Here is a 54,089-nt window from a genome sequence, read left to right as displayed (position 1 = left end):
GCTACGATAAAGTAGCCCACCACCATGCCGATGGGCACCAGCATCCAGTACTGGGGCAGCGCAGCCAGCGTCGTGCCCAGATAATAGCCCGCAGGCATAAAGCCGATGTTTGCGCCGGTCAGGAACAGGACCAGTCCGACGTAGGTATATCCGATGCCCACGATAATCTTGATGACGGCACGGCGCTTGAGCCTGATGGAGGCGAGCTGAAACACCGCGAAGAAGAGGATGATGGGCAGCAGCCCCAGCGCCACCTCTTTCATGTAGTCGGGCAGGCCCTGTAAAAACTGGGCGCCCACGTCCTGCGAGTCAAATACGCTGGGGATGGCAAAGGGGGTGTAAGAGACCTCGGTAGACTGATAGCACAGGCCCAGGAGCATGACCGCCAGGATGGGGCCCACGCTGCACAGCGCCACCATACCGAAATTGTCCTCATCCCGCCCCTTGATGCTGGCCATGCCGGTCCCCAGCGCCATAAGGAAGGGCACCGTGATGGGCCCCGTGGTAACGCCGCCGGAATCGAAGGCCACCGCCAAAAACGCATTGGGCACAAAGATGGAGAGCAGGAACACCCCGGTGTAGAGCGCGATCAGGGTGGGTCCCAGGGGCAGATTGAACCGGGTGCGCAGCATGGATACCACCAGAAACACGCCTACGCCGGCCGCCACCGCCAGTATGATCACCGCGTCAGGGACGGCCGGAACCTGCCGGGCCAGCACCTGCAGGTCGGGCTCGGCAATCGTGACCATGGCGCCGATGAGAAAACAGATGACCGCCACGGCGATCAGCTTCCACCTCCCGCCCAGCTTGCGGCCCATCTGTTCCCCGATGGGCATCATGGCCATGTCGGCACCCAGGGAGAAAAATCCCATCCCCACGATGAGCATCGCCGCCCCCAACAGAAAGAGCAGCAGCGTTCCGATCGGCATAGGCGCCAGGGTAAAACTCAGTAAAAGCACGATCACCGTGATCGGCAGGACCGATGAAAGTGCCTCTGAAATCTTTTCCTTTAGTTTTTTTCGCATAGATGCACCTCGCTTTCGTTCTCAGGTTTTCCCCGCCTCGCGTTCCACTTCGCCCCGCTCCCCCCAAATTCCCATATCTGTGCACCTCCCTTCTTTTGAAAATGCGGCCGCCAGTCCATATTCGGGCCGGGGCCGCATGCGTCGTTCTTCTCTTTCTTGTTTAGTTTAACATACTTTTCCATCCAGTTGTGTAAAGAAAGCGTTACAATTTCAATGCGAAATAAATCTGTGCCGGGGATCCATGGCGTCCCGCAGACCATCCCCCACAAACTGAAGGCAGAGCACCGTCAGCACGATGCACAGCCCCGGCGGCAGCCATACCCACGGCCGTCCGGTGAGCACCGACAAGCCGGAGGCATACTGGATCAGGTTGCCCCAGGAGGCCTGGGGCGTGCGGATCCCGACCCCCAGGAAGCTCAGGCTGGATTCGGACAGGATGGCCCGGCCCACCCGCAGGGGCAGCGCTGCCCACACCGGGGAGACCGCGTTGGGCAGCACGTTGCGCCGCAAAATCGTGGCCGTGCTTCCGCCCAGCGCCTGTACGGCGACGATATACTCCTGTTCCCGCACCGACAGGGTATTTCCGTAAACCAGCCGGGCAATGCCCGTCCAGCCCAACAATCCGATGACCAGGATCAGATTGACCACCGAGGGGCCCACCAGGGCCACCAGGCACAGGACCAGAACAATGCTGGGAAAGGTTTGAAACAGATCTGCCAGACGCATGATCCAGAACTCCCACGTTCCTCTGCGGTAGCCCGCGATCAGGCCCAGCGGCACGCCCACCGCCACGCTCAGCCCCGCCGCGGCAAAGCCCACCAGCAGGGAGATCCGCCCGCCGCAGACCAGCCGGGCAAACAGGTCCCGGCCCACATCGTCGGTCCCCAGCCAATGCGTCCCCGAGGGCGCAGCCCAAAAGCCCGCCTCCAAATCGCAGTAATTGGGCTCCAAGCCCATCAGGGGCGGCAGCAGCACCACCAGCAGCGTCTCGGCCAGGAGAATGGCAAGACAGGCCATGGCCCTCCGGTCCCGCCGCAGCCGGAGCCAGGCCCCATAAACCGCCCGCCGCCTATCCATGGCTGCACCCCGCGGCATACCGCACTCTGGGGTCGACCAGGCCGTAAATCACGTCCAACAGCAGATTGGTCAGCAGCACCGCCAGGGCAATGACCACCGTCACCCCCATGACGACCGGATAGTCCCGGCTGAGAATGCCGGAAAACAGCAGACTTCCCATGCCCGGCCAGCCGAACACCCGCTCCACCACCACAGAGCCGCCGATGATATGCGGGATATGGGTCAGCACAGTGGTGAGCACCGGGATCAGCGCGCCCCGGAACGCATGGCGGACCATAACGGCCCGGTCATTCAGGCCCTTGGCCCGGGCCGTCGTGATATAATCCTCGCCCAGCGCCTCCAGACAGGCCGAACGGGTCTGTTTGATGAGCCCCCCCAATCCGCTGACGCATACTACCCCGGCGGGCAGGACCAGATGCCGCATCAGGTCGCCCAGGCCGGAAAAGGAGCCCGAGGCATACATTCCATGGCTGGGCAGCCAGCCCAGCACCACGGAAAACAGAAAGATCCCCGCCAGGCACAGAAAAAAGCCCGGTACGCCGAAGCTGACCAGACTTAGGGCAGACGCGGCCTTATCCCAACCGGAGCGGGGCTTCCAGGCCGCCAGGACTCCCAGCGGCAGGGCAATGCCAACCGCCAGCAGCACCCCGGTCCCGGTCAGCAGCAGGGACGGAACAACGCGTTGGGCGATCAGGGCGGAGACCGATTTTCCGCTGGCGTAGGAAGTCCCCAGATCTCCCCGCAGCAGATCCAGCAGCCAAGCGGCGTACTGCGCCGGCAGGGAGCGGTCCAGGCCCAGATAAGCCTCCACCCGCGCGGCCTGGCCGGCCGCGCGGGCACTCCCCTCGCCCGCCAGATCCACGATGGAGCCGGGGGCCAGGTGCAGCAATAAAAATACGATCAATGTGATCCCGAAGAAAACGGGTATGGCCGTCACAAGACGGCCGCGCAGATAACGGCCCATGTGTTTCTTCCTCCTGCACTTCCGGCCTCGGGGCGAGGCACGGGCCGCATGGGACGGCGGCCCTACGGAGGTCCTCTTTTTTTACGGTTTGACCCAATCCCAGACGTTCTCGTTGGAGAAGCTGGACGACGGGTAATCGATGCCCTCCACCGTGGGGGACTGGACGTGGAGCGCCCTGCCGAACCACAGTGGGATGAAGGGGCGCTCACCGGCCAGAAATTCCTGGAACCGCTCCACCAGGGCCTGCCGGACAGCGGCGTCGGCCGCCCCCTTAATTTCGGAAAAATAGCTGGCATAGGGCGCAAGATCCGCCACGTGGAAGATATTGTTGCCTTCGCTCAGGCGGCTCTCCGTGAACCACAGGGGCAGCGCGCCTGGCGTATGGCTTGCGATGGCCATATCATAGCTTCCATCTACCATCCCGGAAAACATGGTCGCGGAATCCACCGTTTCGATGAGCACTGTAATCCCCACCTCGGCCAGCTGCTGCTGCATCAGCGCCGCCAGACCGGAGCGGTTGGCGGTACAGGCGAGCTTGTAGGTCTGTCCGGCGTAGCCCCCCTCTTCCAGCAGAGCACGAGCCTGCTCCACATCCCGGCTCCAGGTCACCGGGGCGGTATAGCCGGTTCCGGGCGTCAGGTCGGTGGCGGTAGGCTCCCCCATGCCCTGGGTGGACTGGAGACAAAGGCTCTGCTTATCCAGCGCCAAATCCATGGCCCGGCGCACCTGCGCGCTGGCGATGGTCTCGTTATTGAGCATCAGCTCGAAGAAGGTGTTGGGCACTTCCCCTTCCAGCACCGTCAGGCCCGCCTGGCGGGCCAGTTCGGCGTCCTCCACCGACACGCTGCCGCCGAAGGCGTAATAATCCAGGTCTCCGGCAATGAGTGAGGTCAGCAGATTGGATTTGTCCATCACGGTAATGACCAGGCGGTCAAAGCCGGGCGCGCCCAGCGGATAGTCCGGATTGGACGCGAGCACCAGCTGGCTGCCGGCCGTCTCGGAGACAAACTTGCAGGGCCCGGAGCCCACAGGGGCGTTCCACAGCTCCAGAGACAGCACGTCTTCCGGCGCGCTCTCCCCCAGCAGGTGGGTGGGCAGCACATAAAATTCCCGGTTCCGGTCCAGCAGGAAGTCCTCCGGCGTGGTGGGCGCCTTGAAGGTAAGCTTGAGGGTGTAGGGCTCCACCGCTTCTACGCCCAGGCGCTCCCCGGTCGCTGCGCCGGTATCGTCGGTCCCGGCCAGCACCGCGAAGACCGAACGCCCCGGAGCGGGACAGTCCGGGTGCGTCATCAGGGTGATGGTCTGCACCCAGTGCTCCGCCGTAACGGGGGTGCCGTCATGGAACGCGGCGGCCTCATTCAAGCAAAACAGCACGGCATAGCCTCCATCGGCGCTCTCCCAGGACACGGCCGCACGGGCATCCAGGGTGCCGTCCGCATGGACGTAGGCCAGACGGTCATAGAGCTTGTCATAGATAATGCGGGAATAGTTGCTTCCCGACGGGCTGTTGTAGGGCATCAGAGAATCCCATGCGTTGGACAGCCCGTAGCGGACCACCCGTTCTTCCGCCGGCGTCCCCATCGGTGTCGGTACCGGCGTTTCCGCTGCCGGAGTGCATCCCGCCAGCAACAGCGTCAACGTCAGCAGCAGGGACAAGATCCGTTTCATTCCACCGCGCTCCTTTCCATGCCAGACATGCCAAATGCCCGAAAACGACCCACCGGGCCATTTTCAGGCATTTACACGGCTTGCTTTCGCCTGTTATTATAACCGCATTTTTCCCGGAGTGCAAGGGCGGATTCTCCGGCGCTAGCTCTGGCTCTCCCGAAGCGCGTTTTTCCGCTGCCGCGCCTCGTCCATCATCTGATGCAGGCACTCCAGCGCGTCGGACAGCCCGCCGATCCGGTCGATCAGTCCAATGGCCACCGCCTGTTCTCCATAAATGACACTGCCGATGTCAGCGGCCAGCTCTCCGGTCTGGAGCATCATTTTTGTAAAGGTATCGCGCCTTACGGCGCTGTTTTTGGTGACAAACTGGATGATCCGCTCCTGGATCCGTTCGAAATAATTGAACGTCTGGGGGACGCCGATGACCAGCCCGTTCAGACGCACCGGGTGGATGGTCATCGCCGCCGACGGCGCGATAAAGGAGCGTTTGGCGGATACCGCCAGCGGCACCCCGATGGAGTGCCCGCCTCCCAGCACCAGGGAAACCGTGGGCTTGGACATGCTGGAGATCAGCTCCGCGATGCCCAGCCCCGCCTCGATATCGCCCCCCACGGTATTCAGCAGCACCAGCAGGCCGTCTACCTCGTCGCTCTCCTCAAGGGCGGCCAGCAGGGGCATCACATGCTCGTACTTGGTCGTCTTGGCCGTGGGCGGCAGCAGCTGATGCCCTTCCACCTGCCCCACGATGGTCAGGGTATGGATCGTCCCCCGCTCGGTCTTGATCGTAGCCGACCCCATATCCACCAGCTGCTGCTGACGCTGCGAGGAGTCGCTGTTGTCCTCACTGCCGGTCTCGGCCGTCGGTTTCGTCTCATCCATCGGTATGCCTCCCCGTTTCATTTGGCTCAGTTTGCCCGGAACAGGGGAAAATCATCCGTCTTTTGCGGAAAGGGGTTAACGCTCCCCCTGCGTCAGAGGGTATCCTGATGCCGGGAAATGGAGGCGCAAGGATAAAAATGAAAGCGCTATGCGCGCCACCGGACTGAGCGAGCGCGCCGTGCGCTTCTAGGGCATTACCGCATCATTCAACGCGTGCGGATTGGCGCAAATTGGCCGCCAAGACGTGCGTGGGGAATTGTGCGGTGATGCCCTAGATCCAGGAAAAGCGGCCGGCCCCCTCCGGCGCGGCAGAAAAACGGGCGTGCCTGATTGGATTTTTCCGACGCGGACTTGGAATGTCTGAAAACCATCGCCACCCTGGAACGCGCTCTTGTTCGGTATGGGCTTGGCTGCGCACTGCGTATGGATGGTCCCCATGCTCTGCCGGGCGGCGGCGCTGGCCGTCCGCCTGGTCCTGGGCAGTACGCTGGGAAAATGGATTGCCGGGCGGCTTGACCTCTGGATGGGCCGGCGCCCCGCGCCTGCGGGTGTGGATTCTGCGGGGCCCCGTCTGCGGCCGGGAGCCCCGGAGAAATTTTCTCCGGGGCTCCCGTTTTTTCTTTACTTTGCCTCGTAGACCGCCTTCACGCCCTTATCGCTCCTATAAGCAGGCCCGCTGCACCTCATTACGGCAGCTCCGTCAGCCACCGGCCCGGCAAGGCCCTTCCGCCTTCCAGCGGGATATACCAGTATCCCACCGAGATGGCGGTCACCTGCTCCGGCTCCACCGGATCGGGATACGTCCAGCAGTCCTGATAGTAGCCTTCCTCATCATAGACATTGCTCCTTCCGCGCTCTATCGTCATATGGCTTCCATCGGCCAGATAGACGCTCAGCGGAAAAACGGACAGATCGCCCCGTTTCTCATTCTCCGGGAGGCGAAGATCCAGGGCAGCGCTCATGGCGGTGAGTGTGAGCGTCTCCACTGGCTTTCCACTGATGGTTTGCCCCACGGTCACCGTGCGCTCGGGCAGGATGTTCAAGGGGAAGGTCAGCTCCCAGTCCCCTTCGATCCGCTCTTTCGTACCGATCCATCCCTCCAGGTTGAGCTCTTTGCCTTGATAGATCTCCTTCGGCAGATATTCCTCAGCGATCATATCCGTATAAAAGTTCATACGGTAATCCACGTACCGGTTGCCCTTGTATGTAAAATGGTAGTCGACGGCGTTCCTGACCCCATCGGACGGGCCCACCGACCATATCTCAATGCCGGGATAGAACTCCCACTCCGGGACCTCGTAGCCGTCCATCACCTTGATCTGGATGTGGAGCCGCCCCTTCTCATCAAATCCCATGGAAGACAGAGTAAAACCAACTGCTCCCTCCAGCTCCATGGGAGTCTGTTCAGGGACCAGCGCGACTCTGTCGTCATCGGTACCGCGGGAGTGCTCCTCCGGGAGCCGGAACGCCTTCAGCACGTTGTCCGGCTCCAGCAGCTCCACAGGCAGCGGGACGCCCTCAAAGTTCTCCCCGCCCCATACCTCGTTGATGGTAATGGTGGCCGTGCCGTCCTCATTGCGCGGACCTCTCGCCTCACTGCCCAAGGCACCCTCCGCCAGCAGGGTTCGCTTCTCCGGGTCATAGGCGGCGGAATATGCCACGAAGTTCATATGGGTGTCCGCCGTCAGCCGGTCCCCCGTCAGGTCTTTTACTTCCAGATAGTATTTCCCATTGTTCTCGTCCGCGATAGCCTTGACCACAGTGATCTGAATTCCCTGATCCGTAACAGTGACCCCGTTCACCGTCTGGGCATAGCCTCCAAACCCGCCCAGCAGGCCCTCCAGCGCGTCCCGCAGGGTCGGTGATGCTGCCAGAGCGGTCACTGCCAGCGCAGCGCACAGGGCGGCGGCTATCAGGGTCGTGCGCAAAGTCCACTGCCGCTTCTTCATATCCTTTTCTCCTTTCAGTTCCGCCAGAATCGCGTCCCGCCGGGCCCGACTCAGGGTAAGCCACGCCAGCTCCCGATCCAGGCGGTCAGCCTGACGCATGTGCTTCATTATGCCCGTCCCCTCCTTCCAGTTTCACACGGAGCATTCCTCTGGCCCTGGACATACGCATACGTACCGCATATTCCGAGCAGCCCAGTGCTCCGGCAATCTCTTTGACGCTCCACTCCTGGTAATAGTAGAGGGTCACCACTCCCCGGTACTTGACCGGCAAGCTCATCACCGCGCGGGCCAGGGTATCGTCCTCCGGCTCCGGACCCGGCACCGCACAGTCCTCCAGTGCCTCCACGGGGGCGCGGCGGCGGCGCCACGGGCTGCGCAGATAATCCTTGCATACGTTCACAGCAATCCGAGTCAGCCATGTCTCTGGTAAGCAGTCCCCCCGAAAACGCTCTTTTGCCTGCAGCGCCCGCAGAAAAGTGTCCTGTACCGCGTCCTCTGCGGAATGCACATCTCCCAGGTACAGGGCGCAGGTACGCAGCAGCCGGTCCCCGCAGTGCTCCACCATGCGCTCCAGATCCAGTTCTCCGTCCTGCATGTTCTCCCCCCTTTCGTTCTCTGACCATTTGACGAAACAGCTCAGCCAAGTATAACAAAATATGACAAAGCCCCGGAGAAATTTTCTCCGGGGCTTCCGTTTTTTCTTTACTTTGCCTCGTAGACCGCCTTCATGCCCTTATAGGTCATATAGCAATCCAGCTTGGAAACGGTCTCAAAGGGCGCGTGCATGGAGAGCACGGGCACTCCCGCATCCAGGGTGTCGATATCCCGCTGGGCCATATAGCAGGCCACCGTACCGCCGCCGCCGGCGTCCACCTTGCCCAGCTCGGCCATCTGCCAGGCCACGCCGGCCTCGTCCAGCACCTTCCGGGCATAGGCCACGACCTCGGCGGAAGCGTCGGATGCCCCCGACTTGCCGCGGGCGCCGGTATACTTGCAAAGGCCCATGCCGTAATTGATGCGGGCGCTGTTGCGCTTTTCGTATACATCGGCAAAGTTGGGGTCGAAGGCCGCCGTCACGTCGGCGGAGAGGCAGAAGGACTTTTCATAGCAGACCTTCAGGGGGACCCGCTGCACGTCGCACAGGTCGCTCACGAAGGTATCGAAGGCGGCGGACTGCATGCCGGAAACGCCCTCGGAGCCGATTTCCTCCTTGTCCGCCAGCATGCACACGGCGGTGCGCTCCGGCGTACCCAGGTCCAGCAGCGCGGCCAGCGCCGCAAAGGCGCACACCCGGTCGTCGTGTCCGTAGGCGCCGATCAGGGAGCGGTCAAATCCCACGTCCACAGCCTTGAACGCAGGCACTGCGACAAGCTCTGCGGAAATGAAGTCCTCTTCCACGATGTTGTATTTCTGATTCAGAAGGTCCAGGATGGCCAGCTTTACCCGCTCCGAGCCCTCGTCATCCTTGAACGGCCGGCTGCCCACCAGCAGATTCAGGCTTTCGCCGGGGATGGCTTCGCCCAAGGGCTTTTTGGACTGCTCGGCCCCCAGGTGGGGCAGCAGATCGTCCACCGTGAACATCGGATCGCCGGGGGCCGCGCCAATGGCCACCGTGAGCTTGGAGCCGTCCTTCCGGGCAATGACGCCATGGAGCTCCAGCGGGATGGTCACCCACTGATATTTCCGGATCCCGCCATAATAATGGGTCTTGAGAAACGCCAGCTCGCTGTCCTCGTACAGGGGATTCTGCTTCAGATCCAGACGGGGCGAATCGATGTGGGCCGCACCGATGTTCACGCCCTCGCTCATCGGACGGCTGCCCAGTACGGCCAGCATGAGGGCCTTGCCCCGGTTCACCCGGTAGACCCTGTCGCCGGGCTGGAGCGCCATCCCGCGGATAAACGGCCGAAACCCCTTTGCCTCGGCCAGGCGTACCGCCTCATCGACGCATTCCCGCTCCGTCTTGCCCGCGTCCAGAAACTTTTTATAGTCCTCACAGTAGACGTTCATATCCGTCTCTTCTCCGGCACTCAGACGGTCATAGCCATTCTTGGGCCGGTAGAGCAGCGCGTCCCGCCGCAGCTCACCGGGCGTTTTTTGCTTTTCTTCCATATCGTATTGCCTCCTTACTTGCTCTTTCCATCCACTTTATCATGGAAATATGAACATTTCAACCTGCGCCGTCCAGTATTTTCCGGAACAGGGCCAGCGCCTCGGCCCGAAACTGCTCCCGTGTCTTGCTCCCGTCGTTTTCCAGGATATAGCCGCAGTGGGTCCGAAAAAAGTCCTCTTTCTGCTGGGCCTCCACCCGCCGGCGCGCGTAATCCTCCGGTATGCCTTCCCGCGCCATGATGCGCCGTATGCGCACCTCCGGCGGCGCCAGCACCCCCACCACTGCTTCACAGCGCCGGGCTGCGCCGCTTTCCACCAGGGCGATGGCGTCGATGGCCGCTGCGGGCCGTCCCTGCGCTTCCGCCTGGGCGCACAAGCGCTCGATCTCCGCCAGAATGAACCGGTGCGTGATGCCGTTCAGCTCCGCCAGGGCTGCGGGGTCCTGAAAGACCACGTTTCCCATCCGCTTCCGGTCTAGTTTGCCCGCTTTGTCCAGAATCTCTCCGCCAAAGCGGTCGGTCAATGCGCTGCGCAGGGGCGCGCTGCTCTGGAGCAAATCGTGATAGACCGCATCTGCATCGATGACGCAGGCCCCCAATTCCTTCAGCGCATCCAGCGCCGTGGTCTTCCCCGCCCCCGTGGGGCCGGTGATCCCGATGCGCTTCATGATCTTGCCGCACCTCCTTCATCGGACGGCCTCCCGCACGGGGTCCGCCCCCCGTCTGTACGCGCACAAGCAGCTCCGCCCGGCGCCGGGCGGCCGGGCGGACTCCGTCTTCTCCGGCAGCCGCGCCGCAGCCGTCTGCAGCGCGGCTGCTACGCCTCTACGATATGGAAGCCTGCCGCCTTGTTCAGGCGGTTCGCCACGGCAAGACCGATGCCCGCCTCATCGGGGCACATGGCCCAAATGTGCTCCACGTCGGTCTCGTCAAAATAGCGCAGCGCGTCAAACACGCGCCTGGCCTGCTCCGCCGGGTCGTCGGCGGGGCCGATGGGCTCCACCGGATGCCCTGCGTACAGGGGGACAAATTCCGTAAAACAGATGACCCCCTCGCCTTCGCTCAAATGGCGGCGAATATAGCGCGCCGCGTCGGCCGGCGCTCCCTTCACCACCGTTACCGGGGCCTTGGGGGCGTAGTGCCGGTACTTCATGCCCGGGGCGCGGGGATGCTCGTCCTCTCCCATCTGCCGCCGGACCGCCGGGTCCACTGCCACCTCTCCCAACACGGCTTCCAGCTCCTCCAGGGTGACCCCGCCCGGCCGCAGCAGCCGCGGGGGCGTAACGGTCAGATCCACGATGGTAGATTCCACCCCCACAGAGCAGGGGCCGCCGTCCACGATTCCATCGATTTTTCCGTCCATATCCTCCAGCATATCGGCCGCGCTGGTAGGGCTGGGGCGGCCGGAGGTGTTGCCCGAGGGGGCAGCCACCGGCACTCCGGCGGCCGCGATGATGGCCCTTGTGACCATATGGTCCGGGCAGCGCATTCCTACCGTATCCAGCCCGGCGGTCACCCGGTCCGGGACGGCGGGCTTGCGCTTCAGGATCATGGTCAGCGGGCCGGGCCAGAAGCGTCCCGCCAGGGTATAGGCCACGCCCGGGACGTCCGCGCAGTAACGCTCCAGCCAATCCGCCGAGGGGACGTGGAGGATCAGCGGATTATCCTGGGGGCGGCCTTTTGCCGCAAAAATACGCGCGACCGCCTCCGGGTCCAGGCCGTTGGCCCCCAGGCCGTACACCGTCTCGGTAGGAATGCCCAGCAGGCCGCCCCGGCGCAGGACCGCCGCGCCCTCCGCCACCTGGTCGGGCCGGAATTTCTCTGTTTTCACGCTCATTCTCCTCACAATCCCAGTCTCAGCGGCGCCCGCGGCGGCTTAGGCAGGCCTGCACCAGAGTGAGCACACCCGCCGCCAGGGTCGCCGCACCGGAGACCGCCTGTAAAATTCCAATGGCTTTCTTCATCGTTTTCCGCTCCCTTTTCTATTCATAGATCCCCACCGACACGCCTGCCAATTCGATGGCGGTCCCGGCCGGGAAGTGATTTTGGCGCAGGTAATGCTTCACCGCCAGAATGCCGTATTTGGGATTCCGGCGCTCGTCCTCCAGTTCCAGCTCCACATAGCCGCCCTCCGCAGACTGCCCGGAGCCGGTGAGCCAGCCGTCGTCCTCCAGGACTTCGTCCAGGCCGCGTTTCAGGCCGTCCAGGTCCATGCCGTCCGGCAGGCCTTTGAAATGAATGATCAGTTCCATTTTGCGTTCTCCTTATTTGCGTTGCCGGGCACGGGCCGACAGGCTCCCGCCGCGGCAATGGAATCAGCGTTTCTCAGTCTGGCTGTTTTTTAGCTTTTCCGCCTGTTCGGCCGTGGTCAGGCCGTCAATGATCTCGTCCAGATCGCCGTTCATGACGCTCTCCAGTTTGTAGAGAGTCAGGCCGATGCGGTGGTCGGTGAGGCGCCCCTGCGGAAAGTTGTAGGTACGGATGCGCTCGTTGCGCATCCCGGTACCCACCTGGCTGCGGCGCTGATTGGTCACCGCATCCTCCTGCTCGCGTACTTTCTCCTCATACAGGCGGGAGCGCAGCAGCTGCATGGCCTTGTCCCGGTTCTGGAACTGGCTGCGCTCCTGCTGGCATTCCACCACCGTGCCGGTGGGCCTGTGGATCAGGCGCACGGCGGAAGAGGTCTTGTTCACATGCTGTCCCCCCGCGCCGGAGGAGCGGAAGACCTGCATTTCGATATCCGCCGGGTTGAGTTCGAAGTCCACCTCGTCCACCTCGGGCAGCACCGCCACCGTGGCGGTAGAGGTATGGATGCGCCCGCCGGACTCGGTCTCAGGCACACGCTGGACCCGGTGGACGCCACTTTCGAACTTCAGGCGGGAATAGGCCCCGTCCCCCTCTATCGTAAAGCAAATTTCCTTTACCCCTCCAAGCTCCGTCTCGTTGAGCGAGTCCACCTCCACCTTCCAGCGGCGGGCATCGGCATACATGGAATACATGCGGAACAGGGAGTGCGCGAACAGGGCCGCTTCCTCCCCGCCCACACCGGCCCGGATCTCCACAATGACGTTTTTATCATCGTCAGGGTCCCGCGGCAGCAGAAGGATCCGGATCTCCTCCTCCAGCCGTTCCAGGTCCGCCTTGGCCGCGGCGTACTCCTCCTGGGCCAGTTCCTTCATATCCGCATCGCTCATGAGGGCCGCGGCGTCGGCCAGATCGTTCTGCCTGCGGCAGTAGTCCCGGTAGGCCCGGACAACCGGCTCCAGCTCCCGCTGCTCCTTGTTGAGCCGGGCGACCAGAGCGGGGTCGGCATAGGTCTCTCCCGCCCCCAGGCGGGCTTCCACGTCGGCAAAGTGCAGGTCCAGCTGACGCAGTTTTTCCATCATATCCAAACTATATCACCTATCAAAGAAAAAAGACTTGGCCAGAGCCAGGGGCTCCCGGAAGAACATCTGCACCCGGGAGGGAAGGTGGGAGCAGGGCGCCGCCAGGGTGGAGAGGGTGTACGTCCCCGGCCAGGCCCTCTCCCACAGCAGCTTGATCCGTCTCAGGTGGAAATCGCTGGACACCAGAAGGAATTTCCCGGACGGCTCCAGCGCGCCGGACTGGTACAGCTCCAGCGTATACCGGATGTTCTGCCAGGTATTGCTGGAGCGGTCCTCCAGAACGATCCGCTCCCCGTCCACCCCGTGCCCGGTCAGATAATCGTACATACATTGGGCCTCGGACACATGTTCGTCGTCCCCCTGCCCGCCGGTGACCACCACAGTGAGATCCGGATGACCTTCCAGGTAATCCAGGGCGGTATCCAGCCGGTCCCGCAGCAGAGCGGAGGGGCCGTCCGGCTTTACCTGGCAGCCGAAGATGACCATGATCTCCGGCTGCCCCTGGATCTGAGTCCGGCCGCCGCTGAGCACAACGGCCTCCAGCACGCCGAAGGCAACCAACGCCGCCAGCAGCAGCAACGCCGCGGCCCTCCGCCAAACCGGCCTGCGGCGTCCCGCATAGGGACGGCAATCCTGTTTCCTCCTCATGCCTGGGCCTCCTCCAGCTCGGCGGCCAAACGCTCCCAGTTGGTATAGAGGGCGGCGATCTCCTCCTCCAGGGCCTTCTGTTCGTCATAGACCTTCTGCAGCTCCAGGTAGTTGGAGGCCACCTCCTCGGCCTTCTGCACCAGTTCGTACTGCCGTTCCTCCGCCTTGGCCACTGCCCGTTCCGCCGCCGCCACCTGTTTTTCCAGCTCCTTGGTGCCGCCGGAGCGCTTCTTCTGGGGCTTCGGCTCCTCTTTCGGAAGCGGGGATGGGGCGGCTTTGCCGTCCCGATTGGTCCCGGCACGCTCCCGGGCGGCCTGGAACTGCTGATAGGTACCGTCAAAATCAGTGATCCGGCCGTTCTCCAGCATCCAGATACGGGTGGCGAAGCGATTGATAAAGTAGCGGTCATGGGACACGAAGAGCAGGTTGCCCTCATACGCCTCCACCGCCGCCTCGATCCACTCCCGGCTGGCCACGTCCAGGTGGTTGGTGGGCTCGTCCAGAATGAGCAGATTGATCTGCTCATCCATGAGCATGCAAAGGCGCAGGCGGCTCTGCTCCCCGCCGGAAAGGGCGGAGACCGGCTTGAATACGTCCTCCCCCCGGAAGTTGAACGCAGCCAGCCGGTTGCGGGCGGTCTGGGTGCTGCAGTCCTGATCATAGATCATGGTGTCCACCAGGTTGCGCTCCGGGTGGGAAAACTGGATGATCTGAGGCAGATAGCCGATCCTGACCGTGGGCCCCATGCGCAGCCTGCCGCTGTCCGGCTCCTCTTCCCCCAGGATGATCTTGACAAGCGTGGATTTTCCGGTCCCGTTGTCCCCCAGCAGGGCGATGCGCTCGCCCCCCACTACCTCCAGATCCACATGCTCGAACAGAGTGCGCCCGTCAAAGGATTTTTTGAGGTCCTGAATGGTGAGCACCTCATCCCCCCGGAACTCCCGCTCCCCAAATTTGATGTCCAGGCGGCGTTCCTTGGTGGGTCTGTCGGTGGTACGCAGGCGCTCGATGCGCTTTTCCATGGAAAAGGCCCGCTTGTGGAGCTTGTCCGCCCCCATGAATGCCCACAGGTGGAGCTTGTCCGCCGCTTCCTGGAGCTGTTCGATCTTGGCCTGCTCCTTCTCGTACTGCTTCAGCCTCTCCTGATAGCGGCGCTCCTTCTCTTCTACGTAAAAGCTGTAGTTCCCCTCATAGAACTCCGCCTTGCCGTTCTGGATCTCAATGACCCGTCGGACCACCCGGTCCAGAAACCAGCGGTCGTGTGAGATGGCCAGGACCGTACCCTTATAGCGGTCCAGATAATCCTCCAGCCATTCGGTGGCGTGCAGGTCCAGGTGATTGGTGGGCTCGTCCAGCAGCAGGATATCGGTATCCTCCAGAATCAGCCGGGCCAGATTCACCCGGGTCTTTTCTCCCCCGGACAGGGAGGAAAAGAGCTGCTCCCGCATTTCCCGGGAAATCTCCAGGCCGCTGCACACCTTATTGAGTCCGGTGGCCGTATCATAGCCTCCCCCCGCCTCAAAGGCGGCGGACAGGACGCCGTAACGCCGGAGTAGCGCGGGGTCGGGATCATGCTCCATCCGTGCGGTCAATTCCGACATCTCCCGCTCCATCGCATGGAGCTTGTCAAACGCGGTAAGCAGCACATCCTCCACCGTATACCCCGCCGGATAGACCGGAATCTGGGAGATGAGGCCCACGCCCTTGCCGGGAGCCACCATTACCTCGCCTTCGTCCGGCTCCAGTTGGCCGGTCAACAGCCGGAACACCGTGGTCTTGCCCGCGCCGTTCCGGCCCAGAAGGCCCACCCGCTCTCCCTGATCCACCTGGAAAGAGAGCCCGTCTAAAATTCGTTTGCCTACCTCGAACTCCTTGACCAGGTTCGAGACGGAAATATCGATCATCTTGTTTACTCCCGATACACGTTTGTGGTATGATACCCTCATCTTGATAAGGGGAAACACAAAGGATTGGAGGCTTTCCTATGGATGCCATTCGCTGGGAAGGAAATACCCTTTACTTACTGGATCAGACCAAGCTGCCCGTCACAGAGGTGTGGCTGGCTTACCATGACTGGCGCGCGGTGGCCGAGGCCATCCGCACCATGGTAGTGCGGGGCGCGCCCGCCATCGGCATTTCCGCCGCCTACGCCTACGCCCTGGCCGCGCTGGCCGGCGGGGATCTGGGCCAGGCCAAAGCCGGTCTGGCCGCCAGCCGCCCCACCGCGGTCAATCTCTTCTGGGCCCTGGAGCGTATGGAGCGCAAGGCTTCCGCCTGCGGCGGAAGTTCGGATGCCCTCATCGCGGAGGCCAAGGCCATCCACGCCGAGGATGTGGCGATGTGCAGGGCCATGGGCGCTTACGGGGCCGCCGTGGTACCGGAGCACGCGCGCATCCTCACCCACTGCAACGCCGGAGCTCTGGCAACCGGCGGGTACGGCACCGCTCTCGGGGTCATTCGCGCCGCCCATGAGCAGGGTAAAGTGGCGATGGTTTACGCCGACGAGACCCGCCCGCTGCTCCAGGGGGCCCGCCTGACGGCCTATGAACTGGTCGCCGACCATATCCCCGCCACCCTGATCGCCGACAACATGGCGGCCGCTCTTATGGCCAGGGGGGCGATCGACCTGGTGGTCGTGGGATGCGACCGCATGGCGGCCAACGGGGATTTCGCCAACAAGATCGGGACCTATTCCGTGGCGGTGAACGCCCGCTATCACGGCGTCCCCTTCTATACCGCCCTGCCTTCTTCCACCATCGATCTGTCCCTGAGCGACGGCAGCCAGATCCCCATCGAGCAGCGGGATAAGGACGAAGTACGCGCCCTCGGCGGCGTACAGACCGCGCCTGCGGGCGTGGAGGTCTATAATCCCGCCTTCGATGTGACGCCCCATACGCTGCTGACCGGCGTTATCACGGAGCGGGGGATCGTCTATCCGCCCTTCCGGGAAAATCTGGCCAAGCGCTTCGGCTGACGCGCGGCGGCGGGGACGAGCCGGCGTCCTGCGGGATTTCCGCGCAGGACGCCGGCTTGTTCCCGCCGCGTTTCATACCGGTCCGGTGATACCCAGCAGGTATTCCACCAGCTCCTCCATGGCCATCCCCCGGGATGCTTTGACCAGGATCGTGGCATTGGGCCGTACCATGCCGTCCAGAACGGGCTTGGCCGCTTCCTTTGTCCTGCAGTAGTAGCACTCGGGAACCGGCGCGGCCTGGGCCGCGTCGTAGATATGCTTTGCCAGTTCCCCCACCGCCACCAGGCAGTCGATGCCCGCCTTGCCCAAATACTCCCCCACACCCGCGTGGAGGGCGGGAGCCAGAGGGCCCAGTTCAAACATATCGCCCAGCACAGCCACCTTATAGTCTGCGTTGGTGCCGGAGAGAACCTCCACCGCCGCCCGCATGGACTGGGGATTGGCATTGTAGGCATCGTTGAGGATGGTAATCCCGTCGGCGCGATGAAGAATATTCATGCGCATTTTCGTGGGCGCAAAGTGGAGCACGCCGGAGGCGATCTCCCGGGCGCTCAGCCCAAAGTGCTCCCCTACGGCGGCGGCCATCAGGGTCGGGTAGATCATGTGCTCTCCCAGCGCAGGGATCTCCACATTAAAATCGCTGTGAGGGGTTTTGACTTCACACTTCAAATGACTGCGGCCATCGCTCTCCAGATGAAGGGCACGGTAGTCCAGCGCCTCCCCGGCGCCCACCAGCATGCAGGGATAAGGCAGCTGCTCCGGCAGGGTGCGCAGCAGCGGATCGTCCCCGTTGAGCACCACGAAGGCGTCGGAGCGGGCATGGCGGAAGATCTCGCTTTTCGCCTCCAGGATCTTTTCCCGCGAGCCGAAATGCTCGATGTGGGAGTCTCCGATGTTGGTCATCAGCACCACATCCGGTTCCACGATGGCGGAAAGATAATCGATCTCCCCGGCGTGGTTCATGCCCAGCTCCAGCACGGCGATCTGATGCTCCCGGTTCAGCCGCAGCAGTGTCATGGGCACGCCGATTTCATTGTTGAGGTTGCCCTCGGTCTTGAGGACCTTGTACTTCTCTCCCAACACGGCGGCTACCATATCCTTGGTCGTGGTCTTCCCCACCGAGCCGGTCAGGGCCACCACTGGGATGGAGAACTTCTTTTTATAATACTTTGCCAGATCCCGCAGGGCCTTCTGTGTGGATTCCACCTTGATATAAAACTTTCCGGGCAGGTAACTCTCCCGCTCCCGCTGGGTGAAACAGCCTGCCGCGCCGCCCTCCAGAGCGGCATTGATATACGCGTGGCCGTCAAAGCGCTCCCCCATCAGGGGCACAAACAGGCTCCCCGCGTGGATGGTACGGCTGTCGGTCTCCACGCGGGATACCTCCCGGTTCAAATCCCCGAACTCTCCCAGCATACGGCCGTCCACGGCCTGCAGGATCTCCCGTATGGTCATCGGCTCCATGAAATTCTCCTCACGTCCCAATTTTCGTTCCGTACCCGCCGGCGCCGCCCGCGGCCGTCACCTTCCGGCGCGGCGGGCCTTCAGCGAGGCGTGCACGATGCGCTCACACAGCGCGCTGTAGCCGATCCCAACCGCGGCCGCCTCCTGAGGCAGCAGGCTGGTGGGGGTCATGCCGGGCAGGGTATTGATCTCCAAAAACCAGATCTCGCCCGCGCCGTCCAGGATAAAATCGGCCCGGGAGTACACGGAAAGCCCCAGTGTCTCATACACCCGTACCGCCGCCGAACGCAGTTTTGCCTCTGTCTCCGGGGAGATGTCCGCCGGGCAGACCTCCTCCGCCGCACCGGGCTGATACTTGTTCTCATAGTCGTAAAAGCCCTGCTTCGGGATGATCTCAATGGCGGGCAGCGCTTCATCCTCCAGAATGCCCACCTGAAGCTCCCGCCCCTTTACATATTCCTCCAGCACGGTACGCCCGCCCAGGGCCAGCGCGTCGGTGAGCGCGCGGCGCAGCTCCTCCGGCGTATGGACAATGGAGACGCCGATGGAAGAACCGCTGGCCACCGGCTTGACCACCAGGGGCAGCCGGGCCGAGGCCACCAGGCCGTCGATGTCCTCCGCCCGGACGTCCACCATCTTCCAGCCGGGGGTATTCACCACGTCGGCGACCAGGCGCTTGGTCAGGTCCTTATCCATGGCGATGGCGCTGCCCAGATACCCGGCCCCCGTATAGGGGATGCCCAGCAGATCGAACGCGGCCTGCACGCGGCCGTCCTCCCCGCAGGCGCCGTGAAGGGCGAGAAAGACCACGTCCGCCAGCCGGCACAGCTCCAGCACGTTGGGTCCGAACAGGCTGGGACTCTTGTCACGGCGCGCGGCCTTCACCTGCTCCAGGTCGGGCGCCTGACGGCTGATGCGCTTGGCCGCCGCAGACACATCGGCGTCGAACAGCTCCTCCAGCGCGCCCGCATCGTCCTCCAGTCCAAAATACAGATCCACCAGGGCGGCCCGGTGCCCCTGTCCCCGCAGGGCCTCGGTCACCATCGTCCCCGTGGAAAGAGATACGTTTCGTTCCGGGGAGAGTCCCCCCGCCAACACGACGATCTTCATAACACACCTCGAAACAGAGAGATAATAGAATGATACGCACTAGTGGTATATTATAGCACAATATCATCCTATACTCAACTCTTTTCCGAATTGACCCTTGACAGAAAGCAGCCGGGATGCTATAGTGAGAAAGTAGTCAAAATGCACGGCCTGAACTCACATGTTTGTAGTCATCGTCGGCTCGTTCGACGGTATTACAGGGATGTGGGTTTTTTGTTTTGACATTTGGCTCCAATCTTTTTTCAGGAGGTACCAATATGTATCAGGGTACTGTCAAGTGGTTCAACGAGACCAAGGGCTTCGGCTTCATTTCCAATGACGAGGGCGGCGACGACGTGTTCGTTCACTTCTCCGCCATCCAGTGCGACGGCTTCAAGACCCTCCAGGAGGGCCAGAAGGTCGTTTACGATGTGGAGCCCGATCCCAAGAACAGCAGCAAGATGCGCGCTGTCAACGTCCGCGTTGCCTGATTGGGTCAGCCTTGAAGCGCCCCCCGCCCTTGATGGGCGGGGGGCGCTTTTGTACCCCGCGCGCCTTCCCGGCATATACTGTCGGTGTGGGGACTGTCCGGTTCCCGCAAATCGAATGGGGGTTGCTTTGCATGTGTTGTTGGAACGGTTGTAACAGCGTCTCCTCCTTCCGCGGCTGCCGCTGCGGATGCAGATCCGACTGCGACTGCCGCTGCTGTGAGCGTGAGTGCAGGAACAACGGCGTAACCGCCCTGTCCGCCTTCTCCGAGCTGTCCCGCCTCTCAGAGGACAGCGGCGCGTCTACCGCCGGATGGCCTGTTTATGTCTCTTATCCCGCGTTCCTGTGGGACAGCGACGATGAGACCGACTGCGGCTGCACTCGCTGCAGCTGACCGATCTGCCGCCCCAACCGGGGCGGCTACTTAGACGACACTGCCCCCAGGGCCCGCCGGTTCCGGCGGGCCCCTGTTTGTTTTTCTCTTTCCTGCCGGGAGAAACTATGTTAGAATAGGCTGAATGAATTTCCCTTGTTCCCGAGGGTAAAACAGGAGTATGCCATGAAACGCCTTTTTCCGCTTTTCCTCGCCCTGTCCCTGTCCCTGTCCCTGTCCCTGTCCGCCTGCGGCGCTCCCACCGTTGGGGATGTGGGCGCCTCGGAACAGTTTTTTGCCATGGATACTATCATGACGGTCAATGTGCTGGACGAGAACGGCGAAGCCGCCGTCCAGGCCGCCCGGGCCGAGATCGACCGGCTGGAGCAGATGCTCTCCCGCACCCGGGAGGACAGCGTGATCGCCCTGCTCAACACCCATGCCGGAGACGGGAGCGCCTTAGCCGTGGAGCCGGAGCTGGGAGCGCTGCTGCGCTTTGCCCAGTCCGTCTCCCAAGACCTGCCCGGATGCTTTGACATTACCATCGCCCCCGTCATGGACGCCTGGGGCTTCACCCGGGAAGAGCGGCATGTGCCCGATCCGGACACGCTGGCGGACACGCTGGCCCTGGTGGACTGGCGCGCCTTGACGGTAGCGGAGGACGATGCCTCCGCCCGGCTGGAGGAGCCCGGAATGGCGGTAGACCTCGGCGCCGTGGCCAAAGGCTTTGCCGCCCAGCGCGCCGCCGATGCCATCCGGGCGGCCGGAGGCACCTCCGCCCTGCTGGATCTGGGGGGCAATATCACCGTTTTGGGTTCCAAGCCGGACGGAGCGGACTGGAGGGTGGCGGTAAAAGATCCGCAGGACACCGAGCGTCAGTTGGGCGTGGTCTCTCTGCGGGACAAAACGCTTTCCACCTCCGGCGGGTATGAGCGGTATTTTGAGGCAAACGGCATAACCTATCACCACATCCTTGATCCAGAGACCGGCTATCCCGCCGACAGCGGGCTTTTGTCCGTCACCGTGGTCTCCTCCGACCCGCTGCTGGCCGACGCGCTGTCCACCGCCCTCTTCGTGGCAGGCAGGCAGGCCGCCTTGGATTACTGGCGCAGCCGGGACGATTTCGAGCTGATCCTATGCGGAAGCGACGGCGTCGTCACCGTCACGGAGGGACTCACCTTTGCATTTCGGGGGGAGGAGCATGGATACACCTGTGAAACGGCCCGCCGCTGAACGCCGCCGCCCCACGATTGGGGACGGCGTGCTGGCGCTGCTGGTGATCCTGTGTGCCGCTGCGCTTTTTTTCGGTCTTCGGCCGGCTTCCGGAAACCTTTTGACGGCCCGGATCGTCTTAGATGGTGTACTGGTAGCCGAGTACGACTTGAATGCCCTGACCTCCCCTGTGGAGCTGGCGGTGGACGGCGGGGCTTATCCCATGGTCATTCAGGCTGAGCCCGGGCGCATCCGCGTACTGGAAAGCGGCTGCCCCAGCCAGGACTGCGTCCATACCGGCTGGGCCGACCGGGCGGGGGATCAGATCATCTGTCTGCCCAACCGGCTGGTCATTTCCCTGTCCGGCGCAGAGGCCCAGACTGATTTCGACGCGGTGACGGGATGACCGCCCCGGCGCTCCAACCGATTCAAAAAGGAGGTGCTGCCGCTTGTCCGGCTCCATCCGGCGGCTGACCCGCTGCGCGGTGCTCACCGCTCTGGCACTGGCTCTCTCCGTGGCGGAGGGGCTGGTTCCCCTGACCATCCTGTTCCCGCTGCCCGGCCTGCGGCTGGGCCTGGCCAACCTGGTGACGGTATACGCCCTGTGCCGCCTGAGCGGGCGCGAGGCCCTGCTGATCCTGGTCTCCCGATGCCTGCTGGGGGCCTTGCTGGGCGGCAATCTCATGTCCTTAGCGTTCTCCCTGACCGGCGGACTGCTGGCGCTGGGGACGATGTTCCTGCTGCTGCATATGCGGGGCCTGTCCCTGTTCGGCGTGTCCGTCGCCGGCGCCGCCGCTCATAACACCGGGCAGATCCTGGCCGCCATGGCGGTGCTGGGTACCCGTGCGCCTTTGGTCTACCTGCCGCCGCTGCTGCTGTGCTCCCTGATCACCGGCACAGTCACAGGCGGGGCCTGTATTCTGCTGGTCCATCGAGTACCGCAGCCGCTTGAAAGAAAATCTTAATTTTTTTGTTACCCTTTTGAGAGGCCTTCTGCCTTTTCCTGTCGTACCATAGAGTATATCCGAATCAAGAAAAACAACTCGCGGGAGGAACCGATACCAATGAAAACGACACTCAAGCACCTCGCCGCGCTGGGTCTGGCGCTGGCACTGGCACTTCCTTTGACCGCCTGCGGCGGAGATGGCGAACGCAAGCCCGCCGACAGTCAAAGCCCGGTGGCGGTAGCCACCCCCGCCCCTACCGCAACGCCCAAGCCCGCCGATCCTTACGATGCAGTACGTACCTACTGGAGCGAGGATCAGCTCACGCAGGCCTGGGGGCCGGAGCAGCCGGTGGAGCATCTGTTCTTCCATCCGATCATCGCGTATCCCCAGTGGGCATTCCACGATTGCAGCGCCACCCAATCCGAAAAAGAGGGACTGGACGACTGGATGGTCACGGTGGATGAGTTCAACAAGATCATTCAAAGCGTCTACGACAAGGGTTTCATTCTGGTCGCAATGGAGGACGTCTGGAGCGAGGTCACCGGCGAGGACGGCGTGGCCCGGATGCAGCGCAATACGCTTATGCTCCCCGAGGGGAAAAAGCCCCTTGTCATCTCCTTCGACGATGTGAACTACTACGAATATATGCTGGAGCAGGGCTTTACCTCCAAGCTGGTGCTGGGGGACGACGGTCAGATTTGGGCGGAGTGCACCGATCCCTATACCAAGCAGACCTTCCTGACGCAGGACCTGGACGCCACGACCCTTCTGGATCAATTCGTGCTGGCGCATCCGGATTTCTCACTGAACGGCGCCAAGGCCATCTTTTCTCTGACGGGATATCAGGGAATCCTGGGCTACCGCACGCAGAACGATATCGACATCGCCGCGGACGACCCGGCCCGGCCCGCCTTCGACGCAAACCGTGCCGCGGAGATCGAAGCGGTCAAGCCCATCCTGCAGCGCCTGAAGGAGACCGGCTGGACCTTCGGCTCCCATACCTGGGGACACATCAACCTGTCCTCCTGGTCCCTGGAAAAGATCCAGCGGGACACCGTCCGCTGGCAGGAGGAGGTGGGCACGCTGGTGGGACCCACCAATATCCTCTTTTATCCCCACGGCGCCCGGCCCGACGGAGACGATTGGCACACCACCGGTCCTGTGTTCCAGTACCTCCAGAATCAGGGCTTCCGGGTCTTCGCCAGCGTGGGCGTCAATTCCTTCTCCTATGTCAAAAAGGATATCTCCGCCGTCATCTGCGACCGGATGCATCCGGACGGAACCACGCTGCGGGGCGGCAACACTGGCAAGGATGTGGAGCGCTATATGCCCTTCTACGACTGCCGCGAGATCATTGACCTGGAGGTACGTCCCAATCTGGGCGTACGTTGGCCTGAGACATGAAGCACTGGGCCCGGCTTTCGGCCGGGTCCAGTGATCCCTTTACCTTATTTTTGCTTTTCGGGTACCATTCGTCAAAAGAACCAGGGGCAGCCTCAAAAAATGAGACTGCTCCTTACAAATCTTAATTTGTAAAGGGTCGGAACGATGGGATTTTGGATATTCATGCTGGTAATGACGTTACTAATTCCTCTGACAATGATCGCGTTCGGGACGATTTTTATAAAGAAGCCGCCAAAAAACATAAATGCCTTTTATGGGTACAGAACATCGATGTCTATGAAAAATATGGACACTTGGATGTTTGCCCATCAACATGCAGGACGTATTTGGCTTTTGACAGGGATAGTGACAACCATACCTTCCGTTATCGTAATGGCACTTGTATTCCACAAGGAGATTGATACGATCGGATGGACCGGAGGCATTATCGTACTATTGCAATGTGCTGTGATGTGTCTTCCTCTTGTTTTTACAGAAAGGGCGTTAAAACAGAATTTCGACGAATATGGGATGAAACGATAAATCGGAATTTATTACACTGCTATGCTTATGGGCATTTTAGCATGCAAGCAAATATTTTTCAATGTATAGTCAAATTGCCGGAGATTTTAAGCATGCACAAATAGCGTAAAAGGGACGCCCACTGGGCTATCCGTAAAACACGGTGGGTTTAAGGAAAATTTTAATATCCCAAAAATCGTTTGAACAATACTATTTCCGCTGTTTCCATTCAAAAAATACAAAGACAGGCATAAAACCTACCTCTGTATTTTTTTACATTTCTCTATCGTATTTGCAACGATAATAAATTCCATAGCCGTGGACAAACAAGTACGAAAACACCAAAAGCAATACAGCAACCAGTTCAATCCCCATCAGTGCGAAGGAGACCATCAGCGCACCAAATACGAATGTCATAGCATCATAAGCTTTTGCCTTCGCACGATTAGAAATTGCAATATTTCGTTCATCTTTTTTCTCAATTTCCAGTACCCTCTGTGTTTCTGGGTGCTTTTTTAAGGTTCTACTTGTAACAATACTACCCATGCCAGACCCAAAAACGCCAGAACCAATTCCTACGAATACATAAGGCAGGTTCATCAGGAAGTTGTTGGAATTGTCTATATTTTTCATAAGGAAAAAACCAACTGCCAATAAAGCAATGCCACTTCCAGTGATGAGCCAATGTTTTGTATTTTTCATTTTGCATCCTCCTCATAAATAAAGATTTCTTCAATACTCATTCCAAAAAAATTTGCGATTTTGAAAGCCAGAAGAATGGAGGGATTATAGCGCCCGTTTTCAAGAGAACCTATCGTTTGACGGGATACTTCAAGTACTGAGGCTAATTCCTCTTGTTTAATGCCTCGGTTCTTCCTTAATTCTTCCAGTCTATTTTTCATTTTCCCAACCTCCCTTCTTGAACGGAAAGCTTCCTTTCCATATCTGAACCATATCATATAAATTACATAATGTCAAGTGTCCTTTCCATTCGTGTTCCATACAAAATTATGAATAGTCTCCCACTGCTTTCGCTTGACAGCCGGGCGCTGGTGTGGTAAAATTGTACTCCTTTACCGCGGCTGGGAAAGGAATGTGAGTGTATGATACCACACTGGAAGCAAAAATTTGTCACCCTCTGGGTCGGGCAGGCCCTCTCGATCCTCACCAGCATGGTCTCTCAATACGCCCTGATCTGGTACCTTACCGATCAGACCGGCTCCTCCGCCGTCTTGTCGGCGGCCACCATCGCCGCTCTGCTGCCCCAGGGCATTCTATCCCTGTTTACCGGGGCCTTTGCCGACCGGTTTGACCGGCGCTTCCTTATGGCCGCTGCAGACGGCGCCATCGGCCTGCTGTCCCTGGCACTGGCGCTGGCGGCCGCCGCCGTGCCCCTGACCCCCGGCCCCATTATTCTGGTGCTGGCCCTGCGCAGCGTAGGCGGCGCGTTTCACGCGCCCTGCATTCAGGCGGTAACGCCTCTGATCGCACCGCCGGACGCATTGACCCGCTGCGCCGGTTGGAGCCAGGGCATCCAGACGGTCTCTATGCTGCTCTCCCCTGCTCTGGCCGCCGCGCTGTATGCCGCTCTGCCGCTCCATTGGATCATTCTGACGGATACGCTGGGAGCACTTTTTGCCATCGGCGGACTGCTTTTCGCACGCCTGCCTGTACTGCGTGTGGGACAGCCGGAGCAGCGCCTGCGTATCTGGCGGGACACGAAAGAGGGGTTTGCAGTACTGCGCTCGCACCGCTGGCTGTGGGAGCTCTGCCTGATTTGCGCGCTTTTTTCCGTAGCCTTCATGCCGGTGTCCGCCCTGTTCCCCCTTATGAGCATGCAGTACTTCGGCGGAGATACCGCCTCCGCCGCGGTCGTGGAGACCGCTTTCTCCATTGGAATGCTGGCAGGCTCCGTGATCCTGGGGCTCTGGGGCGGTTTTCGGGATAAGATGGCGACTATGCTCGGCTCCATCTTCGCCCTGGGCGTCGTTCTGGTGTCCACCGGCCTGCTGCCTCCCACCGCCTTCTGGACCTTTGCCGTCCTCTCCCTGTTCATGGGGCTGACCTGCCCCTTCTTCAATTCGGTCTTTATGGCTCTGATCCAAGAAAAGGTCGCGCCGGAATTTCTGGGGCGGGTGCTCGGCCTGTCCGGGGCCATCATGACGCTGGCATCCCCCGTTGGACTGGTCGCCACCGCTCTTCTGGCCGACCGCACCGGCATCACCGTTTGGTTTCTGCTGTCCGGCGTCGTCACCCTTTTCTGCGGCGTGCTGGGTCTGGCTCTGCCCGCCGTACGCAACTGTGATAAGTTGAAGTCCTGAGAAAAACATGCTAAAATGGCCTCGCATGGATATCCCATGCGAGGCCGTTTTAGGAGCAAGGAGGTTTTTCGATGACAGACCAGGAATTGGTGGAGCTTGCCTTTACAATGCTGAAGCATGCCTATGTGCCCTACTCGGGCTTTCCAGTGGGGGCCGCGCTGGAGTGTGCCGGCGGGGACGTTTATACCGGATGCAATGTGGAGAACGCCGCCTACGGCTCTACCATCTGCGCCGAGCGTACCGCACTGGTAAAAGCGGTCAGCGAAGGGCACCGGGATGATTTTATCCGTCTTGCCGTGGTAGGCGCCGCCGCTGATTACTGCTGGCCCTGCGGAGCCTGCCGTCAGATGCTCAGCGAATTTGCACCCGCGCTCCGGCTGCTGGTCGCCCGGGGCGATCATACGTTCGTCTCCTGCTCCTTGTCCGAGCTCTTGCCCCACAGCTTCGGGCCAAAATCACTGGACAAGGCGCCGCGATGACTCCAGGCGCAGTCCCGCCGGGGGCCGCTATCGCGCGGCTTCTCCGGCGGGAGCCGACAGTCTGGAAAGGTCGGCGCCCTCCCATTCCAGCAGCCTGCGTTTTTTGTCGACGCCGCCGGCATAACCGGTCAAGCTCCCATTCGTTCCGACCACCCGGTGACAAGGGATGATGATGGAAATCGGGTTATGTCCCACCGCACCGCCGACTGCCTGCGCGGACATGGTCTTGCGCTGCATGTGCTCCGCCATCTGCTTTGCGATGGCCGCGTAGGTGGTCACCTGGCCATAGGGGATCTCGCACAGGATGCGCCAAACGCCCTGACGAAAGGGACTGCCGGCCGGCGCAAGGGCGAGTTCTGCAATTGCAGGCCGGTCTCCTGCAAAATACCGATCCAGCCATTCCTTTGCACTGCGCAGGATGGGAAGATCCTCCCGCTGCTCCCGCTGCTCCGGCAAACCGGCTCCAAAATACTTTTGTCCCTCCAGCCACAGCCCTATCAGGCCGTCTTCCCTGCCCGCCAGCAGAAGCGGCCCCACTGGAGACCAATAGCGCGCCGTATAATACATGAATATCCCCTCCCCTGTTCAGACGCCTTATCCATCTGCAAACTATTCTTCGGCTCCATCCGGCATTCTCCGGCTACGCTTACTCCCACTCAAGTCTTGAGCTTTGATTTAGGGTTATAAAATGCACTCTCGATGCACTTTTCATCCAAATAATCCACGTATTTCGGGCTGTACATAGGTTCCTTACGAATTTTGTAGCCGTTTTGTAGCCAGCTATTTTATACGTACTAACCGTTCGCAACGATTTATTTTGAATGATTTGCAGCAGATTTCGATATGATTCCCGCCAATAATCACCCGGAAATTGACCGCCTGATTCACCTCAAAAAACATCTTGGAGGTATGACCATGAGCAAACTTATATCCTATCAATTCAACATAGACACAGCCTGCGTAGAATTGGTTTTTGACGATAGAAGCCAGATTTCCATTGACTTCACCGCCGTTGAAAGCGAAGCTGCTGACAACCGCTTCCAGCGGTCAGAGCTGGATTATCTGATCTACAATGACCCGCTTGCTTATGCCGATCTGATTCTGAACAGCAAGCTGAACGTCCTGTTTGAATAAACCGACATGAGCATAAACGACAGCGTCCCGGTTCATAATGATTGGGACGCTGCTTATTATATCATTGTATTTTGCGAACTCATTCCTCGAACAGATACAGAAGATATCCGTAGCCCTCTGCTTTCATCTTTGCGTAAGGCACAAAGCGGAGGGACGCGCTGTTGATGCAGTAGCGCACGCCATTGGGGGACTCCGGATCGCCGGTGAACAAATGACCAAGGTGAGAATCTCCGGCACGGCTTCTGACCTCTGTGCGGCGCATGCCATGGCTCAGGTCCTCCAGTTCCACTACGGCGGGCTCTTCAATGGGCTTTGTGAAAGCCGGCCAGCCGCAGCCGCTCTCAAACTTATCCGTGGAGGAAAAGAGCGGCTCGCCGGTGACGACATCCACATAGATGCCCTTTTCAAACTTATCCCAGAACTCGCCTGTGAAAGCGCGCTCCGTGCCGCTCTCCTGCGTAACACGGTACTGCTCCGCCGTCAGCTTGTCCCGGATGGATTCCGCCGCGGGCTTCTGATAGTCGCCCGGATCGATGCGCAGCCGGGAAAACAGCTCCATCTCCGCGCGCGGGATGTGGCAGTAGCCGTTCGGGTTCTTTTCGAGGTAGTTCTGGTGGTACTCCTCGGCGGGGTAGTAGTTCTTGAGTGGGCCGATATCCACGAAGAACTTTTCACTGCGTCCCCGCTCGATCTCCGCGATGCGCTCCACCGTTTCCTTCGCGCTTTCGTTGGTGTAATAGACACCGGTCTGATACTGGCTGCCCCGGTCGTTGCCCTGCCGGTTCTCCACCGTGGGGTCGATCACATAGAAGTAGGCCAGCAGCAGGGCGTCGAGACTCACCTGTCCGGGGTCATACTCCACCCGCACGGCCTCCCGAAAGCCGGTCTCGCCCTTGCAGACGGTCTTGTAATCGGCGTCCGCCTCGCAGGTGCCGTTGGCATAGCCGCTCTCGGCATCGATGACGCCGGGAATAGACTGCATCAGCTGTTCCATTCCCCAGAAGCAGCCGCCCGCCAGATATATGACATTTTCCGTGGTATCCATATACATGCTTCCTTCACCGGACATATCAGAGGGCTGTCCGATCATTTCCTTCTCGTCCATTTTCTGCGGCATATTTTTCTGCCCGGCAGTGCAGCCGCTCAGCAGCAGTACCGCGGTGAGCAGAAGCGGCAATACTCTCCGATACATGGTGTATCCCTCCTTTCTGAGAAGATGAATTCGTTTGTCAGCCCATATCGGCAGCAAGAGCCTGGTCGATGAGCTTTTGCAGCGTCTCCGCCTGCTTCTTTTCCGTGATGGCGCCTACGATGGGGTCACCCACGATATTGCCGCTGCGGTCGACCACATAGGTGGTGGGATAGGCAAAGATGTTGGTGGTAAACTTTCCCGCCTCACCGTCGGAGTCAAAATACACATTCTGATAGGTGGCGCCCTTCTTGGCAAGCACATCCTTCGCCTCGGAAATTGCCGCTTCGTCGCCGTCCAGAGTGAAGGTGTTGACGCCGATGAGGGAGCCGCCCTTCTTCGCAAGCTCCTTGTTCAGTGCGTCCAGCTCGGAAAGCTCGCCCACGCAGGGATTGCAGGTGGTGAACCAGAAATTCACCACGGTGACGGCGTTGCCGGAGAACAGCTCGTCGCTTTTCACCGCGTTGCCATCCAGGTCCTTGCCCTCAAAGGCGGGGAACTTCTGCATACTGCCGTCGTCGGGAGGGTTGCTCGTGTCGCTGCCCGCGGGCATACTCATATCGCCGTCCATGGATTGCTGCACAATCTCGGGGTACTTTTCCTCCAGCGCGGTCAGCTTGTTTTCGATATTGCTGATCTCCGTGGCTGACTCCTTCAGCCACTCATACTCCTTGTCGGTGAACTGCTCTTTAGCGGCCTCAACGGTGTCCAGCAGGAAGTCGCCGTAGTTTTTCCCGTCCTCGATCATGGCCATGCCCTTGTCGGCCTCCATAAAGACCTTTTCCCACAGCTCGGTATTTTCCGACAGGAGCGCGTTCTCCCGCTCCAGCAGCTCCTTGTGCAGGGCGAGCGCCTCCTCGGCGGTTTTCGGCTCGCCAGTCATGGCGGAGCCGTTGCCGCTTCCATTCGCCATCTTGTCGTTGTCTCGCGTGCCGCAGGCTGCCAGAGACAGCACCATCAGCACGGCAAAAGCCAGTGCAAAAATTCTCTTCCTGTTCATTTTAATTCCTCCATCGTTGTTTTCTTTGTTGTTTCTTTCCCGCTGCCGAAGCCGTAGCGGAAGCACACGGCGTTCGTTGGACAGGCGCGGATGCACATCCCGCAGCGGATACACTCAGTATGGTTGGGCGTTTTCGTCACGTCTACATCCATCTTGCAGGCTCTGGCACAGTTTCCACAGGAGACGCACTTATTCTTGTCCACCTTCATCTGGAAGAGGGACACCCGGTTGAACAGCGCGTAGAATGCGCCAAGCGGGCAGAGCCACTTGCAGAAGGGACGGTAGAACAGCACGCTCAGCACGATCACCGACAGCAGAATGCTGAATTTCCATGTAAACAGCTTGCCCAGCGCCGCCCGGATGCCGGAATTGGCAAGGGACAGCGGGATGGCTCCCTCCAGCACGCCTTGGGGGCAGAGGTATTTGCAGAAGAACGGGTCACCCATGCCTACATCGTTCACAAGGAACGCCGGTAGCAGGAAAACCATCACCAGCAGGACAGCGTATTTCAGGTATGTCAGCGGCTTCAGCCTCTTTGTGGAAAGCTTCTTAGTGGGGATTTTGTGCAGCAGCTCCTGAAACCAGCCGAAGGGGCATAGAAAGCCGCAGATAAAGCGCCCCAGCAGCACGCCCAGCAGAATGAGGAAGCCTGTGATATAGTAGGAGAAGCTGAACTTGGAAGACCCCACCACCGCCTGAAACGCCCCGATGGGGCAGGCCCCGGACGCCGCCGGACAGGAGTAGCAGTTCAGCCCCGGCACGCAGACGGTCTTCCCCGCCCCCTGATACAGTCCGCCCTTGAGAAAGTTCGGCAGATGCAGGTTGGTCAGCAGCGTCGCCCCCGCCTGAATCCAGCCCCGGAAGCGGGACATGGTCTGTGAAACGCCTGAAAACTTTTTACCCAATGCCCACACACTCCAGACATAATTTGATTGCTTTGCTCAGCACTGTCTCCGCCTCGCCCCGCCAGACACCAAAGCACAGCATGGCGGCTCCGGCCATCAGCAGCACGATCTGCGCCGCGGCCTTTTTCCCGCAGCTCATTTTTCATCACCCTTTCCGATTTTCTGCCTCCATCATAGCGCGGGAGAGTTAAAGTCTCTGTTAAGAACGAAAACTTAACGCAAACCTTATCTGTTTTTGCTATAATGAAAGCAACACAAAAACGAAGAAATAAAAAGGAGGGCTCTCATGCACCTTTTAGTAATTGAAGATGAACGCGCCCTGTGCGAGACCATCGTTCGCAGCCTGCGGCGGCTGGCCTACAGCGTGGACTACTGCTATGACGGCGAAAAGGCGCTGGCGCTTCTGGGCGTGGAACGATACGATCTGGTGCTTCTTGATCTGAATCTGCCGAAAAAGGACGGCATGACGGTGCTGCGCACCCTGCGGCAGACCGACCGGGAGACGCGGGTGCTGATCCTCTCCGCCCGCAGCGAAGTGGAGGACAAGGTGCAGGGGCTGGATGCCGGGGCGAACGACTATCTGGCGAAGCCCTTCCACTTGGCGGAGCTGGAGGCCCGCATCCGCAGCCTGACATTGCGGCAGTTCACCCAGCAGGATGTGCTGCTAAGCTGCGGAGGCCTGACCTTTGACACCCGCTCCCGTACCGCCACCGTCAACGGGCAGACGCTGACGCTCACCCGGAAGGAAACGGGAATCCTGGAATACCTGATGGTGCATCAAGGAAGGCCAGTAAGTCAGGAGGAGCTGATGGATCACGTTTGGGACAATAGCGTGGACAGCTTCAGCAATTCCATTCGCGTCCACATCTCCGCCCTGCGCAAAAAGCTCCGCGCCGTGCTGGGCTATGACCCCATCCGCAACCGCATCGGCGAGGGCTATCTGATGGGAGGCGAGGAGGAATGAAGCGGCTTTCCCTGCAGTGGCGCATCACGCTGATGTCCGTCCTGCTCATCGGCATCACCTGCGTGGCCATGAATTTGCTGCTGTGCTCCTCCGGTGTGTACTATATGGACACCATTGCGGACAGTTTACAAGGCGGCGGCACGGTGATCCTGAATGATGGCGGAGCGGCGAGCTTTGACCCGCAGCTCATAGCGCCCAACGAGGAGTTGACCATCGTCGTCGATGGGGTGCAGGGGCGCTTCCGCACCACCAACTGGTACATCACGGCGGCGGTAACGCTGCTCAGCGGCATCCTCGCCTATTTCGTCAGCGGACGCGCTCTCAAGCCCCTGCGCAGCTTTACCTCGCAGGTGGAGCAGGTGCAGCTGAACAATCTTGCCGATATGAGGATCGATGAAGATGCTATTTCGGAGTTCCGGCAGCTGAGCCGCTCGTTCAACCAGATGCTGGAGCGGCTGAACAACGCCTTTTCCGCCCAGCGGCAGTTCACCGGCAACGCCGCCCACGAGCTGCGCACGCCACTGGCACTAATGCAGGCGCAGTTGGAGCTGTTTTCCGCGGAGCATCCTGATGTGCGACCGGAGACGGCGGAGTTCCTCACGCTTTTGCGTGAGCAGACGGAACGGCTGATACAGATGACCAGGACACTGCTGGAGATGAGCAATCTGCGGCAGGTGGCGCGGAACGAGCGGATCCAACTCGCTCCCATGATCGAGGAGATCTTCACAGATCTTGCGCCGCTCTCAGATAAGCTCGGCGTCACGCTGACGGCGGAGGGCGACGGCATTATGACCGGCAGCGATGCACTGATCTACCGGCTGATCTTCAACCTGACGGAGAATGCTGTCAAGTACAACCGGCCGGGCGGCTCGGTACGGGTTTCTGTCACTCAGGAGTTGGAAAAGCTCCTGCTCCGCGTCTCCGACACCGGCTGCGGCATCCCGGAGGTGTATCAGCGCAGTATCTTCCAGCCCTTCTTCCGGGTGGACAAGTCTCGCAGCCGGGAATACGGTGGCGCAGGACTGGGGCTCTCACTGGTATGGGAGATCGCCGACCTCCACGGCGGCTCCGTTTGGGTAGAGAAAAGTTCGGAGAAGGGCACTACCATTGCGGTGGGGTTGCCAACGCAACAATCAACGAAGCCCTAAAACCCTTTTATTCGTTTTTCGCCGCTTCGCTTGCCGCCCTGCGGAGTTCCTCTCTGTATGGGGCGGTCAGCCGGAAAGAGAAGCGTCCCTTTTCAATCTCAAATTCCTTGCAGCCCGTGTCCGGGTCTACGTCCGTCAGCTTGCAGACGGCAGGGTGTTTGCGGTTGTATGCGGTCAGCCTGTTTTTGAGGTCGGTGTTGTGGGTGCGGATGAAGATGGTGGGGTCTTTCTCGTCAAAATAGATTTCGGTGGTCTTTTCCTGCTTGGTAAGTCCTGTTCTCATAGGCTTATCCTTTCTGCGGCTCTGTCACGCAATAGGGGTGTTTTTCAGGTGTTTTCTTCGGCTCTTGACTTGGGAAAAATGGCGATTTTCAAACAGGAGCGCGCCGGACGATGTCTGCCCTGTCCGACGCGCTCCCATTCGATAAAATGCGTTTTTTCCGGCTCTACACAGGAATCAGCGAGCTTCGTCCCTCGTGACCGCTTTTTCTCTGTGCGGATGGAAGAATCGCCACAGATTATTACGCTGAATCACATCCTCATAGCTGCGGACTTTCCCGCGCAGCTCCGTATTTTCACGCTCCAATTCTGCCGCACGGAGCTTTCTGTGGACAGACTTATAATCAGAAATTTCCTGTTTCAAACTGTCAATCTCAGCCTTGAGCTTTGCAATCAGTTTGTTTGCCGCATCCAACGCCTTTTGCAGTTTGGATTCCTTTTTCTCTGCTGTAACGTACTTCTTTGCCAGAGTGGAAAGTCGGTCAAAGTCCTCACGCTCCACGGCGACTTTGGATGAGAAGGGAATGGACGTTGCCACGATTTTTTCGATAGACCGCACATCGACCCGCTGATTCTGGATTTTTTCAATTTTGCTCCCAAGCGTTGCTGCCTGTTTTTCCTGCTGACGGTTCTGCTCTGTGAATTCTGCCAGCCGCGCCTGTTCCTGCTGCACCTTGAACTGCGTCACCGTCAGGTGTTCCTCAGAGCTGCCGCGCTCGCCTCGCTCCACATCGTCATACCCTGCCTTTCGCATGGCGGCGAAGAAATCATCTTGCAGAACGGAATAGGATTTTCGGAGCACGGTTTTTCCGTTTGCGTTCAGCAGCGGTTTCCCATGCTCATCCAGCGCGGGCTTGGAATCCCACTTTTTGCTCATGCTGACCTGCTGAATCGTTTCCTTGACCGTCCCCACCAGCGATTTATCCTTGCAGCGTTTTGACCACAGGATTTGCTTTTCCACGATGGGGATGTAGACCACATGAAGGTGATAGTGGTACACGTCCTGCCCCAGCGCGTCGGACATGGCGCGGTTGCGCTCGTCGGCGTGCATGACTGCCGACAGGATGTACTGCTCGCCGCCGACGATTTCTATTGCGGATTTGTAAGCATCGGTGTAAAATTGTTTTGCGAAGTCATAGCCGCCGTGATTATGAAAATAGGCGGTGTTTACGTCAAAGACCAGCTCGCCGTAGAGAACGGCATCCTCTTTCAATCCACGGGTGGAGATGATCCCGTCCTTTTTCAACTGCTCAAACATCTCCGCATATCCGGCGGTCGGTTTCTTGAAATGGACATTGAGGTGCGTTCTCTCCGGGACAATATCCTGATTGACATAGGATTCCTTTTCCCGTTCGTTGTGCTGCTGCGCGTTGCTGATTTTGGCAGCGGTCAGCCTCATATTTCTTGCGTTGGTACGATGAATACCGTCGCCTCTTGCCATAGGCAGTTTACCTCCTGATTTCAGATTGCGCAGGACGGGGCAGCTTCCGAGGGAGCACTTCTGCGGAAGTGTAATAACCCACTATGATACTTTCATCCTGCGGCTGCAAAGTATCGTGGGCTCTCCGAGGGGGAACGGGGTGTGCGGCTTCTGCGGAAGCCTGCCGTGGCTTGAAAGTAGTACCCACTTTGCAAAATCCACGGCGTGACCGCCAGCCTTTCAGCAATCGAATTTGCTTCAACGCTGCCGCCCACAGGCAGAGAGAATTTTGAAAATCCTCTCTGCCATCCATCTCAAAATCTGCGGGTTTTTCGATGGGGACGGGGATGCGAGGGGCTTTGCCTTGTCCTCCAGCAACAGGAGCGTGGCACGCTCCTGTCACAGTTCCCAAGGAGGAGTAGTCCATCGGTAGCTCTGCGGCACTCCACGCCGGTCAAGATACTCCTGCCTTGCCTGTTCCCGCTGTTCTTCGGTAGGAGCGGTCTTGTATTGTGAGTAGAGCTGTCGGTTCAGCATGGCGTCGAGCTTCTTCTCCAAGCCCTGCCGGATTTCTTCTTCAAAATCATCCTCGCCCCGCAGATGGTACATGGCGAGGTCGATGAACAGATCATAGGGGATTTGTACGCTTTTCATTTTCCTATCCTTTCCTATCCGCGACGGTCGCAACGATTGCGACGGTTGCTTTGATGGCATCATTTCCACCGTCGCGACCGTCGCAGCCGTCGCGCTGTCCTCAGTCGATTACTTCGTACTCAACATTGTCAATTATCATATGGGTGAGCTTCACCTGCCGCCCGGAGTGTTTGGCCCTGTTCTCATACCTCACATGGTACTCGTCCAGCAGCCTGCCGGATTTAACGTTCAGGTATTTGGTGAGGGCATTTGCCGCCATGCCTGTATTCACCGCTTCCGCAAGCTCGGTCGGGCTGCCTGTCCATTCTCTGATTTCGGAGGAAACAAGCTGGGAAACCGTATCCAATACCGGGTCGGGCGGCTCCTGATACGGCTCGTTCTCCGTCCGTTCAAGGCTCCATATCTGCGTGTCGGCATCTTTTTTCAGATATAGAATCTGATCCTGTTGATCTCGCCCCACCGCATCGACCGTGGCCTCCAATGCAGTCCGTTTCTTCTTCTGCATCAGGAGTGCTCCGTCTGCACAACCAAGAAGTCCTGTTGTGCCGGAGATCGTTTCAAAGCTGTCTCCGGCTGGCTGCTTTCTTGTGTGATGAACGGTAACGATGCAAATGCTGTGTCTGTCCGCAAAACGCTTGAGCTTGCCGATGATCTCATAGTCGCTGGCGTAGCTGTAAGCCTCGCCTCCGGCCTCCCGAATCTTCTGCATGGTGTCAATGATAACCAGCTTCATGTCGGGGTGTTCCTTTATGAAATTCTCAAGCTGCTCGTCAAGACCGTTTCCGATTTTGTTTGCTGCCGTTGCAAAATGCAGGCTGGCGGTATCCGCCACGCCGTACATCATAAACATCCGGCTCTGGATTCTCTGGAAATCATCCTCCAGCGCGAGGTATAACACCGTGCCGGAATGGACTTCATAACCCCACAGCCTTTGCCCTGTGCTGACATGGTAGGCAAGCTGCGCTACCAGAAATGATTTTCCGATTTTGGGTGCTCCTGCGAGGATATACGCTCCCGCATAGAGCAAGCCGTCGATGACGGGCGGTCTGCTCTTGTATGCGGTCTGATACAGCTCTGTCATGGAAACGGTATGAAGATAATGTGGGTCGTTCATGCGCCGGATTCTCTCACGTATTTCCTCAATATTTTCCTCCGGGGGATTGCTTTCGCAGGTTTCATGTGGTATCCTTTGTTTAGTTGAATTGTGAGGCGGCTGCCCTCCATCTGCGCCAACAGATGGGATGAGGGCGGTCGTTTTCTCATTTCCCGTCATTGCGCTCACCTCCGGGAATCTGGAAGCCGTAGAACTTCTGCTTGAAATACTGGGCAGGGCATTTTCCGGCTACGGTCAGATAGCCTTGGGCTTTTAGCTCTCTGTTCATTTCCCGGACGATCTGATACGCCTTGCTGCGGCTGATGCCCATGATCTCCGCGACCTCTGACGCTGTGATAAACTGTGCTCTCATAGTACCTCCTGTTTCAAAGTGATTCGCCTCGGTCTGCGCATCTTTTGTTCATCCTCCTTTCTCTGCCCCCTCTGAAATGCGCATCTTGAGTACATATTTTATTATACGCACACAAGATGCATCTGTCAAGCCTTCAGAAAATAAAAATATGTACTTGCAATTCGCTTTATTCTGTGATATGATATGGACGAGGTGAATCAGATATGGACAATTTCGATTATCCCGCCATTGGGCAGAGAATCAAGCAGCTCCGAAAACGGAAGGGGCTGAACCAGACCGAGCTGGCACAAATGCTAAAAAAATCCCTCCGCACCGTACAGAAGTACGAAACCGGAGAGATCGAAGTGTCGATTGCCGTTGTCAATCAGATTGCCGACCTGTTGGATTCAACGCCGACCTATATCCTCGGCTACGAATCCAGTACAACGCAGATCAGAACGCTTTCCGACGTGATGGACTTTCTCTTTAAGCTGGAAACGGTAGAAGGCATCGACTTCAAGATCGACGTGCAGAAGCCACCCCGCAGCAAGCGGTGGGAATGTTCCATTTCCTTTGACGGAAAGAGCACGGCGGAGTTCAACGCGGATATATGCCTGTTCCTTGAACAATGGGAGGAAGAGCGCAACGAGCTTCGCGCCTATAACTCCACGCAGGCAACATATAAGCGCTGGAAGGAGCAGACTTTGGCATATTACGCCGCGAACGCAGTCAAATGCACAGAGCCGGAAGAACTTGACCGCGACGAACGGATTGCAAAACGGACGGCATTTTTGGAAAAGGAATACGGTAAAAACGAGAGTAATGAGTAAATAACCCCATCAAAGCCTGATTCTTGAGGGAAGGAGGTAAAAATGTCAGTAACAAAAGACGGCGACACCGGTCGCTGGATGTCTCAGATCCGCGTGACGGACTGGACGGGCAAGACCATCCACAAAAAGAAGCGGGGATTCACCACCAAGAAGGAAGCCCTGCAATGGGAACGGGACTTTATCAGCCAATCCACAGGCAGCCTCGGCATGACCTTCGGTGACTTCATCACCCTGTATGTCAAGGATATGGAGCACCGCCTCAAGCCCTCCACCGTTGCCAGCAAGAAATGGCTGATTGACCTGAAGGTAACGCCTTTCTTCAAGAAAATCCCGCTGAACGAGATCAAGCCCACTCATGTGCGCCAATGGCAGAACTCCCTGACCAGCTATCGGGATGAAAACGGCAAGCCTTACGCCCAGACCTATCTCAAGTGCATCAACAACCAGCTCACGGCGATTTTCAACTACGCAGTCAAATACTATGGCTTGAAAGAAAACCCCTGCCACAAGGCGGGGAGCATGGGCAAGAAGAAAGCCGACGAGATGCTGTTCTGGACAAAGGACGAGTTTCAGACCTTTATCGAGAGCATGAAAGACCGTCCCGCCAGCTACACGGTATTTATGACCATGTACTACACGGGGATTCGGGAGGGAGAGCTGCTGGCGCTCACGCCGTCGGACATCGACTTCGAGAAGAAGACCCTGACGGTGAACAAGAGCTATCAGCGCCTCGGCAGAGAGGATATTATCACCACTCCGAAAACACCGAAAAGCATCCGCACTATCCCCATTCCCGACGGTCTTTGCACCTGTTTGCAGGAGTATATGTCCCATTGCTACGGACTGCAAAATGATGATCGGCTGTTTCCCTACACCAAGAGCTTTCTGTACCACGAAATGGAGTATGGCTGCAAGGCATCGGGGGTAAAGCGCATCCGGGTGCATGACATTCGACACAGCCACGCCAGCCTGTTGGTGGAGATGGGCTTCTCCCCGCTGCTGATCGCGGAGCGTCTCGGACACGAGAAGGTGCAGACCACGATGGACACGTACAGCCACCTGTACCCCAACAAGCAGGTGGAGGTAGCCAGACAGCTTGACGGCATTATGCCGTGAGCCTCTGGCTACAAAAATCGCTGCAAATGTAGCCAATTTGTAGCCACTAAAAAAGAAAAATCCTGAAAAACGCTGTATTACCAACGCTTTTCAGGATTCAGGAAACACTAATTATTTATTCCCACTCGATTGACGGGGGCTGTTTCGCCTTATTTTTCGCGGTATTTCGGTCTATCTACCTGTCCTGCGTTGCGGTGTTTCTCCATAGTCTCCACCGCTTTCAGGTGGCGTAATGCCAAAATAATTCCACGCGCAGATTATACCACGGTCAGGTAGGACAGCGCAACCCAGGACGTGATTTCCTTGAGAAGCGCCTCCTGGACGCCCTTGTGGGTGGCGATCTGCTTCACGGTGTACCGGCGGTTCTTGCCGCTCACGTAGTCCGGGACCTTGGCCCCTCTGGAGGTGGCGAGGCCGCCGTAGACGGCTCCAGCCTGGATGGTGACGGTGCTGCCCACCGTCACGGCTTTGGACGCCGTAGAGCTGCTGGTGCCGGTCTTGGTGGCGTAGTCCAGAGAAATCCACCCGGCTCCGCTCTTGAGCTTGCCCCACTTGGAAGCGCCGGTGCCGCCGGCCTCCGCAACGATGGTGTAGATGCCGGGCTTGATAGCGCCCTTGCTGCCGTAGTTGGTGCCGGGGCCGGAACGGATATTGAGGTCCGTCGCTGTCACTTTCACCGTGTAGTTTACGGCGGTCTGGGCGCCGCCAGAAGCGCCGGGGGCCGGGGCGGTGGAGCCGGAGCCGCCGCTCAGCCGCTTAGTGACCTCGGCGGCAATCTCGCCATGCAGGTTGTAGAGGTAATCGCCAGGGCAAGCCTTGTTCGCAAACCAGCGATGAACCGTCATCACCATTTCCCCGGCCTTGGGGGTATAGGCAAGGGTCTTCGCCTTGTCCCCGAACCAGAGCAGCTTCTTGGCCCCGTTCCGGCGGCAAATGTCCGTCACCAGGTCCAGCAGAGCGGCATAGGCCGCCGACGTGACCTTGTAGGGGTCCTTGGTCTCGCTGGCCGTCTCAATGGTGACGGCGCGGTGGTCGTTGGCCACGCTGGAGGTACACCAGCTCCGGTCCTTTTCCTCCACGCACAGTCCGATGGAGCCGTCATGCCCCACGACGTAGTTGCAGGAAGCTCCGTTGTTCGGGTCGTACTTGGTAAAGGTTCCGGCGTTGCAACCGCTCTTCGCCGTCACTTGGCCGACGAAACAATGGATGCTGATGGTGTCGATTTTATGATTGCGGGGGCTTGTCCGGTTGGGGCTGATTTTCGTATAGGTTACAAGGGAGCTGTTACTCATGGTCGGTTTCCTCCTTGTCCTCCGTGACTTCGGTAGTGGTCTCAATGGCGATGCCCTCCAGGGGGATGATGCCCTGGGTCAGCTCATAGACGGCGGCCTCGATGAGCGCGTCAAGCTCATTCTCATTCACAGTGACACCGCGCTCTTTCAGCCAGGCAATAACGTACTGCTTCTTCTCTTCTCCGCGCCCGCTGCCCTTGAAAATCTGCTCAGCAGCGGAGACGGCGATTTTGACCCAGGCGTTGATTTCCGCCTGCTGGGATGCCGTGGTCTTGGACTTGATGAACGGGATGAGCACACAGGTAACGATGACGCCGATCAGGGCGGCCACAGCTTCGATGATAGGGGTGATGTCGTACATGGTAAATCCTCCTTATTTTTATCCGAGGGTGGGTCCGCTGGTGTCGGACCCGCCCTCCGTGTTGTTAGTCTGGAATGGGTTTCCGTCAGCGTCCAGCCCGTGGCGGTTTCGGCTGACTTTTTCGGTGGTGGATGCCGCCGCATAGCTCACCAGATAGCCGATGCAGGCGGTAAAGATGGTGGTGGTAACATCGCTCGCGGTCTGCTTGTCCAGGTAGGCGAGGACGTAGGAAGCTACGGCGGTGGCCGTGGCAATAAGGACGGCCCACGCAGCGAGCTTCTTTTTGAACTCCCACGGGCGGCGCGTCTTGGCGCGTTTCCCCTCATACTTACCAGCCATAGCGTCCCCCTCAGTCCATCAGGGAGGAAACGCCTTGCCGGGTGAGGAAGTCCTTTTGCTTGTGTTTGATGCCGGCGGCGTAGTCCAGGGCGTCGTGCATATCCCCGTTGCAGTGGGCGTCAGGGATGCGCTGGACGGCCCTTGCAGTCGCTTCCCCCAGGGCAATAGCGGCATTGGTCCCCTGGACAATCAGGACGAAGAGGTCCTTTTGGCCCTGTTCCTGGGCCGCCTGTTCCTTTTCCCGCTTGTCGATGCGGCGCTCCAGCCGCCAGATGATAAGGCCCATGATCGCGCTCGGAATACCCATAGCCGCGACAAAGGCAAGCGCCATCTGGCCCAGGCTGACGTTTACTTCCATTGGTCTCACCCCTTTACTCCGTCACGACCTTGTAGTAGTCGTCCAGGAGCGCCGGGGGCGCCCAACCATCCTGCTTGGTGAAGACGCGCAGGACCTCATACTCCGTGCCGTCGTGGGTGAAATGGTCGCCTACCTGGAACGTGTGATTGGCCTCCAGTTCATCCCAATCCGGGACATCCCCCGGCTCCGGCCACGGTTCGGGTTCCGGCTCTACCTCTTCGTAGAGCTTGTACTCAGAGGGGACCAGGTGGGGGTAGTGCGGCTCATAGAGCGTGACGCCCGCCTCCTTGATGGGGGTGTAGAGCTGCTGGTCCACGGGGTCCCGGCGTACCGCACCATAGGGGACGTGCTCGCCCCAAATGAACTCCAGGTACTCTCCAGGTTCCTCCGGCTCGCTGCGGAGCGGACGGAACAACGTCCGTCCGCCCTCGCTACCAGGCGCCCAATTCGCCTGCGCCTGGTGCTGCGTGGTGCAGATGTAAAGTTCGCCGTCCGGCCCCACGATAGGTTCATCCTTGAAAATGGTCCCCATGGTGGCGCTCCAGATACGGGCCCCATCTGCCGCCGCGATGGATTTTAGATCGGCGTCGGTGTAGTCTCCGCTCTCGACCTGTCCGGCGCGGATGAGGTTCGCCCGCGCCCGGTTCACATGAAGTTCCGGGAGGCCGGGGCCGCCCATCTCCACCAGAGCGTCATGGGTGGCAAGGATGGCCGCCCACAGCTCATAGGTGTCCACGCTCTTTTCCTGCTTCTGGTAGGCGCGGGCTTCGTCAAGACTTCTCATAGTCATTCCCCCTTAGATGTAGCTTGCGGACAGAGAGTAGCAGGCGATGCTTTCATACCCTCCGGCCTTGGTGATCTGGACGCGGACGCCCACAGCAAAGCTATCCGCAGTCTTCGCGGAATTGCTGAAAATGTGCTTGAGGCCGAGCTGGGCAGTCTCCCAGGTCGGCTCTTCGTCGTTGTAGTTGTTGCAGACCTGGATTGTCACGCCGTCCTCATGGGCGTTGTACCGCATGGAGACAAGGATTTTCTGCGCGGCGGCGCTGGTGTCATCCACTTTCCAGTCAAAGTCGATGATGGAGACGGACCGGGTAAAGGTGATGGTACGGGTGACGCTGTTCCCGGCGCTGTCCGAGACCTTGATAGTCATGGTGTGCGGTCCGGTGAGGGCGGCGAACTGTGCCGCCGCGAGCGCAAAGGTGTACTGATGGTTCCGCTCTGCCGGGGTGATAGTTTTAAGGGCCACACCGTCCAGGCTCTCTACGATGGTGAGCGTGTCTCCGGCGTCCCCGTCGTTGACCGTGTACTGGAACGAGGGCGGCGTAGTCACCACGCCGAGCTGCTGATCGCTGCCGCTCACCGTCGGGTCTACGTTGTGGGTGACGGTCCGGGTAGGGCTGGTGGTGTATGCGCTATAAGCGTTCTTGCTGTCCTTGGCGCGGACCCGGTATGCTACCGTGTTCATCGCCGTGGTGATCGTGTCGCTGAACTGCGTCGCGGCTCCGTCATAGATTTTGGACCACCCACCGTTGTTGTACTTCCGCTCCAGCTCATAGCTCACGGCGTCGGTGTCCGGGTCCACCGACGCCGCCCAAGAGACGGTGAGACCTTTACCGCTCCGCACGTCCTCTGGCACGGTGATGGACGGGGGCGTGGTGGGGGCATTATTCCAGATGATGGTGTAGTACCCCTCGCTGTCCGGTGCATCAGATACCAAGATGTCAGATGACAGATTCAAAGCCGGGCGCACACCCCAGTGGCCGTCGTACGCGCTGTCGTAGTAGAGGCTCCCGTCCGCGTGCACGCAGCGCACGTTGTTCGCGTACGACGAACACGGGGAGCGGAGCCACCACCACCAATTCTGCGACGCGCTCAAGTCACCGGCGGTGTACTCGCTGTTGCTCACGGCCTGGGCGGTAGGCTTGCACAGGCGGCTTGCGCTGTCGCTGAACATAGCCAGCTTCGTGCCCTCTGCGACGCCGTTCTCCGAGCCGAGGCCGACCTCTGCCATGGAAAGCAAGAAAATCTTGTCCTGGACAGTCTCGGACCCGCCGCCGTCCGTGCCGGGCTTTGCGACGGTCAGGGTGGTGGTGAGCAGGGCGGCCAGCATCTCCGCGCCGAAGCCGGTCAGGAAGCCGGATTGTGCGTCGTACTCGTTGTAGCCGCTCCAGACGTAAGAATTGGACGGGGGCCGGTCATAGCTGTGCTGGGCCTGATACCAGCCGGTCCCGCTCTTATTGAGCCACTGGCGGATGTTAGCCAGGGAATAGCGGTTGTTGCCGTATCTCTCCCGGTCCAAGTTGCCGTCGCTCTCCATGGCGTCGAAGCAGCAGATTTTGATAATGTTCTCAGCAACAAGGGTTGTGCTATTGGCGGGGTAGCCGGAATGGCTTTTGTCACCGATGACCCAGCCGATGGGGACGCCGTAATACTTAGTCTTTGTGTCCCGCACTTTCGCCTTTACGGGTAGGGCGCTGATTTTCTGCGGCATGGTTTGACTTTACACTCCTTTCAAAGATGGAGGCGCAAACCGCGTCGTACTTGGTGATGAGTTCCCGGCATTGGCCGTGGGAAGCATGAGACCTCCAGCTCTGGTAGCTCTCTTCAATCTGCTTCCGGGTCATAGCGCCGTTTTCATACATCACCGCGTATTTCCGCAGCTTGCGCCTCATACGGTCTTTGCTGGAACGCCTAACTTTCCGTATTACCTTTCCGGTGTCGGTCAGGTATGTGTGGAAGCCCAAAAAGTCCAGGCCGTTCCGCAAGGGGAAGATCTGTGTCTTCTGGTTTAGCTCAAGGCCCCTTGGGGTCAAGAGCTGCTCGACTTTCCTCCACGCTTCACGAAGCGCCTCCTTACTCTCGCAGATGATATAAAAATCATCCATGTAGCGGCCATAGTACCGCATTCGGAGGACTTCTTTGACGTAGTGGTCGAGTTCATTCAGATACAATAGGGCGTACACCTGGGACGATTGATTGCCTATGGGGATGCCGACATTATCAGGGGTGCTATCTATGATAGCGTCGGACAAGGCCCGGCTCCGTGGGTCCGTGAGCAGCTTATTGACATCTCGCTTGAGAATGTCGTGCCGGATGCTGGCGAAGTAGTGCCGGACATCCGCTTTCAGGACCCAGCCGTCGGCGCTCCCGTGCTTCCGGTAATACTCCCGCATGAAGTCACGGAGGCGGTCGAGGCCGAAGTGGGTCCCCTTTCCGACTTGGCTCCCGTAGTTATCCAGGATAAAGGGGCGGCTCAGGACGGGGTAAAGGATGTTGTCACAAAAGGCGTGTTGCACGATTTTGTCCTTGACGCTGTTCGTCTGGATGAGACGTCGCTTTGGCTCAAAGACGTAGAACTCATGGTAATTTCCGGGCTTGTAGAGACCGTCCCGCAGCTCAGCTTGCAGGACGGTGATCGCCTCCAGAGTGTTCAGCTCCACTTTGGCAACGGCGTCTTTCCATCGCTTACCTTTTCTGGTCGCCCGATACGCCGCATAGAGATTAGCGAAGTCATAAACGACTTCAAAATTCTGTTCCATAATAGGCTCCTTGCGCCGCTGGTAGCGCCGAAGCTCCAATGGGCGAGCCTCAGCGCGTCGGCGCTATGTGTTTATCCCCGCCCTGTCAGGCCGGGACCGGATACGTCCTCCTTTGATGGTGGGCTTCTGCTTTCTCCCTTTCGGGTTACTCGGTCACGGTATTCCACCGAAGCCGGGCGCACACCCCTGTTGCCGTTGTACGCGTTGTTGTTGTTGAGGCTCCCGTCCGAGTTCACGTAGCGCACGTTGTTCGCGTTCGACGAATACGGGGAGCGGACAAGGCACACCCAGGGGGATGCACGTACAGGACGCACCCGTGGCCTCTCAAATCATCGCCGTGCGCCGCCGGTCTGAACTTGCTGCCGGAAGCGCTCGGCGTCCTTTTTGCGCCACGACGCGGCAAGGTTCTTTACGTCGGTGGTGAGGCCCGTCCAATACTCACACCGCCTGATGTCGATATACCCCTGTTCCAGAGCTATATCCAGGAAGTTCAGGAAGACCTTGCAGTTGGTCAAGACCTCTTTCTGGAGGTCAAGGCGCGTGTTCATCTCAGCGACGGTCCGAGGGTATATCTCGTTGGCCGCTATGATGTCATGCAGGATTTGGATTGAGAGGTTCTGCATTCTCTGGCAGAGGGTGAAGCGCACCTTTTTAGGGAACAGCTTAGTGTTGTTCGTGAGCTGCAAGGTATGGTTTACCAGGTCTTTTGCCTTGCAGATGATGGTGAGTTCACCGTGCCGGTTCTGCAAACAGGACAACTCCTTTCACGCAGGGCCTCCAGCTCATCAGCCGGTACGCCGTCCACTTCGAGGACGCCGGGCCGGACGCGGATAGTGACCCTCTGGCCTTTATATCCCAAACCGCAGAGCACAAGCCCCTCCAGGCCCTCGCAGGGGCAAGGGGTCTCCAGCTCTGCGATAAGGTTCGGAATAAGACAGCTCGCCTCTTCGGGGCTGCAAAGTAGCCCCGTCATGCTGTAATGGAGCGTCCGGTCTGGCTCCAAACTCCATCGCGCATGGTGATACCGGCGAGGGTGGCAAAGTCGGCGGTCTTGTTGATGCCTCCGGGCATATCGCCGGACACCAGATCGTTGAGCAGGTCGATTGCGGCCTCATGGTCGCTCAGGGTGTTGGAGAGGCCGGAAATGTCGCTGATTTCATGACTGTGGCCCAGGAGCGCATATTTTTCCAGGTCCACCACGCGGGCCAGGGCGTCCGGGTCAATGATGGCCGAAACGCTCGCCGCCGCGCCCACAATGTTGATGATGTTGAAAGTCACCATCTTGTTTACCGGGCTGCCCTGGGGCCTCATCCACTCCGGCTTGCTCTGGAGGGGAAGATAGGAATAGGCAACGTCTCCATCGCCCTCCGGGTCCTTGATGTAGAGCATGACGCCTTTGACGTAGAAGCCGGTCTCGACGCCCACGCTGGTAGCCTGGACCACCACCGTAGCCTCGCCGGTGCCGGTGTTCTCGCACTTGGCAATCATGGCGTCTCCGGCATATTCAACCGGGACGGTCAGGTCCTCAACCGCCGTTCCCTCCGGGAGATCGCCGCTGTCCAGCTCCGCTTTTGTGAACTGGATGCCGCCGCTCCCGGCCATGACTTTGCCCAGGGCGGTGTAGCCGCTGTTGAGCAGCACCGCGCCCTCTTCGCTCTCCGCGATGTCAGGAGAGGCCAGGATTTCTCTGTTTGGCATGGTATTACCTCGCTTTCATAGATGCAGTTATCGACACGTCCTCCCACACGGCCAGGCCCACATAGCTGCGGGAGGTTGCCGTGCGGAATGGGGTTGTTCGGGGTTTCGCCTCAATCTCGTTGTAGATCAGCGCCGGGACCGCGTAATAGCTCCGGGACCGTGCTGTGTGGTAGGTCCGCAGGAAAACACGGGTCCCGACGCCTGCCGCCGCGATGCGCTTCATCAGCTCCGCTATCAGGGGCGCGGCCTCCAGGCGCTCATAGTCCAGGACAGCTTCATCGACATAAATCCAGATTTTCGCCGGAAACAGCTCTCGGACCTCTATCTCCGATACGTCCACGTTGAAGAGCGAGGCCGCAGCGGAGATGATGGTGTCGATGTCACCGCCGGAAAGCAGCGCAATCATCTTGATTTTGATGAGCAGGCGGTAAAAGGTATCGTCCGCTCCACCGCGAGCGACGCCGAAATTGGCCCCGTAGCGGTCCAGGACGGACCCTCTGGCATTGTCTATGTCATCCCATAGCTTGAGCCGGTCCGCGTTCTCGTGGATGATTTCAAGGCCCCAGGCAAGGGTCCCGAATAAGCGCCCGATGTTCGTCTCCATGGGGAGGCTGTGTCGGCTGTTGCGGATGTCCGACCGGGCATAAGCCCCGGTCAGATACTCCAGCATTTGAGACAGGTAGCCGTAGCTCATCAGCTCACCTCCGCAATGGTGATTTTGTCGGTCGAGGTCACGGCCTTTTCCCTGGTGTCAATGACGATGTTCTCTTCCCCGTAGTCACTGGCGGTCTCGCTGATGCCCAGGTCGAAGTCCACCACACCGGGGACAGACAGGATGACACCGGGCAAGGCCATATAGAGAACGTCCGAGCCGATAGTCAGGCCGCCCCTCACATCGCCGCCGATGTACTCCACCAGGGCCTCCTTGATGCGGTCCTGCCCATCGCCCGGAAAGTCGCTGTTGGTCTCCAGGTTCTTGATTTGAATATACACGGCAACGGTGGTCGGCCTGGAAAACTTGATATTGATGCTCTGTCCGCTCTTGGCGATGACGGCGATAGAAGAGCTGCCGGAGGTCTGGATGCCCGCCGCCTTGCGCCGGAAGATGGCCTGCGCGATGTCGGCGTCCAGGCCGCCGTAGACGATGGCCTCAATGCTGTGCGGGGGGAGGCCCAGGGCGTCGGTTTCGTCGGTGTCGTTCTCGTAGCAGATCGCGGAGTAAACCGCGTCCACGTTCTGCATGATTTCACCGGCGATGGCGTCCGCGTTGACGCCGCCCGCATAGTCCACGGACTGATAATAGCGGTCCCGGAACTCTTCATCGGTTTCCCGGCCCCGCCCGCCGTCGATGGCTGCCGGGTTCGTGCAGGCGCTCACGCCGTCCATGGGGTTTGTGATTTCCTTGACCGTCTCGGCGGCCACGTTGTAGTCCGCTCCGGTCTCAACGGCCTGGACCGGCAACGTGACTTTCCCGGTATCGTCGATGCGGCCGGCGGCCAGGACTGCATACTGCAATCCGGCCACGGTGCGGACCAGGAAGCCCACGGGGATAGGAGTACCGGCGGCGCCGGTGAACTCGACGTAGCCGGACGCCTTTTGCGCGGGAAGCAGGGACAAGCCGATAGCTTTCCCCAGGTTGTAGAGGCTGGTCCCTGCCGCCGTATCAACGAAACGGCTATTGTAGACATCTTCCATGAGGCTGAACAGGATGTTCAGCATCCATGCGAAAATCCGTAGGAAGATGCCCAGGGGGGACCGGACGGTCAGGTTGGCCTTGCTCCCGAACAGCTCCCGCGCCTTGTACTCGATGGCGTCCAGAAGCTCTACGTAAGTAGGCCGGTGGAAGCCGCGCTCGGTCACGCCCCATTCTTGATTGCTCATGCTGTGCTCACCTCCGTAGTGATGGTATTGCCGCTCTGGAGGCGGCCAGTCACAGAGACCTCCAGGCCCCGGCCCACAAGCTCATAGTCCACGGCGCTCACTTCGGCAACCTGTGGCTCCTGGAAGACGGCGTCCCGAATTACCTCCGGGATTTCGTCATCCTCCAGCTCGCTCCGCTTCTTGCCCATGATGCGCTCATACTCCGTGCCGTGGGTGGGGTCAAAGGGGAACTCCCCTCGGTAGACCTCCAGCGTCAGCCGGACGGCCTGGGCGGTGGTTTCATCGCCCGATATGGTCTCCAGCGCTCCGGCGTCATCGAGGATGAGGTCTCTGCTTTCGGGGTCAATTTTAAGGGTCCAGTTATCTTGCATATCTCACCCTCCGATCAGAACGTCCCCGCTGCCATCAGAGACGGCCCCGGTGCCATTGTGGGCGGCCAGGGTGTCCCCGATACGGGCGGCGGGTTTTCCGTTGATGAAGACGCTGCTGCTGCCCTGGGCGATGCTCCCTTGGCTGCTCCCGCAGCAGGCGTCATTTTCGGTTGTGGTGCTTCCGACATAGGCCGCCGGTCGCCCGTTGATGAAAACGTCCCCGGAGCACCCACCGGAGATCGTTCCCGTGATAGGGAGGGGACCGTGCGGGGTGGCGTGTCCGTTGTGCTCCCCCGCTGTGGTGCCTTGTATGGCGTCCCCTTGCCGTGCAGCTCCAGGCATAGCGCATACCTCCCTCAGTTCAGGTTGACCACGCCGCCAGTAACGGTCAGGTCCCCGGTGATGGTCACATTCCCCTTGATGTCGATGCCGCTTGGCGAGATGGACAGGTACACGCCGCCGTCGGATGTCCCCAGGCTCAGGGACCCGGCGGGGAGGCCGGATATGGAGCTGCCGCCGGTGCGGATGCCGCCCACAAAGACAGCATCATCCCCGCTGTGCAGGCGCTCGGTGTTGGGGTCTGCCTCCGCACCTCCAGCGATAACGGCGTCACTGTCCCGGTCCAGGTAGACCACCACGCCGATGTCCCCGGCCTTGTAGACAGGACGGATGACAAAGCCGCCCCCGTAGATGGTAGCCACGGGGACGGCCAGGACCGGCGGCTTGGTCTGGAATGTGTCTTCGTCGGGATAACGGGTGATCGGCTGAACATCGACGGTCAAGGCCGCCTCATCAAAGGCAAGGACCTTTACAACGTCCGCAACGCAAAGGCCCGCCGCGTCCGCCTGTTTCTTGGCGTCCTCATAGGCTTGCTTTCGGTTTTGTCTCGGCATGGTAAGGTCCCTCCTTTACGCCGGTTTCATTTCGATGGTGGTTTTCCAGTTGCCTTTCGGTGTGCCGGTGTGCTTCCCCTTGGCAACGATGAAGCGCCCGTTGAGGCTATGAGACTGGATGACAACTTGCTCAGCCGGTCCGATGTGGTAATTGAGCAGGCACTCACGGGTCACATAGTTGCCCTCTTCGCTCTTGGTGGCGCTGCTTTTCTGGCTGTCGCTGCCCACGGCTATGACGGTTTCCTCAACCTCATTCCCGGACAGCAGCAAGCCGCTCTGAGGGGTAAGGACAAGGCCATTTGCGATGCCCTTAGTCGGGTCATTGATGAAGACGCTCCCGTTGCGTATAAGGAACCGGCTCTTGCAGTCGTTCACCACAATGCGCTTGAGTTCGTCCTTTACCTTGCCGTTGCACACCAGCCCCCGGTCATAGACCTTGTTCGTGGCGAGGGAAAAATCCCCGATTTCAACCCCAAAGATATTGAGCAGATCGGAGACAATCTCTTTCGCCGTGCTGCCCTTGGCATAGGTCTTGGAGACCTTGGAGTTGAGCCATTGGTCCATAGCGGCGGTTGCTGAGATTTCGGTGATCCACTCGGTATTTTGGTGCTTGTGGCTGCAAGCGCTCACTTGGCCGACGAAGATAGCCCCCACGTCGCCCTCGTAGCCTGCGTTGAGGATGATAACGTCCCCGCGCTTGATACCCTTTCGGGTGCTCTCAGACAGGTTGTAGGCTTTGAATTTGGCCGTCTGGATGGTGTCGCTGTCCTCAAAGGGGACCTCAAACTCAAAGTACAGATTGTCCATACTGTACTTCTTGCTCCCAATCTGGAGACTGGCCTCTCTCATCCAGAAGCTCATTCCGTTCCCTCCCTGTCGAAGAGATAGAGCTTGACCTCTTCCCCCAGGTTCTCCCACGTCACGGCGTCCACATCGTCCCCCGTGAGGCACAAGGGAATGATGACCGGCAAAGGAAAGCGCTCATCCTCAATGGGGCCGAACAGTGGCCGCCCGTAGCGGATGGGGTCTCCGTAGGCAAGCACTTCGCCGGTGGCCGTCACAGACAGGTCCAGGGTAAAGAAACCGCCGGTGTCGTTGTACCGGATGGTAAAGGAATAGGTCTTGTCGCTGAGTTTCACGGAAAAGGTGTAGGGGACCTTGCTCACGTCGATGTCGATATACTCAACCTCTTGCCCAAGGTCAATAAGCTGCATGGTCCGTTACCTCCTCCCGGTGTTGCTGGGAGTAGCGCGGGACGTTGGCCCCGCGCTACTCTTCGGCTTGCTGTTGAAGCTGTTTACATAGGACATATAGGCGCTGGATGAAATCGTGGTGGAGACGGTGGTTTTCAGGCCGTCCGCCTTAGTGCTGGAGGTTTGGGAGGAAGACTTCTGCGCCGCCTTGGTGGTTGCCTTGGGCTGTGACGCGGAGGCCGCAGCGTCCATACCGGCCATAGTAGAGGCCGTTCCACTGTCCACGGAGCTGCCCAGGGTGACTTGCTTTAGGGTGGCCGTGAACGTGAAGCCCCCACGGTTCTTGGCGTCGTGGGTGCTCTGGAGCTGCTGGATGACAAGGTTGCTGATGCGGTTCCTCCCGGTGTAGGTGATGATGTCGCCGCTCTTCCACATCTTTTGCAGGGCGGCGATGGTGTCCGCGCCATTGATGGCCGTCCCGCTGATCTGGAAGCTCAACGGCTGAGTAAAAACATGGTCTTGGATATTGGAGCCGCCCTCAACCGGGTTATCGGTGATCGTGCTGCTCCGGCTCACGCTCTCGGAGGTCACTACGCCGGTAGTCAGAGGCTCGAAGCGGACCACTCCGCATTTTCTTCCCTCAAGTGTGTAGATAGTAGCACCCCCTTATGCAAAGCCAGCCTGCATAGCGCGGTCCGTGTAGTCCTGGGCCTGGGCCTCTTGGTAAAGCTCATCGAACAGGGCGCGAAGCTGCTCTTTCAGGTTGGCAACGGTGGAGCTGTCGGCATTACCCACAATCGTGATTTGGACGCTGGGGGCAAAGCTGACGCTCCGGCTGCTTCGGTTGTTGGTCGTGTTGTTGGTGTAGGATTTCATCAGGCGGTCAGTCTGGTCCGCCGGAATGATGGCAGAGCCGCCGGGGAGGATGGCAAGCTCGCCGCCCTCTTCGTTCATCCACGTGGGACCGCCCTCAAAGTTATCCGTGCCTCCGGCGTTGTGCGGGATGCTCGCTCCTATCTGGACATTGGAGGCGTTGCTCGCTTCACGGGCCGCCGCCGTGATACGGGAAAACTGTGCGACGATGGCGTCCGTGCCTGTGGTGGCTGCGGTCTGCATGGCGCTCCAGGCCGTCTCCGCGTCGGTCTGCATGGTCCCATAGGCCGCCGTAGCGGACGCGCCCATAGCCATGAAATTTACGTCGGTTATCTCGGCGGCCTGGTTGGAGCTTTCGGTGACGGCCTCGGTGGTGGTCTCCGCTGCTCCGGTGACTTCCTTCTTGTACTGCGACGTATCGACCACAAGGGAAGTCTCCTTGCTCGCGGCGTCATCAAGGCCATTGATGGACCCGCTCAGGTCGTTTACCGCCTCTTCGCTGTCCTTGGCTCCGCCGAACAGGTTAGAGAAGAAGCCTACGACCTTGCCCACGCCGTCGGCCAGCCAGCCTACCACTTTGCCCAGGACCTCAGCGATGACGCCCAGGACATCTCCGATGACCTCAAGCACAGGGCTTACGGCCTCCAGGATGGGGGAGATCAGGCCCAGCAGTTGCGCAATGGGCGGTAGCAGCGCCTCGGCCAGCTTTTGAATGACCGGCACAAGGGGCTGAATGATGGAGGTATTTAGGGTGTTCAGGATGTCCACCAGGGGCGGCATGACGGTCTCGGCTATCATGCCTATGATGTCCGCCACAGGCGGTAGGATGGTCTGCGCCAGGTCTCCGAACACTTGCAAGAGTGGGAGGCCGGCCTCGAACACGGTCCCCAGCACGTCCGTTAGGACGGGCAACAGGGTCATGCCCAGCTCCGTGATGACCGGCATAGCCTGGGCAAGCCCGTTGCTCAGCATATCCACGAACTGCATGAGCATCGGCTCTATGGTCGGCCAGCTATCCAGGATGGTGCTGAACAGGCTTTCGATGACCGGCGTAAACCGGCTGCCAGCGTCGGCCATGAACTCGCTCCAGATGCCCTTGAGGTCTTTGGTGCTGTTCACCAGGCCGCCGGTGCTGTTGGCCGCCGATTGCTGGATTTTCTTGGTCTGCCCCAGCAGGGCATTCATGCGGACCTGGGCCAGAGTAGCATCGTCCATTTCGTCTATCTGGTCTCCCAGGCCCATTGAGAGCGCGGTATTTTTCAGGGCCACTTCATCAATGTGGATGCCGTACTCTTCGAGTGCCGCATTGTTCCCGCTGATGTAGTCCTGGACCACGCCCAGGGCCTCGGTGTCATCCATGGCAAAGGCGTTGCCGAAGTCATAGGCAAGGGACGTGGTGGCCTTGGACAGCTCTGCGGCCGCGTCCCCGGTGATGCCCATTTCCCCGTATAGGGCCTTATTGGACACCATGAAAGACTTGACCTCATCGCTGCTCCGGTGGATGGCGTCGGCGTAGTTCTCTGCCCACTCCCCGGCGTCGGTGCCTGAGAAGTTGGCCTCAAACTTCCGGCCCACATTCTCAGCGGACCCGGCTGCTTCGATGGCCGCCGCGCCCAGCTCCTTGAGCATATCAATACCGGCCTGGATTGCCTCAAAGCCGATAAAGGCGGCGAGGGCGCCCTTGATGGCCTCTTTGATTTCGCCTCCGGCCTTGTCGCCCTCATCCCCCATATCGTCCAGGTCTTTTCGCGCATCGTCGGCCTCATCGCCCACATTGTTAATCCTGTCGGCAGCGGCCTCCACCGCGCTCAAGAACTTCCCCCGGATGGTGTTTATCGGGTGCGTGAACGCGGTCCCGATGCCCTTTACTCCGGTCTTCACCTTGCCGGTGAAGTCGGAAAACTTCTTTTGGGAGTAGCCTATGGCCCCGTCAAATCCGGCCTTGATGGTCTTGGAAACGCTATTGGTCTCTTTGGCCGCAGCGCCCATAGATTTTCCTACGGCAGCACCGAAGCTGTCCGCCTCTCTGCCAATATCCCGGAAGCTGGTGCCTACATCGTCGGCGTCATCCTCCAGGTCATCCAGGGCGTCGCCTGCATCTCTGGCTCCGTCTCTGATCGCGTCAGTACCGGCGCGGACGCGAGCGCCCATATCCTGAGCGGCGTCCTCAACGTCCTGGGCGCGGTCCACGATCTGCTCCAGGCGGTCTATCGTCTCGCCCAGGCGGTTTATCGCGTCATCCAG

62 protein-coding genes (2 of these 62 running past the window's edge) are annotated in these 54,089 nt (G+C 59.5%); 15 read left to right on the top strand and 47 right to left on the bottom strand.

Translation table 11 applies throughout. The features are described from left to right. From NE547_RS05850 to abc-f, 14 genes are all read right to left on the bottom strand, one after another. Window positions 1–1,025 carry the 5' portion of a DUF1538 domain-containing protein gene (locus NE547_RS05850; protein WP_186907307.1) on the bottom strand. Its footprint begins 502 nt before the window's first position, so the window shows 1,025 of its 1,527 coding nt (coding positions 1–1,025); its start codon is at window positions 1,023–1,025; the stop codon falls past the left edge of the window. Window positions 1,026–1,235: 210 nt separating this feature from the next. Next, window positions 1,236–2,102 carry an ABC transporter permease gene (locus NE547_RS05845; protein WP_256174989.1) on the bottom strand — a complete coding sequence of 289 codons (867 nt, stop codon included), beginning with the start codon at window positions 2,100–2,102 and terminating at the stop codon, window positions 1,236–1,238. Next, the gene (locus tag NE547_RS05840) at window positions 2,095–3,066 is read right to left on the bottom strand and encodes an ABC transporter permease (protein WP_256174988.1); all 972 of its coding nucleotides are present in this window, start codon (window positions 3,064–3,066) and stop codon (window positions 2,095–2,097) included. Before NE547_RS05840 ends, NE547_RS05845 begins: the two co-directional genes overlap by 8 nt. 81 nt (window positions 3,067–3,147) lie before the next feature. Then, a complete protein-coding gene (locus NE547_RS05835; RefSeq protein ID WP_256174987.1) occupies window positions 3,148–4,734 on the bottom strand; it encodes an ABC transporter substrate-binding protein in 1,587 nt (528 codons plus the stop codon). Between the two features lie 141 nt (window positions 4,735–4,875). Beyond that, entirely contained in the window at window positions 4,876–5,613 is a 738-nt protein-coding gene (locus tag NE547_RS05830; RefSeq protein ID WP_186907303.1) for a ClpP family protease, read from the bottom strand. 686 nt (window positions 5,614–6,299) lie between these two features. Continuing rightward, entirely contained in the window at window positions 6,300–7,670 is a 1,371-nt protein-coding gene (locus NE547_RS05825; RefSeq protein ID WP_186907302.1) for a DUF4179 domain-containing protein, read from the bottom strand. Next, window positions 7,648–8,157 carry an RNA polymerase sigma factor gene (locus tag NE547_RS05820; protein WP_186907301.1) on the bottom strand — a complete coding sequence of 170 codons (510 nt, stop codon included), beginning with the start codon at window positions 8,155–8,157 and terminating at the stop codon, window positions 7,648–7,650. The genes NE547_RS05825 and NE547_RS05820 overlap by 23 nt, the downstream gene beginning before the upstream one ends. Before the next feature lie 107 nt (window positions 8,158–8,264). After that, window positions 8,265–9,674, bottom strand: coding sequence for an aminopeptidase (locus tag NE547_RS05815; RefSeq protein WP_186907300.1), 1,410 nt, complete (start codon window positions 9,672–9,674; stop codon window positions 8,265–8,267). Window positions 9,675–9,732: 58 nt separating this feature from the next. Continuing rightward, a complete protein-coding gene (coaE, locus tag NE547_RS05810) occupies window positions 9,733–10,341 on the bottom strand; it encodes a dephospho-CoA kinase (RefSeq protein ID WP_186907299.1) in 609 nt (202 codons plus the stop codon). A gap of 149 nt (window positions 10,342–10,490) precedes the next feature. Next, entirely contained in the window at window positions 10,491–11,510 is a 1,020-nt protein-coding gene (locus NE547_RS05805) for an L-threonylcarbamoyladenylate synthase (RefSeq protein WP_186907298.1), read from the bottom strand. 145 nt (window positions 11,511–11,655) lie between these two features. Further along, window positions 11,656–11,925 (bottom strand): hypothetical protein, encoded by a 270-nt coding sequence (locus NE547_RS05800; protein WP_256174985.1) that lies wholly within the window; start codon window positions 11,923–11,925, stop codon window positions 11,656–11,658. A gap of 63 nt (window positions 11,926–11,988) precedes the next feature. Continuing rightward, window positions 11,989–13,059 (bottom strand): peptide chain release factor 1, encoded by a 1,071-nt coding sequence (gene prfA / locus NE547_RS05795; RefSeq protein ID WP_256175000.1) that lies wholly within the window; start codon window positions 13,057–13,059, stop codon window positions 11,989–11,991. 12 nt (window positions 13,060–13,071) lie between these two features. Then, window positions 13,072–13,707, bottom strand: coding sequence for a YdcF family protein (locus NE547_RS05790; protein ID WP_186907295.1), 636 nt, complete (start codon window positions 13,705–13,707; stop codon window positions 13,072–13,074). Next, window positions 13,704–15,611 carry a ribosomal protection-like ABC-F family protein gene (gene abc-f, locus NE547_RS05785; protein WP_256174984.1) on the bottom strand — a complete coding sequence of 636 codons (1,908 nt, stop codon included), beginning with the start codon at window positions 15,609–15,611 and terminating at the stop codon, window positions 13,704–13,706. Before abc-f ends, NE547_RS05790 begins: the two co-directional genes overlap by 4 nt. Window positions 15,612–15,691: 80 nt before the next feature. Here abc-f and mtnA point away from each other — a divergent pair, with 80 nt between their 5' ends. Then, window positions 15,692–16,681, top strand: a complete 990-nt coding sequence (mtnA, locus tag NE547_RS05780; RefSeq protein ID WP_256174983.1) for an S-methyl-5-thioribose-1-phosphate isomerase — start codon at window positions 15,692–15,694, stop codon at window positions 16,679–16,681. A gap of 72 nt (window positions 16,682–16,753) precedes the next feature. Here the strand turns inward: mtnA and murF are convergent, their stop codons facing one another. Further along, window positions 16,754–18,145, bottom strand: coding sequence for a UDP-N-acetylmuramoyl-tripeptide--D-alanyl-D-alanine ligase (murF, locus tag NE547_RS05775; protein ID WP_186907292.1), 1,392 nt, complete (start codon window positions 18,143–18,145; stop codon window positions 16,754–16,756). A 57-nt stretch (window positions 18,146–18,202) separates the two neighbouring features. Then, the gene (locus NE547_RS05770; RefSeq protein ID WP_256174982.1) at window positions 18,203–19,255 is read right to left on the bottom strand and encodes a D-alanine--D-alanine ligase; all 1,053 of its coding nucleotides are present in this window, start codon (window positions 19,253–19,255) and stop codon (window positions 18,203–18,205) included. Window positions 19,256–19,512: 257 nt separating this feature from the next. Here NE547_RS05770 and NE547_RS05765 point away from each other — a divergent pair, with 257 nt between their 5' ends. The 7 genes from NE547_RS05765 to NE547_RS05735 all read left to right on the top strand — a co-directional run bounded on the left by NE547_RS05765 (window position 19,513) and on the right by NE547_RS05735 (window position 24,181). Continuing rightward, window positions 19,513–19,725: a cold-shock protein gene (locus NE547_RS05765; RefSeq protein ID WP_186907290.1), complete on the top strand. Its 213-nt coding sequence runs from the start codon at window positions 19,513–19,515 to the stop codon at window positions 19,723–19,725. A gap of 131 nt (window positions 19,726–19,856) precedes the next feature. Beyond that, window positions 19,857–20,117, top strand: coding sequence for a hypothetical protein (locus NE547_RS05760; protein ID WP_186907289.1), 261 nt, complete (start codon window positions 19,857–19,859; stop codon window positions 20,115–20,117). 165 nt (window positions 20,118–20,282) lie between these two features. Then, the gene (locus NE547_RS05755) at window positions 20,283–21,329 is read left to right on the top strand and encodes an FAD:protein FMN transferase (RefSeq protein ID WP_256174981.1); all 1,047 of its coding nucleotides are present in this window, start codon (window positions 20,283–20,285) and stop codon (window positions 21,327–21,329) included. After that, the gene (locus tag NE547_RS05750) at window positions 21,298–21,714 is read left to right on the top strand and encodes a NusG domain II-containing protein (RefSeq protein ID WP_207723722.1); all 417 of its coding nucleotides are present in this window, start codon (window positions 21,298–21,300) and stop codon (window positions 21,712–21,714) included. The genes NE547_RS05755 and NE547_RS05750 overlap by 32 nt, the downstream gene beginning before the upstream one ends. A 43-nt stretch (window positions 21,715–21,757) precedes the next feature. Then, on the top strand, window positions 21,758–22,273 hold the full coding sequence (locus NE547_RS05745) for a Gx transporter family protein (protein WP_186907287.1): 516 nt from the start codon (window positions 21,758–21,760) through the stop codon (window positions 22,271–22,273). Window positions 22,274–22,372: 99 nt separating this feature from the next. After that, entirely contained in the window at window positions 22,373–23,659 is a 1,287-nt protein-coding gene (locus NE547_RS05740; RefSeq protein WP_186907286.1) for a polysaccharide deacetylase family protein, read from the top strand. 144 nt (window positions 23,660–23,803) lie between these two features. Beyond that, the gene (locus NE547_RS05735; protein WP_186907285.1) at window positions 23,804–24,181 is read left to right on the top strand and encodes an SdpI family protein; all 378 of its coding nucleotides are present in this window, start codon (window positions 23,804–23,806) and stop codon (window positions 24,179–24,181) included. A gap of 252 nt (window positions 24,182–24,433) precedes the next feature. On the opposite strand, the gene NE547_RS05730 is transcribed toward NE547_RS05735, so the two are convergent. Then, window positions 24,434–24,862, bottom strand: coding sequence for a DUF6442 family protein (locus tag NE547_RS05730; RefSeq protein WP_186907284.1), 429 nt, complete (start codon window positions 24,860–24,862; stop codon window positions 24,434–24,436). Then, window positions 24,859–25,062 (bottom strand): helix-turn-helix transcriptional regulator, encoded by a 204-nt coding sequence (locus NE547_RS05725; RefSeq protein WP_186907283.1) that lies wholly within the window; start codon window positions 25,060–25,062, stop codon window positions 24,859–24,861. The genes NE547_RS05730 and NE547_RS05725 overlap by 4 nt, the downstream gene beginning before the upstream one ends. A 201-nt stretch (window positions 25,063–25,263) precedes the next feature. On the opposite strand from NE547_RS05725, the gene NE547_RS05720 reads away from it, so the two are divergent. Both NE547_RS05720 and NE547_RS05715 read left to right on the top strand, forming a co-directional pair. Next, window positions 25,264–26,481 carry an MFS transporter gene (locus NE547_RS05720; RefSeq protein WP_256174980.1) on the top strand — a complete coding sequence of 406 codons (1,218 nt, stop codon included), beginning with the start codon at window positions 25,264–25,266 and terminating at the stop codon, window positions 26,479–26,481. A 71-nt stretch (window positions 26,482–26,552) separates the two neighbouring features. After that, entirely contained in the window at window positions 26,553–26,960 is a 408-nt protein-coding gene (locus NE547_RS05715) for a cytidine deaminase (RefSeq protein ID WP_186907281.1), read from the top strand. 27 nt (window positions 26,961–26,987) lie between these two features. Here the strand turns inward: NE547_RS05715 and NE547_RS05710 are convergent, their stop codons facing one another. Further along, complete coding sequence (locus NE547_RS05710; RefSeq protein WP_256174979.1) at window positions 26,988–27,527, bottom strand: methylated-DNA--[protein]-cysteine S-methyltransferase; 540 nt, start codon at window positions 27,525–27,527, stop codon at window positions 26,988–26,990. A gap of 348 nt (window positions 27,528–27,875) precedes the next feature. Between NE547_RS05710 and NE547_RS05705 the strand changes: the two genes are divergently transcribed. Then, complete coding sequence (locus NE547_RS05705) at window positions 27,876–28,094, top strand: DUF6061 family protein (RefSeq protein WP_118519191.1); 219 nt, start codon at window positions 27,876–27,878, stop codon at window positions 28,092–28,094. Window positions 28,095–28,173: 79 nt separating this feature from the next. Here NE547_RS05705 and msrB read toward each other — a convergent pair whose 3' ends face one another. The 4 genes from msrB to NE547_RS05685 are packed head-to-tail and all read right to left on the bottom strand — an operon-like array spanning window position 28,174 to window position 31,327. Further along, window positions 28,174–29,286, bottom strand: coding sequence for a peptide-methionine (R)-S-oxide reductase MsrB (gene msrB / locus NE547_RS05700; RefSeq protein ID WP_256174978.1), 1,113 nt, complete (start codon window positions 29,284–29,286; stop codon window positions 28,174–28,176). A 37-nt stretch (window positions 29,287–29,323) separates the two neighbouring features. Beyond that, complete coding sequence (locus NE547_RS05695) at window positions 29,324–30,283, bottom strand: TlpA disulfide reductase family protein (protein ID WP_119205530.1); 960 nt, start codon at window positions 30,281–30,283, stop codon at window positions 29,324–29,326. After that, window positions 30,280–31,155 (bottom strand): 4Fe-4S binding protein, encoded by an 876-nt coding sequence (locus tag NE547_RS05690; protein WP_251318946.1) that lies wholly within the window; start codon window positions 31,153–31,155, stop codon window positions 30,280–30,282. Before NE547_RS05690 ends, NE547_RS05695 begins: the two co-directional genes overlap by 4 nt. 25 nt (window positions 31,156–31,180) lie before the next feature. Then, a complete protein-coding gene (locus NE547_RS05685) occupies window positions 31,181–31,327 on the bottom strand; it encodes a CD1871A family CXXC motif-containing protein (protein WP_256174977.1) in 147 nt (48 codons plus the stop codon). A 147-nt stretch (window positions 31,328–31,474) separates the two neighbouring features. Here NE547_RS05685 and NE547_RS05680 point away from each other — a divergent pair, with 147 nt between their 5' ends. Next, window positions 31,475–32,152, top strand: coding sequence for a response regulator transcription factor (locus NE547_RS05680; protein WP_074925768.1), 678 nt, complete (start codon window positions 31,475–31,477; stop codon window positions 32,150–32,152). Then, window positions 32,149–33,300, top strand: coding sequence for a cell wall metabolism sensor histidine kinase WalK (locus tag NE547_RS05675; RefSeq protein WP_074925770.1), 1,152 nt, complete (start codon window positions 32,149–32,151; stop codon window positions 33,298–33,300). Before NE547_RS05680 ends, NE547_RS05675 begins: the two co-directional genes overlap by 4 nt. 7 nt (window positions 33,301–33,307) lie before the next feature. Here NE547_RS05675 and NE547_RS05670 read toward each other — a convergent pair whose 3' ends face one another. The 5 genes from NE547_RS05670 to NE547_RS05650 all read right to left on the bottom strand — a co-directional run bounded on the left by NE547_RS05670 (window position 33,308) and on the right by NE547_RS05650 (window position 37,119). Continuing rightward, complete coding sequence (locus NE547_RS05670; protein WP_256174976.1) at window positions 33,308–33,583, bottom strand: hypothetical protein; 276 nt, start codon at window positions 33,581–33,583, stop codon at window positions 33,308–33,310. 174 nt (window positions 33,584–33,757) lie between these two features. After that, the gene (locus tag NE547_RS05665; protein WP_256174975.1) at window positions 33,758–35,020 is read right to left on the bottom strand and encodes a plasmid recombination protein; all 1,263 of its coding nucleotides are present in this window, start codon (window positions 35,018–35,020) and stop codon (window positions 33,758–33,760) included. A 378-nt stretch (window positions 35,021–35,398) separates the two neighbouring features. Then, entirely contained in the window at window positions 35,399–35,653 is a 255-nt protein-coding gene (locus NE547_RS05660) for a hypothetical protein (RefSeq protein ID WP_009260788.1), read from the bottom strand. A 100-nt stretch (window positions 35,654–35,753) separates the two neighbouring features. After that, a complete protein-coding gene (locus NE547_RS05655; protein ID WP_256174974.1) occupies window positions 35,754–36,926 on the bottom strand; it encodes an AAA family ATPase in 1,173 nt (390 codons plus the stop codon). After that, complete coding sequence (locus NE547_RS05650; RefSeq protein WP_021632637.1) at window positions 36,913–37,119, bottom strand: hypothetical protein; 207 nt, start codon at window positions 37,117–37,119, stop codon at window positions 36,913–36,915. Before NE547_RS05650 ends, NE547_RS05655 begins: the two co-directional genes overlap by 14 nt. A gap of 203 nt (window positions 37,120–37,322) precedes the next feature. On the opposite strand from NE547_RS05650, the gene NE547_RS05645 reads away from it, so the two are divergent. Both NE547_RS05645 and NE547_RS05640 read left to right on the top strand, forming a co-directional pair. After that, complete coding sequence (locus tag NE547_RS05645; RefSeq protein ID WP_256174973.1) at window positions 37,323–37,928, top strand: helix-turn-helix domain-containing protein; 606 nt, start codon at window positions 37,323–37,325, stop codon at window positions 37,926–37,928. A gap of 42 nt (window positions 37,929–37,970) precedes the next feature. Beyond that, window positions 37,971–39,044, top strand: coding sequence for a site-specific integrase (locus NE547_RS05640; protein WP_119205533.1), 1,074 nt, complete (start codon window positions 37,971–37,973; stop codon window positions 39,042–39,044). 257 nt (window positions 39,045–39,301) lie between these two features. Here NE547_RS05640 and NE547_RS05635 read toward each other — a convergent pair whose 3' ends face one another. The 19 genes from NE547_RS05635 to NE547_RS05550 form a co-directional block, all read right to left on the bottom strand. Next, complete coding sequence (locus NE547_RS05635; RefSeq protein ID WP_305148456.1) at window positions 39,302–40,336, bottom strand: N-acetylmuramoyl-L-alanine amidase; 1,035 nt, start codon at window positions 40,334–40,336, stop codon at window positions 39,302–39,304. Further along, on the bottom strand, window positions 40,329–40,697 hold the full coding sequence (locus NE547_RS05630) for a phage holin, LLH family (protein WP_227126808.1): 369 nt from the start codon (window positions 40,695–40,697) through the stop codon (window positions 40,329–40,331). Before NE547_RS05630 ends, NE547_RS05635 begins: the two co-directional genes overlap by 8 nt. Window positions 40,698–40,715: 18 nt before the next feature. After that, window positions 40,716–41,036 (bottom strand): hypothetical protein, encoded by a 321-nt coding sequence (locus NE547_RS05625; RefSeq protein ID WP_172697614.1) that lies wholly within the window; start codon window positions 41,034–41,036, stop codon window positions 40,716–40,718. 10 nt (window positions 41,037–41,046) lie between these two features. Continuing rightward, on the bottom strand, window positions 41,047–41,394 hold the full coding sequence (locus NE547_RS05620) for a serine/threonine protein kinase (protein ID WP_227126809.1): 348 nt from the start codon (window positions 41,392–41,394) through the stop codon (window positions 41,047–41,049). Window positions 41,395–41,407: 13 nt separating this feature from the next. Then, window positions 41,408–42,178, bottom strand: coding sequence for a hypothetical protein (locus NE547_RS05615; protein ID WP_227126810.1), 771 nt, complete (start codon window positions 42,176–42,178; stop codon window positions 41,408–41,410). 12 nt (window positions 42,179–42,190) lie between these two features. Further along, window positions 42,191–43,888, bottom strand: a complete 1,698-nt coding sequence (locus tag NE547_RS05610; RefSeq protein ID WP_256174972.1) for a DUF6273 domain-containing protein — start codon at window positions 43,886–43,888, stop codon at window positions 42,191–42,193. After that, window positions 43,830–44,936: a reverse transcriptase/maturase family protein gene (locus NE547_RS05605; RefSeq protein WP_227126812.1), complete on the bottom strand. Its 1,107-nt coding sequence runs from the start codon at window positions 44,934–44,936 to the stop codon at window positions 43,830–43,832. Before NE547_RS05605 ends, NE547_RS05610 begins: the two co-directional genes overlap by 59 nt. Before the next feature lie 71 nt (window positions 44,937–45,007). After that, window positions 45,008–45,223 carry a DUF6273 domain-containing protein gene (locus NE547_RS18545; protein WP_370866821.1) on the bottom strand — a complete coding sequence of 72 codons (216 nt, stop codon included), beginning with the start codon at window positions 45,221–45,223 and terminating at the stop codon, window positions 45,008–45,010. A gap of 42 nt (window positions 45,224–45,265) precedes the next feature. Further along, complete coding sequence (locus tag NE547_RS05600) at window positions 45,266–45,685, bottom strand: four helix bundle protein (RefSeq protein WP_050625022.1); 420 nt, start codon at window positions 45,683–45,685, stop codon at window positions 45,266–45,268. 220 nt (window positions 45,686–45,905) lie between these two features. After that, on the bottom strand, window positions 45,906–46,634 hold the full coding sequence (locus tag NE547_RS05595; RefSeq protein ID WP_256174971.1) for a hypothetical protein: 729 nt from the start codon (window positions 46,632–46,634) through the stop codon (window positions 45,906–45,908). A 4-nt stretch (window positions 46,635–46,638) separates the two neighbouring features. Then, window positions 46,639–47,328, bottom strand: a complete 690-nt coding sequence (locus NE547_RS05590) for a hypothetical protein (protein ID WP_050625020.1) — start codon at window positions 47,326–47,328, stop codon at window positions 46,639–46,641. After that, the gene (locus NE547_RS05585; protein ID WP_256174970.1) at window positions 47,328–48,515 is read right to left on the bottom strand and encodes a baseplate J/gp47 family protein; all 1,188 of its coding nucleotides are present in this window, start codon (window positions 48,513–48,515) and stop codon (window positions 47,328–47,330) included. The genes NE547_RS05590 and NE547_RS05585 overlap by 1 nt, the downstream gene beginning before the upstream one ends. Beyond that, window positions 48,512–48,886, bottom strand: a complete 375-nt coding sequence (locus NE547_RS05580) for a DUF2634 domain-containing protein (RefSeq protein WP_021750534.1) — start codon at window positions 48,884–48,886, stop codon at window positions 48,512–48,514. Before NE547_RS05580 ends, NE547_RS05585 begins: the two co-directional genes overlap by 4 nt. Before the next feature lie 3 nt (window positions 48,887–48,889). Then, window positions 48,890–49,228 (bottom strand): PAAR domain-containing protein, encoded by a 339-nt coding sequence (locus NE547_RS05575; RefSeq protein WP_077138778.1) that lies wholly within the window; start codon window positions 49,226–49,228, stop codon window positions 48,890–48,892. Window positions 49,229–49,242: 14 nt separating this feature from the next. Beyond that, window positions 49,243–49,779, bottom strand: a complete 537-nt coding sequence (locus tag NE547_RS05570; RefSeq protein ID WP_227126814.1) for a Gp138 family membrane-puncturing spike protein — start codon at window positions 49,777–49,779, stop codon at window positions 49,243–49,245. Between the two features lie 15 nt (window positions 49,780–49,794). After that, window positions 49,795–50,640 (bottom strand): hypothetical protein, encoded by an 846-nt coding sequence (locus tag NE547_RS05565; protein WP_227126815.1) that lies wholly within the window; start codon window positions 50,638–50,640, stop codon window positions 49,795–49,797. Continuing rightward, entirely contained in the window at window positions 50,637–50,993 is a 357-nt protein-coding gene (locus NE547_RS05560) for a hypothetical protein (RefSeq protein WP_050625016.1), read from the bottom strand. The genes NE547_RS05565 and NE547_RS05560 overlap by 4 nt, the downstream gene beginning before the upstream one ends. Before the next feature lie 6 nt (window positions 50,994–50,999). Beyond that, on the bottom strand, window positions 51,000–51,596 hold the full coding sequence (locus NE547_RS05555) for a phage baseplate protein (RefSeq protein WP_050625015.1): 597 nt from the start codon (window positions 51,594–51,596) through the stop codon (window positions 51,000–51,002). A gap of 42 nt (window positions 51,597–51,638) precedes the next feature. Beyond that, window positions 51,639–54,089, bottom strand: partial view of a hypothetical protein gene (locus NE547_RS05550; protein ID WP_256174969.1) — the 3' portion only. The gene runs 42 nt beyond the window's last position; only the last 2,451 of its 2,493 coding nucleotides appear in the window; its start codon lies beyond the right edge, outside the window — the gene reads right to left on this strand; it ends in the stop codon at window positions 51,639–51,641.

The sequence above is a fragment of the Flavonifractor sp. DFI.6.63 genome (assembly GCF_024462255.1).
Classification (GTDB): Bacteria; Bacillota; Clostridia; order Oscillospirales; family Oscillospiraceae; genus Lawsonibacter_A; species Lawsonibacter_A hominis.
Note: the sequence above shows the minus strand (reverse complement) of the source record. Positions and strands in the feature narration are given on the sequence as shown.

What these genes read in the sequence shown, in the direction of transcription:
- abc-f (WP_256174984.1), bottom strand. Translation starts at nt 15,611, where the DNA reads ATGATCGATATTTCCGTCTCGAACCTGGTCAAGGAGTTCGAGGTAGGC.
- NE547_RS05675 (WP_074925770.1), top strand. Translation starts at nt 32,149, where the DNA reads ATGAAGCGGCTTTCCCTGCAGTGGCGCATCACGCTGATGTCCGTCCTG.
- NE547_RS05825 (WP_186907302.1), bottom strand. Translation starts at nt 7,670, where the DNA reads ATGAAGCACATGCGTCAGGCTGACCGCCTGGATCGGGAGCTGGCGTGG.
- NE547_RS05740 (WP_186907286.1), top strand. Translation starts at nt 22,373, where the DNA reads ATGAAAACGACACTCAAGCACCTCGCCGCGCTGGGTCTGGCGCTGGCA.
- NE547_RS05635 (WP_305148456.1), bottom strand. Translation starts at nt 40,336, where the DNA reads ATGAGTAACAGCTCCCTTGTAACCTATACGAAAATCAGCCCCAACCGG.
- NE547_RS05580 (WP_021750534.1), bottom strand. Translation starts at nt 48,886, where the DNA reads ATGCAAGATAACTGGACCCTTAAAATTGACCCCGAAAGCAGAGACCTC.
- NE547_RS05835 (WP_256174987.1), bottom strand. Translation starts at nt 4,734, where the DNA reads ATGAAACGGATCTTGTCCCTGCTGCTGACGTTGACGCTGTTGCTGGCG.
- NE547_RS05590 (WP_050625020.1), bottom strand. Translation starts at nt 47,328, where the DNA reads ATGAGCTACGGCTACCTGTCTCAAATGCTGGAGTATCTGACCGGGGCT.
- NE547_RS05725 (WP_186907283.1), bottom strand. Translation starts at nt 25,062, where the DNA reads ATGAAAAATAGACTGGAAGAATTAAGGAAGAACCGAGGCATTAAACAA.
- NE547_RS05690 (WP_251318946.1), bottom strand. Translation starts at nt 31,155, where the DNA reads ATGTCCCGCTTCCGGGGCTGGATTCAGGCGGGGGCGACGCTGCTGACC.
- NE547_RS05705 (WP_118519191.1), top strand. Translation starts at nt 27,876, where the DNA reads ATGAGCAAACTTATATCCTATCAATTCAACATAGACACAGCCTGCGTA.
- NE547_RS05765 (WP_186907290.1), top strand. Translation starts at nt 19,513, where the DNA reads ATGTATCAGGGTACTGTCAAGTGGTTCAACGAGACCAAGGGCTTCGGC.
- NE547_RS05830 (WP_186907303.1), bottom strand. Translation starts at nt 5,613, where the DNA reads ATGGATGAGACGAAACCGACGGCCGAGACCGGCAGTGAGGACAACAGC.
- NE547_RS05790 (WP_186907295.1), bottom strand. Translation starts at nt 13,707, where the DNA reads ATGAGGAGGAAACAGGATTGCCGTCCCTATGCGGGACGCCGCAGGCCG.
- NE547_RS05610 (WP_256174972.1), bottom strand. Translation starts at nt 43,888, where the DNA reads ATGCCGCAGAAAATCAGCGCCCTACCCGTAAAGGCGAAAGTGCGGGAC.
- msrB (WP_256174978.1), bottom strand. Translation starts at nt 29,286, where the DNA reads ATGTATCGGAGAGTATTGCCGCTTCTGCTCACCGCGGTACTGCTGCTG.
- NE547_RS05805 (WP_186907298.1), bottom strand. Translation starts at nt 11,510, where the DNA reads ATGAGCGTGAAAACAGAGAAATTCCGGCCCGACCAGGTGGCGGAGGGC.
- NE547_RS05770 (WP_256174982.1), bottom strand. Translation starts at nt 19,255, where the DNA reads ATGAAGATCGTCGTGTTGGCGGGGGGACTCTCCCCGGAACGAAACGTA.
- NE547_RS05750 (WP_207723722.1), top strand. Translation starts at nt 21,298, where the DNA reads ATGGATACACCTGTGAAACGGCCCGCCGCTGAACGCCGCCGCCCCACG.
- NE547_RS05620 (WP_227126809.1), bottom strand. Translation starts at nt 41,394, where the DNA reads ATGGAAGTAAACGTCAGCCTGGGCCAGATGGCGCTTGCCTTTGTCGCG.
- NE547_RS05695 (WP_119205530.1), bottom strand. Translation starts at nt 30,283, where the DNA reads ATGAACAGGAAGAGAATTTTTGCACTGGCTTTTGCCGTGCTGATGGTG.
- NE547_RS05585 (WP_256174970.1), bottom strand. Translation starts at nt 48,515, where the DNA reads ATGAGCAATCAAGAATGGGGCGTGACCGAGCGCGGCTTCCACCGGCCT.
- NE547_RS05650 (WP_021632637.1), bottom strand. Translation starts at nt 37,119, where the DNA reads ATGAGAGCACAGTTTATCACAGCGTCAGAGGTCGCGGAGATCATGGGC.
- NE547_RS05840 (WP_256174988.1), bottom strand. Translation starts at nt 3,066, where the DNA reads ATGGGCCGTTATCTGCGCGGCCGTCTTGTGACGGCCATACCCGTTTTC.
- NE547_RS05670 (WP_256174976.1), bottom strand. Translation starts at nt 33,583, where the DNA reads ATGAGAACAGGACTTACCAAGCAGGAAAAGACCACCGAAATCTATTTT.
- NE547_RS05820 (WP_186907301.1), bottom strand. Translation starts at nt 8,157, where the DNA reads ATGCAGGACGGAGAACTGGATCTGGAGCGCATGGTGGAGCACTGCGGG.
- NE547_RS05625 (WP_172697614.1), bottom strand. Translation starts at nt 41,036, where the DNA reads ATGGCTGGTAAGTATGAGGGGAAACGCGCCAAGACGCGCCGCCCGTGG.
- prfA (WP_256175000.1), bottom strand. Translation starts at nt 13,059, where the DNA reads ATGATGGAAAAACTGCGTCAGCTGGACCTGCACTTTGCCGACGTGGAA.
- NE547_RS05685 (WP_256174977.1), bottom strand. Translation starts at nt 31,327, where the DNA reads ATGAGCTGCGGGAAAAAGGCCGCGGCGCAGATCGTGCTGCTGATGGCC.
- murF (WP_186907292.1), bottom strand. Translation starts at nt 18,145, where the DNA reads ATGGAGCCGATGACCATACGGGAGATCCTGCAGGCCGTGGACGGCCGT.
- NE547_RS05645 (WP_256174973.1), top strand. Translation starts at nt 37,323, where the DNA reads ATGGACAATTTCGATTATCCCGCCATTGGGCAGAGAATCAAGCAGCTC.
- NE547_RS05565 (WP_227126815.1), bottom strand. Translation starts at nt 50,640, where the DNA reads ATGAGCTTCTGGATGAGAGAGGCCAGTCTCCAGATTGGGAGCAAGAAG.
- mtnA (WP_256174983.1), top strand. Translation starts at nt 15,692, where the DNA reads ATGGATGCCATTCGCTGGGAAGGAAATACCCTTTACTTACTGGATCAG.
- NE547_RS05560 (WP_050625016.1), bottom strand. Translation starts at nt 50,993, where the DNA reads ATGCAGCTTATTGACCTTGGGCAAGAGGTTGAGTATATCGACATCGAC.
- NE547_RS05575 (WP_077138778.1), bottom strand. Translation starts at nt 49,228, where the DNA reads ATGCCTGGAGCTGCACGGCAAGGGGACGCCATACAAGGCACCACAGCG.
- NE547_RS05660 (WP_009260788.1), bottom strand. Translation starts at nt 35,653, where the DNA reads ATGAAAAGCGTACAAATCCCCTATGATCTGTTCATCGACCTCGCCATG.
- NE547_RS05735 (WP_186907285.1), top strand. Translation starts at nt 23,804, where the DNA reads ATGGGATTTTGGATATTCATGCTGGTAATGACGTTACTAATTCCTCTG.
- NE547_RS05815 (WP_186907300.1), bottom strand. Translation starts at nt 9,674, where the DNA reads ATGGAAGAAAAGCAAAAAACGCCCGGTGAGCTGCGGCGGGACGCGCTG.
- NE547_RS05655 (WP_256174974.1), bottom strand. Translation starts at nt 36,926, where the DNA reads ATGACGGGAAATGAGAAAACGACCGCCCTCATCCCATCTGTTGGCGCA.
- NE547_RS05715 (WP_186907281.1), top strand. Translation starts at nt 26,553, where the DNA reads ATGACAGACCAGGAATTGGTGGAGCTTGCCTTTACAATGCTGAAGCAT.
- NE547_RS05605 (WP_227126812.1), bottom strand. Translation starts at nt 44,936, where the DNA reads ATGGAACAGAATTTTGAAGTCGTTTATGACTTCGCTAATCTCTATGCG.
- NE547_RS05595 (WP_256174971.1), bottom strand. Translation starts at nt 46,634, where the DNA reads ATGCCAAACAGAGAAATCCTGGCCTCTCCTGACATCGCGGAGAGCGAA.
- NE547_RS05755 (WP_256174981.1), top strand. Translation starts at nt 20,283, where the DNA reads ATGAAACGCCTTTTTCCGCTTTTCCTCGCCCTGTCCCTGTCCCTGTCC.
- NE547_RS05720 (WP_256174980.1), top strand. Translation starts at nt 25,264, where the DNA reads ATGATACCACACTGGAAGCAAAAATTTGTCACCCTCTGGGTCGGGCAG.
- NE547_RS05845 (WP_256174989.1), bottom strand. Translation starts at nt 2,102, where the DNA reads ATGGATAGGCGGCGGGCGGTTTATGGGGCCTGGCTCCGGCTGCGGCGG.
- NE547_RS05760 (WP_186907289.1), top strand. Translation starts at nt 19,857, where the DNA reads ATGTGTTGTTGGAACGGTTGTAACAGCGTCTCCTCCTTCCGCGGCTGC.
- NE547_RS05680 (WP_074925768.1), top strand. Translation starts at nt 31,475, where the DNA reads ATGCACCTTTTAGTAATTGAAGATGAACGCGCCCTGTGCGAGACCATC.
- NE547_RS05665 (WP_256174975.1), bottom strand. Translation starts at nt 35,020, where the DNA reads ATGGCAAGAGGCGACGGTATTCATCGTACCAACGCAAGAAATATGAGG.
- NE547_RS05640 (WP_119205533.1), top strand. Translation starts at nt 37,971, where the DNA reads ATGTCAGTAACAAAAGACGGCGACACCGGTCGCTGGATGTCTCAGATC.
- NE547_RS05630 (WP_227126808.1), bottom strand. Translation starts at nt 40,697, where the DNA reads ATGTACGACATCACCCCTATCATCGAAGCTGTGGCCGCCCTGATCGGC.
- NE547_RS05800 (WP_256174985.1), bottom strand. Translation starts at nt 11,925, where the DNA reads ATGGAACTGATCATTCATTTCAAAGGCCTGCCGGACGGCATGGACCTG.
- NE547_RS05570 (WP_227126814.1), bottom strand. Translation starts at nt 49,779, where the DNA reads ATGCCGAGACAAAACCGAAAGCAAGCCTATGAGGACGCCAAGAAACAG.
- NE547_RS05615 (WP_227126810.1), bottom strand. Translation starts at nt 42,178, where the DNA reads ATGAGAAGTCTTGACGAAGCCCGCGCCTACCAGAAGCAGGAAAAGAGC.
- NE547_RS05710 (WP_256174979.1), bottom strand. Translation starts at nt 27,527, where the DNA reads ATGTATTATACGGCGCGCTATTGGTCTCCAGTGGGGCCGCTTCTGCTG.
- coaE (WP_186907299.1), bottom strand. Translation starts at nt 10,341, where the DNA reads ATGAAGCGCATCGGGATCACCGGCCCCACGGGGGCGGGGAAGACCACG.
- NE547_RS05730 (WP_186907284.1), bottom strand. Translation starts at nt 24,862, where the DNA reads ATGAAAAATACAAAACATTGGCTCATCACTGGAAGTGGCATTGCTTTA.